At 44.8% G+C, this 57671-nt stretch carries 52 protein-coding genes (1 of these 52 only partly in view); 34 read left to right on the plus strand and 18 right to left on the minus strand.

Going from position 1 to position 57671, the window contains the following annotated elements; all coding sequences use genetic code 11:
- Positions 1 to 1094, minus strand: the 5' portion of a protein-coding gene (gpmI, locus tag BAE46_RS02780) for a 2,3-bisphosphoglycerate-independent phosphoglycerate mutase (RefSeq protein WP_070111697.1). 436 nt of this gene lie to the left of the window's left edge; 1094 of the gene's 1530 nt are visible here — the first part of the coding sequence; the start codon lies at positions 1092 to 1094; the stop codon falls past the left edge of the window.
- A 239-nt stretch (positions 1095 to 1333) separates the two neighbouring features.
- Between gpmI and BAE46_RS02785 the strand changes: the two genes are divergently transcribed.
- The 4 genes from BAE46_RS02785 to gpsA all read left to right on the plus strand — a co-directional run bounded on the left by BAE46_RS02785 (position 1334) and on the right by gpsA (position 3818).
- Complete coding sequence (locus tag BAE46_RS02785; protein ID WP_006007547.1) at positions 1334 to 1762, plus strand: rhodanese-like domain-containing protein; 429 nt, start codon at positions 1334 to 1336, stop codon at positions 1760 to 1762.
- Between the two features lie 80 nt (positions 1763 to 1842).
- The gene (gene grxC, locus BAE46_RS02790) at positions 1843 to 2100 is read left to right on the plus strand and encodes a glutaredoxin 3 (RefSeq protein WP_006007549.1); all 258 of its coding nucleotides are present in this window, start codon (positions 1843 to 1845) and stop codon (positions 2098 to 2100) included.
- A 116-nt stretch (positions 2101 to 2216) separates the two neighbouring features.
- Positions 2217 to 2747 (plus strand): protein-export chaperone SecB, encoded by a 531-nt coding sequence (gene secB / locus BAE46_RS02795; protein WP_006007551.1) that lies wholly within the window; start codon positions 2217 to 2219, stop codon positions 2745 to 2747.
- Positions 2748 to 2810: 63 nt separating this feature from the next.
- Positions 2811 to 3818, plus strand: a complete 1008-nt coding sequence (gpsA, locus tag BAE46_RS02800) for an NAD(P)H-dependent glycerol-3-phosphate dehydrogenase (protein WP_006007552.1) — start codon at positions 2811 to 2813, stop codon at positions 3816 to 3818.
- Between the two features lie 82 nt (positions 3819 to 3900).
- Here gpsA and trmL read toward each other — a convergent pair whose 3' ends face one another.
- Entirely contained in the window at positions 3901 to 4365 is a 465-nt protein-coding gene (trmL, locus tag BAE46_RS02805; RefSeq protein WP_006007555.1) for a tRNA (uridine(34)/cytosine(34)/5-carboxymethylaminomethyluridine(34)-2'-O)-methyltransferase TrmL, read from the minus strand.
- 174 nt (positions 4366 to 4539) lie between these two features.
- Here trmL and BAE46_RS02810 point away from each other — a divergent pair, with 174 nt between their 5' ends.
- The 4 genes from BAE46_RS02810 (at position 4540) to BAE46_RS02825 (ending at position 8796) form a co-directional block, all read left to right on the plus strand.
- Entirely contained in the window at positions 4540 to 5565 is a 1026-nt protein-coding gene (locus BAE46_RS02810; protein WP_006007557.1) for a sodium-dependent bicarbonate transport family permease, read from the plus strand.
- A gap of 23 nt (positions 5566 to 5588) precedes the next feature.
- Complete coding sequence (locus BAE46_RS02815; protein ID WP_006007559.1) at positions 5589 to 5903, plus strand: P-II family nitrogen regulator; 315 nt, start codon at positions 5589 to 5591, stop codon at positions 5901 to 5903.
- A gap of 176 nt (positions 5904 to 6079) precedes the next feature.
- Positions 6080 to 7186 carry a YcjF family protein gene (locus BAE46_RS02820; RefSeq protein ID WP_006007561.1) on the plus strand — a complete coding sequence of 369 codons (1107 nt, stop codon included), beginning with the start codon at positions 6080 to 6082 and terminating at the stop codon, positions 7184 to 7186.
- On the plus strand, positions 7183 to 8796 hold the full coding sequence (locus BAE46_RS02825; protein ID WP_006007563.1) for a GTPase family protein: 1614 nt from the start codon (positions 7183 to 7185) through the stop codon (positions 8794 to 8796). The genes BAE46_RS02820 and BAE46_RS02825 overlap by 4 nt, the downstream gene beginning before the upstream one ends.
- 110 nt (positions 8797 to 8906) lie before the next feature.
- Here BAE46_RS02825 and BAE46_RS02830 read toward each other — a convergent pair whose 3' ends face one another.
- The gene (locus BAE46_RS02830) at positions 8907 to 9902 is read right to left on the minus strand and encodes an alpha/beta fold hydrolase (protein ID WP_083256772.1); all 996 of its coding nucleotides are present in this window, start codon (positions 9900 to 9902) and stop codon (positions 8907 to 8909) included.
- Positions 9903 to 10051: 149 nt separating this feature from the next.
- Between BAE46_RS02830 and BAE46_RS02835 the strand changes: the two genes are divergently transcribed.
- Positions 10052 to 10996, plus strand: coding sequence for a homocysteine S-methyltransferase family protein (locus tag BAE46_RS02835; protein WP_070111698.1), 945 nt, complete (start codon positions 10052 to 10054; stop codon positions 10994 to 10996).
- 33 nt (positions 10997 to 11029) lie between these two features.
- Here the strand turns inward: BAE46_RS02835 and BAE46_RS02840 are convergent, their stop codons facing one another.
- The 3 genes from BAE46_RS02840 to BAE46_RS02850 all read right to left on the minus strand — a co-directional run bounded on the left by BAE46_RS02840 (position 11030) and on the right by BAE46_RS02850 (position 15214).
- Entirely contained in the window at positions 11030 to 12397 is a 1368-nt protein-coding gene (locus tag BAE46_RS02840) for an MFS transporter (protein WP_040521152.1), read from the minus strand.
- A 319-nt stretch (positions 12398 to 12716) separates the two neighbouring features.
- The gene (locus BAE46_RS02845; RefSeq protein WP_070111699.1) at positions 12717 to 14936 is read right to left on the minus strand and encodes a prolyl oligopeptidase family serine peptidase; all 2220 of its coding nucleotides are present in this window, start codon (positions 14934 to 14936) and stop codon (positions 12717 to 12719) included.
- A gap of 83 nt (positions 14937 to 15019) precedes the next feature.
- Entirely contained in the window at positions 15020 to 15214 is a 195-nt protein-coding gene (locus BAE46_RS02850) for a YwbE family protein (RefSeq protein WP_006007574.1), read from the minus strand.
- Between the two features lie 451 nt (positions 15215 to 15665).
- Here BAE46_RS02850 and BAE46_RS02855 point away from each other — a divergent pair, with 451 nt between their 5' ends.
- From BAE46_RS02855 to argA, 7 genes are all read left to right on the plus strand, one after another.
- Entirely contained in the window at positions 15666 to 16208 is a 543-nt protein-coding gene (locus tag BAE46_RS02855) for a YaeQ family protein (protein WP_070111827.1), read from the plus strand.
- Between the two features lie 309 nt (positions 16209 to 16517).
- Positions 16518 to 17531, plus strand: coding sequence for an N-acetyl-gamma-glutamyl-phosphate reductase (gene argC / locus BAE46_RS02860; RefSeq protein WP_006007580.1), 1014 nt, complete (start codon positions 16518 to 16520; stop codon positions 17529 to 17531).
- A gap of 1 nt (position 17532) precedes the next feature.
- The gene (gene argB / locus BAE46_RS02865) at positions 17533 to 18324 is read left to right on the plus strand and encodes an acetylglutamate kinase (protein WP_006007582.1); all 792 of its coding nucleotides are present in this window, start codon (positions 17533 to 17535) and stop codon (positions 18322 to 18324) included.
- Positions 18325 to 18373: 49 nt separating this feature from the next.
- A complete protein-coding gene (locus BAE46_RS02870) occupies positions 18374 to 19297 on the plus strand; it encodes an ornithine carbamoyltransferase (RefSeq protein ID WP_006007584.1) in 924 nt (307 codons plus the stop codon).
- 8 nt (positions 19298 to 19305) lie between these two features.
- Positions 19306 to 20535, plus strand: coding sequence for an argininosuccinate synthase (locus BAE46_RS02875; RefSeq protein ID WP_070111700.1), 1230 nt, complete (start codon positions 19306 to 19308; stop codon positions 20533 to 20535).
- 12 nt (positions 20536 to 20547) lie between these two features.
- Positions 20548 to 21951, plus strand: a complete 1404-nt coding sequence (gene argH / locus BAE46_RS02880) for an argininosuccinate lyase (protein WP_070111701.1) — start codon at positions 20548 to 20550, stop codon at positions 21949 to 21951.
- A 66-nt stretch (positions 21952 to 22017) separates the two neighbouring features.
- Entirely contained in the window at positions 22018 to 23325 is a 1308-nt protein-coding gene (gene argA, locus BAE46_RS02885) for an amino-acid N-acetyltransferase (protein ID WP_070111702.1), read from the plus strand.
- A gap of 85 nt (positions 23326 to 23410) precedes the next feature.
- Here argA and BAE46_RS02890 read toward each other — a convergent pair whose 3' ends face one another.
- Together BAE46_RS02890 and BAE46_RS02895 are read right to left on the minus strand one after the other, a co-directional pair.
- Positions 23411 to 25105 (minus strand): NAD-dependent malic enzyme, encoded by a 1695-nt coding sequence (locus tag BAE46_RS02890; RefSeq protein WP_070111703.1) that lies wholly within the window; start codon positions 25103 to 25105, stop codon positions 23411 to 23413.
- A 26-nt stretch (positions 25106 to 25131) separates the two neighbouring features.
- Positions 25132 to 27858 carry a penicillin-binding protein 1A gene (locus BAE46_RS02895; protein ID WP_040521155.1) on the minus strand — a complete coding sequence of 909 codons (2727 nt, stop codon included), beginning with the start codon at positions 27856 to 27858 and terminating at the stop codon, positions 25132 to 25134.
- 138 nt (positions 27859 to 27996) lie between these two features.
- On the opposite strand from BAE46_RS02895, the gene pilM reads away from it, so the two are divergent.
- From pilM to BAE46_RS02935, 9 genes are all read left to right on the plus strand, one after another.
- The gene (gene pilM / locus BAE46_RS02900) at positions 27997 to 29067 is read left to right on the plus strand and encodes a type IV pilus assembly protein PilM (RefSeq protein ID WP_070111704.1); all 1071 of its coding nucleotides are present in this window, start codon (positions 27997 to 27999) and stop codon (positions 29065 to 29067) included.
- Positions 29055 to 29639, plus strand: coding sequence for a PilN domain-containing protein (locus BAE46_RS02905; protein WP_070111705.1), 585 nt, complete (start codon positions 29055 to 29057; stop codon positions 29637 to 29639). The genes pilM and BAE46_RS02905 overlap by 13 nt, the downstream gene beginning before the upstream one ends.
- 5 nt (positions 29640 to 29644) lie before the next feature.
- Entirely contained in the window at positions 29645 to 30241 is a 597-nt protein-coding gene (locus tag BAE46_RS02910) for a type IV pilus inner membrane component PilO (protein ID WP_070111706.1), read from the plus strand.
- Between the two features lies 1 nt (position 30242).
- Complete coding sequence (locus BAE46_RS02915; protein WP_006007603.1) at positions 30243 to 30782, plus strand: pilus assembly protein PilP; 540 nt, start codon at positions 30243 to 30245, stop codon at positions 30780 to 30782.
- A gap of 217 nt (positions 30783 to 30999) precedes the next feature.
- Entirely contained in the window at positions 31000 to 32598 is a 1599-nt protein-coding gene (locus BAE46_RS02920) for a type IV pilus secretin PilQ (protein ID WP_244884980.1), read from the plus strand.
- A gap of 256 nt (positions 32599 to 32854) precedes the next feature.
- Entirely contained in the window at positions 32855 to 33370 is a 516-nt protein-coding gene (gene aroK / locus BAE46_RS02925) for a shikimate kinase AroK (protein WP_006007608.1), read from the plus strand.
- A 20-nt stretch (positions 33371 to 33390) separates the two neighbouring features.
- Positions 33391 to 34464: a 3-dehydroquinate synthase gene (gene aroB, locus BAE46_RS02930; RefSeq protein WP_006007610.1), complete on the plus strand. Its 1074-nt coding sequence runs from the start codon at positions 33391 to 33393 to the stop codon at positions 34462 to 34464.
- 211 nt (positions 34465 to 34675) lie between these two features.
- Positions 34676 to 34843 (plus strand): SPOR domain-containing protein, encoded by a 168-nt coding sequence (locus BAE46_RS14715; RefSeq protein WP_006007613.1) that lies wholly within the window; start codon positions 34676 to 34678, stop codon positions 34841 to 34843.
- Complete coding sequence (locus tag BAE46_RS02935) at positions 34803 to 35687, plus strand: Dam family site-specific DNA-(adenine-N6)-methyltransferase (RefSeq protein WP_083256774.1); 885 nt, start codon at positions 34803 to 34805, stop codon at positions 35685 to 35687. The genes BAE46_RS14715 and BAE46_RS02935 overlap by 41 nt, the downstream gene beginning before the upstream one ends.
- Positions 35688 to 35894: 207 nt before the next feature.
- On the opposite strand, the gene BAE46_RS02940 is transcribed toward BAE46_RS02935, so the two are convergent.
- Positions 35895 to 36092 (minus strand): DUF2970 domain-containing protein, encoded by a 198-nt coding sequence (locus tag BAE46_RS02940; protein WP_006007618.1) that lies wholly within the window; start codon positions 36090 to 36092, stop codon positions 35895 to 35897.
- A 276-nt stretch (positions 36093 to 36368) separates the two neighbouring features.
- Positions 36369 to 37055 carry a TorF family putative porin gene (locus tag BAE46_RS02945; RefSeq protein WP_070111707.1) on the minus strand — a complete coding sequence of 229 codons (687 nt, stop codon included), beginning with the start codon at positions 37053 to 37055 and terminating at the stop codon, positions 36369 to 36371.
- A gap of 451 nt (positions 37056 to 37506) precedes the next feature.
- Between BAE46_RS02945 and rpe the strand changes: the two genes are divergently transcribed.
- The 8 genes from rpe (at position 37507) to BAE46_RS02985 (ending at position 45371) form a co-directional block, all read left to right on the plus strand.
- Positions 37507 to 38169 carry a ribulose-phosphate 3-epimerase gene (gene rpe / locus BAE46_RS02950; RefSeq protein ID WP_006007622.1) on the plus strand — a complete coding sequence of 221 codons (663 nt, stop codon included), beginning with the start codon at positions 37507 to 37509 and terminating at the stop codon, positions 38167 to 38169.
- 9 nt (positions 38170 to 38178) lie between these two features.
- Positions 38179 to 39192 (plus strand): tryptophan--tRNA ligase, encoded by a 1014-nt coding sequence (gene trpS, locus BAE46_RS02955; RefSeq protein ID WP_070111708.1) that lies wholly within the window; start codon positions 38179 to 38181, stop codon positions 39190 to 39192.
- Between the two features lies 1 nt (position 39193).
- Positions 39194 to 39775: an anthranilate synthase component II gene (locus tag BAE46_RS02960; protein WP_006007626.1), complete on the plus strand. Its 582-nt coding sequence runs from the start codon at positions 39194 to 39196 to the stop codon at positions 39773 to 39775.
- A gap of 486 nt (positions 39776 to 40261) precedes the next feature.
- A complete protein-coding gene (locus BAE46_RS02965; protein WP_006007628.1) occupies positions 40262 to 41485 on the plus strand; it encodes an aspartate aminotransferase family protein in 1224 nt (407 codons plus the stop codon).
- 10 nt (positions 41486 to 41495) lie between these two features.
- Entirely contained in the window at positions 41496 to 42548 is a 1053-nt protein-coding gene (gene astA / locus BAE46_RS02970) for an arginine N-succinyltransferase (RefSeq protein ID WP_040521157.1), read from the plus strand.
- Between the two features lie 13 nt (positions 42549 to 42561).
- Positions 42562 to 44037 (plus strand): succinylglutamate-semialdehyde dehydrogenase, encoded by a 1476-nt coding sequence (gene astD, locus BAE46_RS02975; RefSeq protein ID WP_070111709.1) that lies wholly within the window; start codon positions 42562 to 42564, stop codon positions 44035 to 44037.
- Positions 44038 to 44118: 81 nt separating this feature from the next.
- Positions 44119 to 44925, plus strand: coding sequence for a DUF1338 domain-containing protein (locus tag BAE46_RS02980; protein ID WP_070111710.1), 807 nt, complete (start codon positions 44119 to 44121; stop codon positions 44923 to 44925).
- An 83-nt stretch (positions 44926 to 45008) separates the two neighbouring features.
- A complete protein-coding gene (locus tag BAE46_RS02985; protein WP_006007636.1) occupies positions 45009 to 45371 on the plus strand; it encodes a DUF2750 domain-containing protein in 363 nt (120 codons plus the stop codon).
- Between the two features lie 77 nt (positions 45372 to 45448).
- Here BAE46_RS02985 and BAE46_RS02990 read toward each other — a convergent pair whose 3' ends face one another.
- Positions 45449 to 46105: a dUTP diphosphatase gene (locus BAE46_RS02990; RefSeq protein ID WP_006007638.1), complete on the minus strand. Its 657-nt coding sequence runs from the start codon at positions 46103 to 46105 to the stop codon at positions 45449 to 45451.
- A gap of 180 nt (positions 46106 to 46285) precedes the next feature.
- A complete protein-coding gene (locus BAE46_RS02995) occupies positions 46286 to 47107 on the minus strand; it encodes a M90 family metallopeptidase (RefSeq protein WP_006007640.1) in 822 nt (273 codons plus the stop codon).
- 309 nt (positions 47108 to 47416) lie between these two features.
- On the opposite strand from BAE46_RS02995, the gene BAE46_RS03000 reads away from it, so the two are divergent.
- Entirely contained in the window at positions 47417 to 48529 is a 1113-nt protein-coding gene (locus tag BAE46_RS03000) for an ADP-ribosylglycohydrolase family protein (RefSeq protein ID WP_070111831.1), read from the plus strand.
- On the opposite strand, the gene ovoA is transcribed toward BAE46_RS03000, so the two are convergent.
- The 6 genes from ovoA to BAE46_RS03030 form a co-directional block, all read right to left on the minus strand.
- Complete coding sequence (gene ovoA / locus BAE46_RS03005; protein ID WP_244884976.1) at positions 48504 to 50690, minus strand: 5-histidylcysteine sulfoxide synthase; 2187 nt, start codon at positions 50688 to 50690, stop codon at positions 48504 to 48506. The two genes, BAE46_RS03000 and ovoA, sit on opposite strands and share 26 nt — an antisense overlap.
- 271 nt (positions 50691 to 50961) lie before the next feature.
- Positions 50962 to 52140, minus strand: coding sequence for a 2-methylaconitate cis-trans isomerase PrpF (prpF, locus tag BAE46_RS03010; RefSeq protein ID WP_070111711.1), 1179 nt, complete (start codon positions 52138 to 52140; stop codon positions 50962 to 50964).
- 74 nt (positions 52141 to 52214) lie between these two features.
- Positions 52215 to 54821 (minus strand): Fe/S-dependent 2-methylisocitrate dehydratase AcnD, encoded by a 2607-nt coding sequence (gene acnD / locus BAE46_RS03015; protein ID WP_070111712.1) that lies wholly within the window; start codon positions 54819 to 54821, stop codon positions 52215 to 52217.
- A 36-nt stretch (positions 54822 to 54857) separates the two neighbouring features.
- Positions 54858 to 55982: a bifunctional 2-methylcitrate synthase/citrate synthase gene (prpC, locus tag BAE46_RS03020; RefSeq protein WP_070111713.1), complete on the minus strand. Its 1125-nt coding sequence runs from the start codon at positions 55980 to 55982 to the stop codon at positions 54858 to 54860.
- Between the two features lie 52 nt (positions 55983 to 56034).
- Positions 56035 to 56925 carry a methylisocitrate lyase gene (prpB, locus tag BAE46_RS03025; protein ID WP_006007652.1) on the minus strand — a complete coding sequence of 297 codons (891 nt, stop codon included), beginning with the start codon at positions 56923 to 56925 and terminating at the stop codon, positions 56035 to 56037.
- A gap of 13 nt (positions 56926 to 56938) precedes the next feature.
- Positions 56939 to 57658: a GntR family transcriptional regulator gene (locus BAE46_RS03030; RefSeq protein WP_006007653.1), complete on the minus strand. Its 720-nt coding sequence runs from the start codon at positions 57656 to 57658 to the stop codon at positions 56939 to 56941.
- Positions 57659 to 57671 lie beyond the last annotated feature (13 nt).

Genomic DNA, 57671 nt, shown 5'->3' on the forward strand with positions numbered 1-57671 from the left:
TCGTAGGTTGCCACGTCGGGCGATGGAATAAGGATGCGTTTTTCACCTTCGTACTCATCTTCTTTACCGCCACTATAAAAAAACGTGACGTGAGCAAACTTTTCTGTTTCTGATATTCTTAACTGGGTTTTATGGTGGCTAGACAGCCATTCTCCCATTGAATTAACGATATCTTGTGAAGGATAAGCCACCGGCGCTTTTAAGGTAGACTCGTATTCAGTTAGCATTACAAAGTTAATATTGGCTTTTGAGTCTCGGGTGAAGCCCTTGAAATCTTGAGTAATTAAAGCGTGCGAAAGTTCGCGCGCACGATCCGCTCTAAAATTCATAAACAACACGGTATCGCCACTTTGCATACCACTGTAGTCACCAACCACGGTGGGTTTCACAAATTCATCAGATTGCCCACGCGCGTATGACTCAGCGACGCCCTGCTGGGCAGAATCTGTATGAAATTCAGCGTCACCGTTTACCAGCATGTTATAAGCTAGTTCAACCCTATCCCAGCGATTGTCTCGGTCCATGGCGTAGTAGCGGCCAATCAGAGTGGCTATTTGTGCGCCTTTAATACTGCTTAAGACTTGTTGCGCCTGTCCTACAAATTTTTCAGCGCTTTGTGGAGGCGTATCGCGGCCGTCTAAAAAACCATGTAAGTAAATTTTACTAACGCCGCGCGCGCTTGCTAATTCCGCCACGGCCATTAGATGATCCTGGTGTGAATGCACACCGCCATCGGACAGCAGGCCCATAATATGCAACGCTTTGCTATTTTTCGCTGCACTGTCAATCGCCGTAGTAAGTACCTCATTGTTAACAAAGCTACCGTCTTCTATCGCTTTGGTTATTTTCGTAAAGTCTTGATAGACCACACGCCCGGCGCCAAGATTTACATGCCCTACCTCAGAATTACCCATTTGCCCCGGCGGTAAACCCACGTCAATCCCTGAGCCTGAAATTAAGGTGCTGGCATATTCGCGCGTTAGTCTATCTAGATTAGGGGTATTAGCACAGGCCACGGCATTGTTGGTTTTGTCTTCTTTGTAACCCCAGCCGTCTAAAATAAATAGTGCGAGTGTTTTTTTCTTCAGCGTCATAAAATTCCTTAATCTCAAAGCAAAATACGTTGTTAAGCCCCGTGCAAGAAGTGGTGCAAAATAGAATTAACATACATCAATATATATATACCCTGCTAATTTAGCAGTTATTTGCCCTACCTTAAATAAAAAGTAAATTGAATACACACTAATCCACCTTAATTGGGTGTTATTTGTATGAGGTTTATATATAATTCCGCTTTTAGTCGTATTAAAACATTACAGTGAGATAACGTTTCATGGATTCAACACTTCTCGAATTTGCAAAAGACCAAATACTATTAACTGGATTATGGATCGCTTTGGTGGCTATGCTAGTGTATTCATTCGTAGCGCCTATTTTGTCAAAAACTAAACGCGTCAATAATCATGAAGCCACATTACTCATTAATAAAGAAGACGCTATAGTGCTTGATATTCGCGTGGCAAAAGACTTTAAAGCAGGTCACATCATCGATTCGAAACAGTTAAAGCCTGAAGAAGTCCGAGAAGGCAACTACATCAAGCTTGAAAAATATAAAAACCAACCCATTATTGTAGTCTGCGCAATGGGCAACCTTGCAGCAGGTACGGCCACTAAAATGGCCAAAGCTGGGTTTAACAAGGTGTATGTACTGACCGGCGGCATGAACGCATGGCAAGGTGCAAGTTTACCTGTAAGCAAATAATTTAATGAACACAAAAGCGCTTGAATGTGGGCTTGAGCCAAGGCTAAGCGAATAGTCAATGCGCGAATATTGGAAATAGAATGCAAAAAGTTGAAATATATACCAAGGGCTACTGCCCATTCTGCACACGCGCCACAAGCTTACTAAAAGCAAAAGACGCAGATTTCACCAATTTTGAAATAGACAAGCAGCCTGAACTGCGTGGCCCAATGATTGAGCGTGCTAACGGTCAGTCAACAGTACCGCAAATTTTTATTGGCGACACTCATGTTGGCGGCTGTGACGATTTATTCGCACTTGACGCAGCAGGCAAACTTGACGCTATGCTTAAAGGCTAAGGCATTTGAATTGATAAACGGGTGAGCGAGGCTGATATGTTCTCGCCCGTTAACGACATTAACATCAGGTACACTAAAAAGTGTACGTATATAGAACTACATAATGGGAAATAAATATGGCTGACGAACCACAACCGCAAGACGAACCGCAAGATGCACAACAGCAGCAAGAAGTTCAATTTAACGTGCAGCGCATTTACACCAAAGACATTTCATTTGAAACGCCTAACTCTCCTAGCGCTTTTCAAAAAGAATGGAAGCCTGAAATTAAACTCGATATTGACACGCGCACGCAAGAGCTAAGCGCTAATTTATTTGAGGTCACGTTGTCAGTTACGGTAACTGCTACCAACGACGGCGACACCGCGTTTTTATGTGAAGTGCAGCAAGCAGGGATTTTCGCCATTGGTGAAATGCCCGCTAATAACAAAGCACATATGCTGGGTTCTTACTGTCCGAACCTGTTATTTCCGTATGCACGTGAAACGGTGTCTAACCTTGTTAACCGGGGTACTTTCCCAGTGCTTAACTTAGCGCCAGTAAATTTTGATGCTATTTTTACGCAGTATGTGCAAAAACGTCAAGAAGAAGCCGCCAAGCAGGCGCTAGAAAGCGATGATAATGCACCACCGAAATTAGACTCTTAAGCTCTACAGGGCGACAGCAAACAACGCTGTCGCTATTAAGCAAATAGCCAAGGAAACCTCTTAGTGACGACACTTTCGCACAACATTACGGTTTTTGGAGCCGGCTCATACGGCACAGCCTTGGCTTTTTGTTTATCACGTAACAAACATAAAACCTATCTGTGGGGCCGAGATCCAAGAGCAATTGCCCACATGCAAACGAGTCGCTGCAACGCCAAATATCTGGAAAAATTTACATTCCCAGACGCGCTCTTTCCTACTTCACATTTAGAAGAAGTCATTAACGACAGCATGTATTTGCTAGTCGTGGTGCCAAGTCATGCTTTCGCCGACATGCTAGGCTTAATAGCGCCGTTTATTGGCCCTCAACATAAAGTCATTTGGGCCAGTAAAGGATTAGAGCCCGGCACCGGGCGTTTATTGCAGCAAGTGGCACAAGACATATTGCCTGAAAGCACCGCACTAGCGGTGCTTTCAGGCCCAACCTTTGCTGCTGAAATGGCGGCTGGCTTACCTACCGCCATTACCTTGTCAAGCACATGCGATAATTTAGGCGCTGAGTTTGCGGCTTTGTTACACGACCCTAAACGCTTTAGAGTTTATTTGAACAGCGATTTAATCGGGGTACAGTTAGGCGGCGCCGTTAAAAACGTAATCGCCATAGGCGCTGGACTTGCCGATGGTTTAGGCTTTGGTGCAAATGCTAGAACCGCTTTAATCACTCGGGGCTTAGCCGAAATGAAGCGCTTGGGGCTGGCCTTAGGCGCACAAAGCGAGACCTTTATGGGCATGGCATGTTTGGGCGATTTAGTCTTAACCTGCACCGACAATCAATCGCGCAACCGCCGCTTCGGGCTCGCTTTAGGCCAAGGTTTAAGCGTTGAAGACGCAATAGACAGCATAGGCCAAGTAGTTGAAGGTTATCGAAATACCGACGAAGTAAACATACTGTCAAAGGCGCAAGGTATAGAAATGCCTATTTGCGAGCAAATTTACAAAGTATTATACGAAAAAAAATCTGCTAAGGAAGCCGCTATTGCATTACTAGGACGCGAGCAAACTACCGAGTAATATTGAACTAGCGACTTTGCTAGTAGTAACGCAGCCACACTAATGCGAGGCTCTGCCTTTATTTTTGGCGTCTACCAATGCGCTAGCACGCATTCTCAAATCCTAGCTGGCGCCAAGATTCATATACAAATACCGCCACCGCATTGGATAAATTCATGCTTCTGCTGTTAGCGCTCATAGGAATGCGCACCCGGCACTGCGGCGGCAATGACATAATGATATCACTTGGCAAGCCGCGCGTTTCAGGCCCAAATAATAAGGCGTCACCTTTTTCATAGCTTACTTCATGATGAAAAGCTTTGCCCTTTGTGGTGCACGCAATCACGCGCTTGGGCTTTTGAGCATTCAGATAGGTCTCTAAATTTGGATAACGCTTGGTGTCGGCAAACTCATGGTAGTCTAAACCCGCGCGGCGTACTTTCTTTTCATCCCAATCAAAGCCTAAAGGTTCAATTAAGTGAAGTTTGTAGCCTGTATTGGCGCATAAGCGGATTATGTTTCCTGTATTAGGGGGAATTTCTGGCTCAAATAGGACGACGTCTAACATGTGTGCTCACTTATTTCTTAGCAGCGTTGTATACGCCTTTTATTGTATCAGTTTGCAACGTAGGAAAACGCAGAAAATTGGTATACACTATTATTATTACGTAAATAAACATGTAGATACAGCTAGTGTTGAGCATGCTTCATCATTTTATCAGTAAAGGTTAGCACTAATAATATGGATACTCTTGTAAGCTTCGGCCAGCTATTTCTAGGGGGCTTTCAAACCCCAACCTTGGGTTTTTTATTGGGCGGTATGTTCATGGCAGCCATGGGGAGTCGCTTAAGTATTCCCGACCAAGTATACAAGTTTATTGTGTTTGTACTGTTGATGAAAATAGGGCTGCGCGGCGGCATGGAAATTCGAAATGCGAATTTGGCTGAGCTCTTACTGCCCGCTTTTTTTGCCGTGCTAATTGGCATTATTATTGTGTACGGTGGCAAAGTGGCACTATCAAAACTTCCCGGTATTCGCCCTGTCGACGCTATTGCAACCGCAGGACTTTTTGGCGCCGTTTCTGCGTCAACTTTTGCCGCAGCAATGCTACATTTAGACGACATTGGCATGGAATATGAGGCTTGGGTATCGGCGCTATACCCCTTCATGGATATTACCGCCTTGGTGCTCGCCATTGTATTAGCAAGGCTAGTCACTCAAAAAGAGGACAAAGCGAATGACAAGGAGGCACCAAAACACAAGCGCAAAGACATTAACATTCAAGCAATAGTGGTAGACAGTTTACGTGGATCTGCGCTGTCAGCGCTTATTCTAGGCTTACTATTAGGCCTACTAACCAAGCCAGAGCCTGTATATGAGAGTTTCTATAACCCTGTATTTCGTGGATTTTTGTCGATTCTCATGGTGATTATGGGTATAGAAGCTTGGCAGCGATTGAGTGAGCTTCGCCGAGTTGCTCATTGGTATGCGGTGTATGCGGTTATTGCACCTCTTATGCACGGCGCCATTGCCTTTGGTTTTGGCGCTATAGCGCATCATTTAACCGGCTTTAGCCCCGGCGGTGTAGTGTTGCTGGCGATACTTGCGGCTTCAAGCTCAGATATTTCAGGGCCACCGACGCTGCGCGCGGGTATTCCTACCGCAAACCCTTCCGCCTTTATTGGCTCGTCTACCAGTATCGGCACACCCATTTGTATTGCCATAGGTATCCCCCTGTTCACCGAATTAGCCAAGGTTGTTTTTTAACGACACCCGCATAAAGGAAAATCATGAAACATAAAGCCACGCTACTATCTATAATGACCGAAAAGGTCTTTGAAGAGAATATTCTAGAAGTGCTTGAGCAAGAGGGCGCAAAGGGCTACACCATTTTTGAAGGCGGAGGCAACGGCTCGTTTCACCTGCATCCAGCACAGCATGCATCCATGGTAGACGAATTTAGGATCGTGAAAATAGAGGTCATCGTATTGAGTACTGATACCGCTAATAAAATTGCTAAACGCTTAATGGAAGAATGCTTTAACGAGCAGCCGGGTATTGTCAGCTTAAGCGACGTACAAATATTCAGAGCGCAAAAGTTTTAACGCATTATACTTAGAAAATGATGAAGCAGGCCGAGAAGTGCTAAGCGCATTGCATAAAGCATCACTGGCGAATAAAGCGCTTGAGCAAAGCTAGACGTATAAAGTTTGATTCAATTCTTAAACGGTTTATCTTGTTTAAGAAGGCTAGCGCGCAATAGACGAAGATCACGGTGACCATGTTTACTCAAATTAAAGCATTTATTAATCCTCGTAAAAATACGAATATCACGCAGGTGCAAGACTTTCAGCAAAAACATTTGCCCACTTTGTGGCTGCTGGGCAAAACTGGTGCGGGCAAGTCGTCGCTTATTCAATCCGTCACAGGCCTGTCGTGTGTGGAAATAGGCAATGGTTTTGAACCCTGTACGGTAAGCGCTCACGCCTACGATTTTCCGCAAGACAAACCAATAATGCGATTTTTAGACACGCGCGGCCTAGGCGAAGCTAACTACGACCCCAAAGAAGATTTAGCCGAAATGGCTAAGCAAGGCAATGCGGTTGTAGTGTTAATGAGAGCTGAAGAGCCAGAACAAAGCGCAGTCTTAGCGGCTTTAAAACAGATTAGAAAAGATAAAAACATACGCCACTTACTCCTTGTTCATAGCGCAGTTTTGCTCAGTAGCGACAGCGATAGGGCACGTCAAGTCGCTTTTAATGAGGAGCAGGTGCGAGGTGTTTGGGATAAAGACTTTAGTACGGTGAGTGTAGATTTTGAAGTCCCCAGCGGGGGTATCTATAACGAGGACTTGTTGCTGTCTGAAATAAGCAATATATTACCGCTTGTTGGTTTATTGATTAACGATAAAGCCCACTGCACCATGGAAAGCAATAACTTTGCACAGGTTCAAAAAGAAGTTCTTTGGTACTGTGGTAGTGCCGCAGCGAGTGATTTAATTCCTGCTATTGGCTTGGTGTCGGTCCCCGCTATTCAAGCCAAAATGTTGCATAGCTTAGCCAAACAGTACGACCTAGTATTCAACACGCAAACTTTTGGTGAGTTAATTGGGTCTTTGGGCAGTAGCTTTGCTCTTAGCTATTCGACCAAACTTGGGGCAAGGCAGTTAATCAAGTTTATTCCCGTTTATGGGCAAACGGTGGGAGCAATTGCCGCTGCGTCTATGAGCTTTGCGACCACCTATGGCTTAGGGCGCGTTGCCTGCTATTACTTCTATCGTAAACAAAAAGGGGAAGACGTATCGCCAGAAAAAATGCAGGACTTGTACAAAAAGGCCTTCAAAAAAGGCAAAGCAGCAGCCAATTATGATGAAAACAGTCGGCCATGAATAAAATCAAACAGCTTTTTGTAGTCCTCACGAAAATGTCAGGTGGCCGCTGGGGTATCGCTGTGGTGTCTGCTGTATTGCCTGTTTTGGTATTGATTGTGTTTGCGCTGTTTCTTGCCATTAAGTACGACTATATATTGTTACTTTCGCTCATTATCGCGTTTAGCACCTTGCTTATCAGCGTGCCTTTGTTTGTTATTGCTTGCAACAATAAGAAGAAAAAAGATGACGTTACCTTAAACACAGCGCAGGTAAGCGACGCCTTGGTAGCAAGATCACAGCAGTGGTCGCAAAACGAAGTGATTATTTGGGAAAAAACCAAACTTAAATCGCAACAGCTATTGCTAGAAAAGAATGAGTGGAGTGAGCTTGACCAAGTGGGTTTGGATATTCTGGCGTTTGTGGCAAGCGAATTTGGTAAAAAGGCGTTAGATTTTTCGATTCCAGAGGGATTACAGCTCGTTGGAGAAATAAGCCGCCGCTATAAGAACGTTATAGAAGCGCATATTCCTGGCGTTGAAATGTTAAAAGTGTCGCACTTAAAAGAAGGCTATGCGGTTTACGAGCAATATGGAGAGCTAGGCGGCAAAGCGTTAAAAATAGCTATTTGGGCAAACTATGCCAAAAACTTATACTTGAATCCCGCAAAATTTGCTGCTGACCTTATCAAAGATCAGTCCACATCGTCTATGACAAAAGGGTTGGTTGACAACATGCAAAGCCAGGCCAAGCAAGCGCTTTTAGATGAGATTGCAAGCGTGGCTATTGACCTTTATAGCGGCCGCTTTAGTTTTGAAGAAGAGGACGTGACTGCCTCAAGCATCGTAGCCAAGGATGAAACACGCTTTGCGTTAGCGCTAGAGCCAATACGTATAGTGTTTGTTGGTCAAACAAGCGCAGGGAAGTCGTCCATTATCAACCTCATTAAAGAGCAGCTAGTAGCTGAGGTTGACGTATTACCGTCAACCGATACAGCCACTGTCTACGAGGCTGTATTAAACGACATCCCAATACGTGTGATTGATCTGCAAGGTTTAGACGGTGACACTAGCACCCAACAGGCAATGCTTGATGAAATGACGCAAGCTGACTTGATCATGTGGGTGTTAAAAGCAAATCAGCCTGCGCGGGCGCTAGACAAAACCTTGAAAACTGCGTTTGATGCCTACTATGCAAGTAACAAAAACATCTCTCGCAAAAAAGCCGCGCTCATTGGCGTAGTTAATCAGGTCGATAAACTTAAACCTGTTGACCAATGGCAGCCGCCATACAATATTGCAGAGCCCAACTGCGCCAAGGCGAAGATAATTAAGCAGGCGCTTGAGTTTAATCAAAAAAAATTGCACTTTGATGCTGTTGTAGCCTTGTCTATTGCACCTGACAAAGAAAGCTTTGGCGCACAAGAGCTTAAGTTCGCCATGGGTGAAGCTATCGAAAATGCGAGTAATGTGCAGCGAAACCGTCAGCGAATAGAAGCGATGGGAAAAGGCATTGCGCTTAGACAGCAAGTTAAGCGAGCGTTTCACTCGGGTAAAAAACTGTATCCTAATATTTTAAGAAGTGCAGCACCTGACATTAGCGATTTTGTGATTAAGAAGCTTAGAAAATAAAAGGCCTTTGCCGCGTTTATTTAGTCAGCTCAAGCAAGGCATATAGAAGAAGTAGTATCTTATACATTTAGTTTTTTGCCCCACTTAGCATCTTTACTGTGCTGTGATGCCTAGTGATTATGGTCGCTTTCTATAAAGTCATATATATTGCTAAGCACCATTGTTCTTGCCTCGTCTTGTTCAAGCAGTAACTCATGTTGTGCATTAGCCACCTTAACCAACGTGGCGTTTGCTAATTGTGCGACAAACTGAGTCATTTTCTTATTATCTACGATACGTTCTTGCTCAGCTTGAAACACCAACGTAGGCAACATTATGCTTGATGCTTTAAGACGCAAGTCGCGCATTGCAGTAATAGCCTGCTGCATCCATGTAAAGCTAATTCCCCCCAGCTGATTCTGTGAATAAAGTGTCATCATGTCTCGAAAAACACCGTAGCGTAACTCACTGTTTGTCAGCTTATTTTCATTAAAAGAACCAGCCTCATAGTTAGTTTGACCCCATAAATAACCTAGGGGCAAGCCAAAAAACGCTCTTATGCCTAGCACCGTTTTCACCATTAAATACGTTAAGGATTCACTTACCGGGATCAGTATGCCAAGCATTGGGGCAGTCATCACTAATTTCGTAAATACCGTTGGTTGAGCCAACACATACATGCTGCCAATTGCTCCCCCCATTGAATGGCAAAAAAGGATTTTCTGTAAGTTGCCCTGATTATTGTCAGTTAAAAGAGGATTGAGCACATTTTCGATTACTTCATGCAAATCTTCAACATAGTCATTGAAACTTTTTACATAGCCTATGTGGGGATTTGGGAGCAAACGAGTAGATTGGCCCTGTCCTTGATGATCAAGCATAAATACCGTGTACCCGTTTTGGTACAGCTCGTAGATAAACTCCGCATATTTTACTAGAGATTCTGAACGGCCTTGTGAGATAACAATACACTTGCTGGCCGATGCATTAATCACATAACCATAGAAAGTATCTACTGCACTGCGTTGTTGCCAAATGCCGGTGCGTACTTTCTTATTAAAAAACGCCATAAAGTCTGTCTGAGGATAGGTGCTTACCTTATTTTCAAGGCTGATATAGTAAGTCAATTGGCGTGCCTTAAAATGATGTTGAAAATAAAGGGAGCGATAGTAAAGGGGTCAGGTCCAATGACTAATTCAACCTGCCCCCTTTATTTTACTACTAGTTCAGCTTATATTCACCCCCCAATAAATTAGCAATAATATGGCTTACCCAAATGACGAAAATTACACTGCTTGATGGCGGCATGGGACAGGAATTACTGCGCAGAAGCTCACGTTTGGCGACGCGCTTATGGTCTGCCGATATTATGCATAATGAGCCCTCATTAGTGCGCGACCTTCACCGTGATTTTATCCTTGCCGGCGCGCGCGTTATTACACTCAACAACTATACCGCAACCCCAGAGCGCTTAACGCGAGAAAATGTACCCGAGCAGCTCGAAAGCCTGCATAGCGCGGCGATACGTGCAGCCACGCAAGCGGTAGAAATTGCACAGTGCGACGGAGTCAAAATAGCAGGCTGCTTGCCCCCCTTAGTAGCAAGTTATCAGCCAGAAGTAATTTTGACTTACCCTGAAGCGCTAGCCAGCTACCGCCGCCTTGTGCAACTGCAGTATAATGCGTGCGACGTGTTTTTATGCGAAACCATGGCATCTATTGCCGAGGCCAGCGCGGCATGCACCGCTGGTGTTGAAAGTGGAAAACCTGTATGGGTTGCACTAACCGTCAGTGATAGCCACTTTGGACTGCTGCGCAGCGGCGAGTCGTTAACCAAAGCGGTGGCTGTTCTGTCGTCTTTGGGCGCTCACGCAATCTTGTTAAATTGCAGCCAGCCTGAAGCAATAAGCGCGTGTTGGCCTGACTTGTCGTGGGCAGCTAAAACAACAGTAAACGCAAGTGGGCAAAAAGCCAGCCTACCAAGCTATACTTTGGAAATTGGTGCCTACGCCAACGGTTTTGTATCTATAGACTCTTTGCATCCTGGTGTTACGGTTGACGTACTTGAAGCACGCCAAGACTTAAATCCCCAAGAATACGCCGAAGTTGCCATGCAATGGGTAACAAATGGCGCCTCAATTATTGGTGGATGCTGTGAAATTGGCCCGGCGCACATACAAGTTTTGCATGATAGCTTGTGTGAAAAAGGCTATCTTGTTTGAAAAAACGAAAGGGGTGAGGTCTACTTAGTTTCCCTACTGCCTCCCCCTCACGGCAGATGCCACACATGCTACAATGACGAAGATGAGTGACATTAATAAAGCCAGTGAAATGGTAGTCATAAGCGCAGGGTTTGTTTCAGGGCCGAAGGTAGCGTCACCTATATAAAAGTGCATCATCAAATTGACTAAGCTCATGCCCACCAGATTTCCAATAGTGCGCGATAAATTCATAGATGCAGAGGCCACGCCTATTTCTTGTTGTTTCACCGCGCCCATTATCGCGCTGTTATTTGGGGTTGAAAATAGTCCAAAGCCGAGCCCTATAACACCTAAGGACACGCCAATGTACAAGGCGCTTGTATGCGTATCTAATTGATTTAATAGTACAAAGCCTAGCGCAACGATACTGCAGCCTAAGGTTGCAATTACTCTAGGTTGAAAACGATCAGAAAGCTTTCCAGCAAACGGCGCAACGATAGCCATTAGCAGTGCCTGAATAAGTAAAATTTGCCCAGCATAAGCAGGACCAAAGCCTTTGATATACTGCAGATATAAGCTGAGTAAAAAGATAATGGCGAAGTTGCTGCCATACATCAAAAACGAAGTAAACAATGACAAACTGAACACGCGGCTTTCACGAAACATTTGCACGCGGATCAAAGGCTGCTTGCTGCGGCTTTGATGCACAATAAAGCTCGTTATACTTACCAACGAAATCAGCAACAAGAATATCCCTAAGGCACTTGGTAACTTACTCAGCCCATACACTAAACTAAAGGCAAATGTTGCGAATATAAGAGAGCCTATCCAATCAAAGCTCGAGTGAAGATCGTTTTTCCATTCACCATGAAGCTTACATTTAATGAATATAAGCAAAGCAATTATAAAGGGAATTTGAAAATAGAACACCGAGCGCCAGCCTAGCAATTCTGTTAACCAGCCGCCTATTGCGGGGGCCATTGTCAGACCAATATAGACGAAAGCTGCCAGCAACCCCAAGGCAGCCCCTCTTTTATTAGCGGGAGTGACCGAGGTAATAATGGCAACGCCGGTGCTAAATATCATTGCACCTGCTATACCCTGTACGAAGCGCCAAAACAAAATCCAATCAATATTCGTCGCTATTGCACACATAAAGGCGCTGAGTGCATTTAGCAATAGGCCTAATGCATAAATGCGTTTGCGGCCGTAATTATCAGCCAATTTGCCAAAAGGCAGCATAAAAGCAACACTAGCTAAAATATACAAAGTGGGCAACCAAGCAACTTTGGTGGCGTTGGCTTGTAAATCTTCAGCCAAAGCAGGAATAGCTACATTTACTGCAGCCATGCCCATGGGCGCTATAAGATAACCGGTACAAACCGCAATTAATGCAGTTGTCGTAAGAGAGAGTCGTGACAAATGTAAGTCCAGAAAATAAGAGGCTTAATGCCTATAGAAGAACTCGAAGCTTAAAAAAGATGTTGCTTTTATTAGCGCAAGCTTACAAGAAACGCCCACATTGTACCTTGCTTGAGCGGATAAGGCACATAAATGGCAATTTGCTAAGCGAAAACAAGTTTACAGAGTAACCAACAATATCAAACTAAGCCTTGGTTCTAGCAAAGCTTATACCTTTAAATATGTTGCAACATAATCTAAGAAACCGTTTAATCACGGCCACGATCGTGAGCAAGATCCAACTTGTCGCCGGCACGGCTAATTAGTTCTTTCAGGCATTTTACTGCCCATCAACTAATTTTTGCATAAGATAGGTATGCTGCAAAGCTAGGCGCTTGGCCGTTTCTTTCAGGTTGGCCGCTGCGCTGTGGCCGCCATCAATATTCTCGTAATATAGAAAATCGTGGCCTTGGTCTGCCATTCGCTTGGCCGTTTTGCGGGCGTGAGCGGGATGTACGCGGTCGTCTTTGGTTGACGTCACAAAAAAAACTTCGGGATAATCTGCCGCCGGGTCAATGTTATGATAAGGCGATATATTACGCAAAAAGGCACCTTCAACCGGATCTTCAGGATCGCCGAACTCACCTACCCATGACGCACCCGCGAGCATGGTGTGATAACGCATCATATCTAGCAAAGGCACGGCAATAATTACAGCGTTAAATAAGTCAGGACGCTGCGTGAACATAACGCCAGTAAGTAATCCGCCATTTGAGCCGCCTTCAATGCCTAAATGTTTTGCGCTTGTGATGCCTTTGTCAATGAGGCTTTGAGCCACCGCGATAAAGTCATCATATATGCGCTGACGCTGGGTTTTAAGACCTGCTTGATGCCATTTAGGGCCGTATTCACCGCCGCCACGGATGTTGGCCAACACGTACACGCCGCCATTTTCTAACCACAGCTTGCCGCGCGTGGCAGAATAGCTTGGGTTTAACGATATTTCAAAGCCGCCATAGCCGTACAGCAATGTTGGGTTGCTGCCATCCATTTTAATATTTTTATTATGCACCACGAAATAAGGTACTTGGGTGCCATCAGGGCTGGTCGCAAAAAACTGCTGCGACACCATTTCGCTAGCATCAAACCAAGCCGGTAAATTTTTAGCTTTTGCTTTGTTCCCCGTGGCGGTGTTGTAAGTCCACAGCGTATCTGGTGTAAGAAAGTTTTCAGAACTGATAAACGCTATGTCTTCCTTGTCATTAGTGGCACCAATAGTCACGCTTGAGTTAGACGGAAAGTCGAGCTTACTTGAATGCCATTTACCGTTTTTGAAATCAAAGGCGTAAGCGGCGCTTACCACGTCACGCGAAATAGAAATCAAGAGCTTGCTTTTAGTCGCGCCTACATTATTTAGCGATGATTTTTCATCTGGGCTATACACAAGTGCAATTGTTTCAATGTTCCCGTCTTTCATAAAGTCGTGAATATCAAAACTAACAAGATCACCTGTTGTAAAACCGCGCCAGTCTTCATTAAGTTGCATTAGCACTTGATCTTTAAATGCACCATAAATATTCACTTTTTCAGGGATCGGCAATGCAATCGGCGCCTGTAGTTGGCCATCTAGCATAGGCACCCATTCATAACGCGATGTGAAAAAGGTCATAGAGCGGACATTCAGAATTTCGCGTGAACCGTCTTGAAGCTCGAAAGTACTGGCCCAATAGCCCACATCTGCAAGTTCACCGCGGCCTATTTCAACAGCCTCAGATAAGGGCGTGCCCCGCTTCCAAAGTTTAGCCAGCATAGGATAGCCTGACGTGGTCATAGAGGCGTCTCCAAAATCAACGCCTATTACTACGTGATTTTCATCTAGCCACGACATTGTGCCTTTTGACTCTTGTGTCACAAAGCCCTCTTTCACCCATGTTTTTGTTTTTGTGTTGAATTCGCGGCGCACAACCGCATCTTTGCCGCCATCAGACAAATTAACAATACAGCGCTCGTAGGTGGGTCCTAGACAAGAATTGCCCTTGTATACCCAGTTTTTGCCTTCATCGTTTGCTAGCTTATCAAAATCTAATACGGTCTCCCATTTGGTTTGGGGTGAAAGATAGCTCTCAAGGGTACTTTTGCGCCAAACGCCGCGAACGTGATTTTCGTCTTGCCAAAAGTTATGTACTTCGCCGCCGCGATAAGACACATAGGGAATTTTGTCTTTCGAATTGAGGATCTCTAACGCGTCGAAACGCATTTTTTCGAAGCGTGAATCGGCCATTAATCGCTCGAGTGTGCGACTATTCCATCCTTGCACTTCAGCGAGTGCTCGCTCGCCCAACACTTCTTCTAAATAAAGGTGGTCGTCATCGGTTTTACCCGCTGTATTAAATACTAAATTTTTATAAGTCACTGTACTCACTTTTTCTTCAGAGGTGGTCGTTATGCTAGTATCGTTTATGGTCATTTGTGGTGATTTGTCTGAGCATGCCCAAAGGGCTAGGGTGCTCAACATGACGATACTTAGCGCAAAGGTTTTTTTAGTAAAAGGATATGTCATACGTATTTTTTCGTTTAATTATCGCTAGTGGTGGGTAAAGCTTAAGAAAGAAAATATTTAGCCAAACCGCAAATGCACTCTGCCTACGGATGAATTTTTTTGACTCTTCCTACTTCGCCACTGTTTAATCTAACCTTTATACCATGGTGGTGATTCGGCGAGTTAGTCAGAATTTTTTCAATCACGCCGTCTGTTAAAGCGCCGTTTCTTTGATCTTGCTTAAGTACTATTGAAACAGTAGCGCCAATCGCTATATCTGCTCTTTTTGTAGCGTCCATTTAAAGTTCCTTATTCGCACCTAGGCAATTTGTAGGTACAAAATCATAAGTATTTTGTATCCGTGTTTGAGTTTGAGTTTTCAGATTAATGAATTAAACGCAATGATAATGCCTATTGGCTTTGTGATTGTAGATCTTTGCGAAGCTGCTGATAGTAGTGTGCGGTATAACAGTTCTCATCCTTTTTAAGCTCTCTATCGCACTTACCGTAAAACTGACCAGAAGACCTTATGGACGCATTTTTTCCTGCTTAGCTACTTGCCTTAAGCGCCACGAGGTCAGCAGTAATATTGCGTTATCAACGTTTGATATTACGCCTATCCAGTGACGGAGTAAACAGTGAAAATATAGTAATACAAGCAACAGTAAGAGGCTCAAGGTGAATTAGAAAATAGTAAAGGCGCCCTTTATGCCTTATCCTTGCGAGTATAACTTCACCAAAAGCAAATCCATGGCTCTTAAACCCACCATTTATAAGTTAAACATTGCACTTGCCGACCTCAACAATCAGCATTACCCTACTTTGCACTTAACAATGGCTCAGCACCCATCAGAAACTAGCGAGAGGATGTTAGTGCGAATGCTGGCATTTTGTCGACACTCGCATGCTGACACACACGAGCTAATGCGTTTTACAAAAGGCTTAAGTGCAACAGATGAGCCCGACATATGGCACAAAGGTCTTGATGATGTTCTTAATTATTGGATAGATATTGGTGAGCCCAGCTTCGATAGAATGAAGAAGGCCTGTCGACTCTCAAAAGAAACATATTTATATAGCTTCAATAGCAAGTCGGCGGTGTGGTGGAAACAGAATCAAGAACAATTTACTAAACTGCCTATCAAGGTATTTAGCTTTGACTGGACTGACATTCAATCACTGGCAAAGCATGTTGGGCGCACAATGAATTGGTCAATTACGATCAGCGACGAGTCGTTTTTTATCAGCACTAACGAGACTCAGATTGAGGTGCGCTGGGTCAGCTTATTATGAATATTTATACAATTTAATTGCATATCTATTTTATTCCATTATCATGTACCTTCCGATTAAATAGTTGGCAAATAAGCCAATCTAAAAACTAGATAAGGTCAGGTGTGTTTACAATTTTAGATATCTTTAGTTTGGTTTCTCCCTCAGTGCGCTGTAACTTTAGAAGTCGACGATATTAAATCGCTTCTCATCTTCAATCAGCGATTGGTGCGCTAGTGCGTTCGATGTCATTTCGTGTTGTAATACCCGAACATCAGCGCTCTGCCACCTTTTTTTATCAAACCAACAGTCTAAAAAAGTTATAACATTATGTTTACAGCCTGTATTGTAGGCGCCAGTGGTTATACTGGCGCTGAATTAATAAAAATTATTAGTCAACATCCGCAGCTAACACTGACGCACTGTTTCGTATCTGAAAATAGCCAATACCAAAGTATGCTTGTTAGTGACGTACACCCACAGTTAAGCGGTATTTGTGACTTACCACTACACGCTTTAGCAAGTACTCATATAGCGAGTATCCGCAACGACTTTGATGCAATTTTCTTAGCCACACCGCACGAATTTAGCCATGACCACTTGCCTGCGATGCTGAATGGCAAAGCCGTGGTATTTGATTTGTCAGGGGCATACCGCCTGCCCAACACCCAAGTGTTTGAAACTTTTTATGGTTTTGCACACCAGCACCCGCACACACTTAAAAAAGCCGTCTATGGCCTAGCAGAATGGTATAGCGACAATATTAAAATGGCCCAGTATGTCGCGGTAGCTGGCTGTTACCCTACTGCCTCACTATTAGCGCTTAAACCGCTTATTGAAAATGACTTACTTGATCTCAGTAAATTGCCTGTTATAAATGCCACCAGCGGCGTCAGCGGGGCTGGCAAAAAGGCTTCAGCCACAACCAGCTTTTATGAGGTCAGCTTACAAGCATATGGCGTGCTAAATCATAGGCATACACCAGAAATAGAAAACTATGCAAACACACCGGTTATATTCACGCCTCATTTAGGTGGGTTCAAGCGGGGAATTTTAGCCACACTGACTGCGTTCACAAAATCAGGTGTGAGCTTGCGCGATATTCAAAACGCTTTTGACAGTGCTTATGCTCATCAACCCTTAGTCAGGGTAAAAGACAGCATGCCGAAACTTGATCACGTTATCCACACCCCTTTTTGCGACATTGGCTTTGCCTTTGACCCAACAAAACAGTGTGTGGTAGTAACGAGCGCCATAGACAATCTTTTAAAAGGCGCATCATCGCAAGCCGTTCAGTGCTGTAACATTCGACTTGGCTTACCACAAACCATGGGCTTAATTTAACATGGCAAATCCAAACAATGCACCATTACCGGTGGTCATAAAAATAGGCGGCAGTTTCTTCGCTTCCCTTACTAAAACCGCAGACAATGAATTGCTGTCAACAATCCGCATACTGCAAGCTAAAGGTCGAAGTGTTGTATTAGTCCATGGCGGCGGTGAGCAAGTACTAGAAAGATTAAACGACCTAAACATTGTCAGTACCCGTAAAAATGGTTTGCGCGTTACACCCGATGAACATATGCCCATTGTTACGGGTGTGTTAGCGGGTGAACTTAATAAGCAACTGGTAGGCGAATGTGCGAAATATTCTATAAACGCGGTGGGCATCAGTTTAGCCGACGGCAATATGGCGAATTGCACGCAGCATCCTGCTAACATTGGCGCGGTAGGCGTTCCTACAGCGAATAGTTCAGCCTTGCTTAATGTGCTAATGCAGGCGAATATGGTGCCTATAGTAGCCTCGATTGGCAAAGATGAAGCCGGCCGACTTTACAACGTTAACGCCGATCATGCTGCTATTTGCATTGCGCAACTTCTGCACACTAAGCTCTATTTTTTCGCGGACATTAGCGGCGTACTAGACAGTAAAAAAGCTTTATTAGCGACGCTGAGCGCAAAGCAGATTGATGAATTGATACAGCAAGGCGTCATTACAGACGGTATGGCGGTAAAAGTAAACGCCGCGCAGTTTGCGGCCAAAGAAATTGGTCAAAGTGTTACTATTGGCAGTTGGAATGATGCGTTTAAAATACTCATTGATAATGCTGTTTGCGGAACCGAGATACTATATTAACTACAACCGAAAATAGTGAATACAATTGAAATTCAAAAAGGAAAACCGTGTGAATTTATTAAGTTTCAGCGACTGGACAGCAAAAGACGCCAATTCACTGCTCAATTTTGCCATTACGCTCAAACAAACTCCCGAACGTTTTGGTCAACCCCTTGCGGGTAAGTCGGTGGTAGCGCTATTTGAAAAACCATCTTTGCGCACCCGCATAAGCTTTGACATAGGCATCAATAAACTGGGCGGCCATATGGTATATGTGGACACCCAAGGCCAACCCATCGCAAAGCGCGAAGATCCCAAGGACGTAAGCGCCAATATCGCCCAGTGGGCCGACGCCATCGTTGCCCGAGTGCACAAACACAGTACTTTAGAAGAGTTAGCCTCGCTGGGTAACATACCGGTTATAAATGCACTTTGCGACATTTACCACCCGTGCCAAGCACTTGCCGACTACATTACTATGAAAGAAGCATTTGGTGAAATCAAAGGCAAAACCCTTGCCTACGTGGGAGATGGCAACAATGTAACCCATTCTTTGCTGATACTAGGGGTTCTATTGGGCTGTCATCAAGTGGTCATTACCCCAAAAGGCCATGAAATAAACGCAGGCATCGCCCAAAAAGTCGCGAAAATGGCCAGTGAATCAGGTGTAAACTTCAGCGTTAGTAACCATATAGAAACGCTGACAGAGGCAGACGTAATTTACACCGACACCTGGGTGTCGATGGGAGATGACACGCCCTTAAGCGAAATCAAACACAAATTCATGCCCTATCAGGTAAACAAGGCACTTATGGAGCAAGCCGGCGCAAGCTACGTGATGCACTGCCAACCCGCGCATAGAGACCTTGAAATTAGCGGTGAGCTTATGGATTCACAGCAGTCCTTACTTATGCAAGAAAGCAAAAATCGCCTGCATGCGCAAAACGCGATCCTTTGTTATTTATTAACCGAATGTGATATTAGTCAGTTTTAGAGGTCATTGTGAAAAATACAGCAAACAAACCCAAGTTAGATGTGAAAAAAGTCGTACTAGCCTATTCAGGCGGATTAGACACCAGCGCCATTGTGCCATGGTTAAAAGAAAATTATGGCTGTGAAGTCATTGCTTTTGCCGCCGATGTAGGTCAAGGCGCAGATGAGTTAGAAGGTTTGGAAGAAAAAGCCATCGCCTCAGGCGCCAGCGAATGCCATATTGTTGATTTAAAAGAACAGTTTGTAAAAGACTTTATTTACCCCACTATTACCACCGGCGCGGTATACGAAGACGATTACTTACTAGGCACCTCTATGGCTCGCCCAATCATCGCTCAAGCACAAGTTGATATAGCACGTAAGGTGGGCGCCGACGCATTAAGCCATGGCTGCACTGGCAAGGGTAATGATCAAGTCAGGTTTGAAGGCGCATTTGCCGCCCTCGCCCCCGACCTGCCGGTAATTGCCCCATGGCGCGAATGGGATATGGTTTCGCGCGAAGACTTACTTGACTACCTTGCCAGCAGAAACGTGAAAACAAGCTCCTCAGCAACCAAAATTTATAGCCGCGACGCCAACGCATGGCATATTTCTCACGAAGGTGGCGAGTTAGAAAATCCGTGGAATGCGCCTTCTAAAGAAGTGTGGACCATGACAGTCGATCCTGAAGATGCGCCAAATACACCAGAACTGGTCAGTGTAGTGTTTGATAAAGGCGGCTTAACCCACGTAAACGGCAAAGCTTTATCACCCTACAATGTGCTAGTTGCACTTAACCGCATTGGCGCTGCCCACGGCGTTGGCCGTATCGATATTGTTGAAAACCGCTTAGTTGGCATGAAGTCTCGCGGCTGCTATGAAACACCCGGCGGCACTATTATGATGAAAGCGTATAAGGCACTTGAGTGTTTAGTGCTCGACAAATCTGCGTTTAAATTTCGTGAGCAAATCGGTTTAGAATACGCCCATGTAATGTACGACGGTCGTTACTTCACCGCCATAAACGATTCATTGTTAGCAGCGGCTAACAGTTTTGCTCAGCTTGTCAGCGGTGAAGTTGTAATTAAACTTTATAAAGGCAATGCCACGGTGGTGCAGCGCCAGTCGCCCAACAGCTTATACAGTGAAGACTTCGCCACCTTTGGCGCCGACGACGTATATGACCAGTCTCACGCAGAAGGCTTTATTAGACTGTTTAGTTTATCTAGCCGCATTAGTCACATGAACAAACAAAAATAAAGGAATACCGCTATGGCTTTATGGGGTGGACGCTTTCAGGCAGGCAGCAGCGACATGTTCAAACAGGTAAACGATTCATTACCCTTTGACCATGTTATGGCCGTTGAAGACATATTTGGATCAATTGTGTGGTCGCGTGCACTCAAGCAAGCGGGCGTATTAAGCGCAGATGAACAATCTCAAATTGAGACTGTTTTAAGCGATTTACAAGTGCTAGCACAGGATGGGAAAATTGATTTTGCGGCTTCAAACGAAGAAGACATTCACAGCTTTGTTGAAGCTTATCTAACCGATAAGCTTCAGGATTTAGGCCGTAAATTACACACCGGGCGCAGCCGAAACGATCAGGTAGCTACCGACTTCAGACTGTGGGTAAAAAATCACTTAGCATCGCTTAAACAAGACTGCGTCAACTTACTTGGCGCATTACTACAGTGCGCCAATAGACATCAAACAACGGTTATACCCGGGTATACTCATCTGCAGCGCGCCCAGCCCATATATTTTGCGCACTGGTGCTTAGCCTACGTTGAAATGCTAAAGCGCGACATAAGCAGAATTGATGATTTAAGCCAAAGAATGAATCAGTGCCCACTTGGCAGCGGCGCATTAGCGGGCACCACTTTTGCGGTAGACCGCTATCAGATAGCCGAAAGTTTAGGCTTTTCAAGCCCATGTTTGAACAGCTTAGACGCTGTTTCAGATCGTGATTTTGTGCTTGAGCTTTTATTTGTGGCCAGCACCAGTATGATGCACCTGTCGAGAATGGCCGAAGATTTAATTTTCTATAATTCAGGCGAAGCTGGGTTCTTGCAGCTGTCTGATAATGTCACCTCTGGTTCCTCGCTTATGCCGCAAAAGAAGAACCCTGATGCACTTGAGCTTATGCGTGGAAAATGCGGGCGGGTATTTGGCCACCTCCAAGCACTATTAGTCACCATGAAAGGCCTGCCCTTGGCCTACAACAAAGACATGCAAGAAGATAAAGAAGGCGCCATAGACACCGTTAATCAGTGGCATATTTGCCTATGTATTGGCGTAGAGGTGTTAAACGGTATGACGCTAAATGAAGAGGCTGGCCGCAAAGCGGCCCAGCAGGGCTATGCAAACGCCACCGAACTGGCTGATTATTTAGTCGCTAAAAACATTCCTTTTAGAACCGCCCATGACATTGCGGGCAAAGCCGTAGTAGCCGCAATTGCAAAAGGCGTAGCGCTTGAAGAAATGAGCATCGATGATTTACAGGTAATGCATAAAGATATAAAAGAAGACGTATACCCGTGGCTTGCACTAGATGCGGTTTTAGATAAACGTGACCAGCTAGGCGGCACTAGCAAAAAAACGGTGATGCGGGCACTTTATGTTGAATTAGAAAATTGGGACATGTTAAAAGCGCAGTGCAAACATGATGACTAACGTAAAATTTTTGACACTTTGTTTATTTTACGGCTCATTAACAATAGCAATAAAGGTAGCGACTAAATGAGTCTATCTCACCAAGACAGCGTGCGTCTGTTTAGAAACTCGGCACCTTACATGAACGCACATCGCGGCAAAGTATTTGTGATCATGTTTGGCGGCGAGGCCGTGCTAAGCGAAAATTTTGATCGCCTTATTCAAGACATCGCGCTATTACACAGCTTGGGCATACGCATTATTATTGTACACGGCGCACGGCCGCAAATTGACGAGCGCCTAGCCTTTCGCTCTATACAGTCACAGTTTGTAGATGGCCTGAGAATAACCAACAAAGCCACGCTTGAGTGCGTCAAAGACGCAGCAGGGTCTTTACGCAGCCAAATAGAAGCTCTGCTAACCCTTGGGCTGCCAAATTCACCCATGCATGGCGCGCGCATTAGGGTGTGTTCTGGCAATTTAGTGATTGCTAAACCTTTAGGGGTAGTAAACGGTATTGATTTTGAAAACACCGGCTCTGTACGCCGGATTGACGTTAGCGGCATTCAAGATCAGCTCAATATTGGCTCTATTGTTTTACTCTCGCCAATGGGCTATTCACCCACAGGGGAGGTGTTTAACCTTTCGCATGAAGATGTTGCCACCCAGGCCGCGATTTCTTTAAAAGCCGACAAGCTCATTACCCTATCAGAATTTGACGGTATTTTTCAGCTTCAGAAACTTATTAGAACCATCGAGTTAGACAGCTTAAAACCCTTAATTGAAAACAAGGAAATTCAGGCGGAAAGTACTTGTTTAAGCGCTATGATAGACACCGTCGCAGCGGGGATTGACCGCGCACACTGCGTCAGTTATCACAATGACGGCGCATTATTAAAAGAACTATTTACCCGCGATGGCCACGGCTCGTTAGTGATGCAAACTCACTATGAGCAACTGCGCACCGCTATTGTAGAAGACGTGGGCGGTATTTTAAACCTAATCAAGCCTTTAGAAGAAAGCGGGGTGCTATTAACACGCTCTCGCGAAAAGCTCGAAAACGAGATTGAAAGATTCACTGTGATTGAGCGCGATGGCATGACAATCGCCTGCGCGGCCCTCTATATATTTCAAGAAGAGCGCATGGCAGAAGTTGCCTGCGTGGCAATCCACAGAGACTACAGAGGAAAGCATAGAGGCGAAAGGCTTATGCAGGCGCTTAAAGATAAAGCGCTTGATTTGAACTTAACGCAACTTTTTGTGCTTACTACCGTAACAAGCCACTGGTTTTTAGAGCAAGGCTTTGTCGAGCAGAGCATTGAAGATTTGCCCCGCTCCAAAAAAGATATTTATAATTTCACGCGCAAATCTAAAGTCTTTGTATTGCCCCTGTAAAAATGAGCTCACGCCTAATATCCATATTGTACGTATGTTTCTTACGCTTTACTTTTTAATTTCAATAAGCGCTACGCTATAGACCCTACAAGCTCACACGCTTGTAGGGTCTATATTGGGCTTTCCATACATTACTTCTTATACGCTGCTCTAAGGCTTCATCATCAAGTGCTGATGCATATCCTTGCTCCATCGCCACTTTGGCCACTGCATAGGCTATCTTTCTTGATAGACCACTTATTTTGGTTAGGCGCGGTAGTAAATCAGCTGACTCACCTTTAGCTAAGGGCGACTCTAATGCTAGGGCGTTACTGGCCGCCATGATCATTTCATCACTTATACGACTTGCTTTTGACGCAATTACGCCAAGTCCAATGCCCGGGAAAATATAGCTGTTGTTACACTGCGCGATAGGAAACACCTTGTCTTCATACACCACTGGATCAAAGGGCGAGCCAGTCGCAATAACCACCTTACCTTTAGTCCATTGTATAACTTGCTCTGGACGCGCTTCAACTTGCCTAGAAGGGTTGCTTAATGGGAAAATGATGGGGGTATCGCAGTGCTCTGCCATGGTGGTAATAACTTGCTCAGTAAACAAACCAGGCTGGCCTGACACACCAATCAAAATATCGGGCTTAGCGCAGTTTACAACGTCTAATAATGATGCGTATTCACCACTGTAAGTCCACTGCGCTAGGTTACTAAGAGGCTGCGCCAACTTTAGCTGAAAATCACGTAAGTCTTCCATTCCTTCGGTTAATAGACCAAAACGGTCAATCATAAACACGCGAGCACGCGCTTGGGCTTCATCTAAACCTTCAAATATCATTTGCTGAACCAGCATCTCGGCAATACCACAGCCGGCTGAACCCGACCCCACAAAAGCCACTTTCATACGAGATAGTAAATCGCCGCGTGCGCGACATGCCGCTAATATGGTGCCTAAGGTGACTGCCGCAGTGCCTTGAATATCATCATTAAAACAACACACCTTGTCGCGATACTTTTGCAGTAAGGGCATGGCATTTGGCTGCGCAAAATCTTCAAACTGGATCATCGCTTCAGGCCATCTGGCGCTGACTTCTTTAATGAACATGTCTAAAAATTCGTTATATTGACCTTGCTCAATACGCGGATGCCTAGCGCCCATATACATGGGATCATCTAATAATTTTTGATTATTTGTGCCAACGTCTAGCATAACCGGCAAGGTATACGCAGGACTTATGCCGCCACAGGCTGTATACAGTGAAAGCTTTCCAATAGGAATGCCCATACCACCGATACCTTGGTCACCTAAGCCCAAAATACGTTCGCCGTCGGTTACTACAATAACCTTCACTTTGCGCTTAGTGGCATTACGTAAAATGTCGCCCATTAAATGGCGTTCGTCATAGCTAATGAATAAGCCACGTGAAGAACGGTAAATGTCAGAAAAACGTTCACACGCTTCTCCTACCGTAGGGGTATAAATAATAGGCATCATCTCTTCTATGTGTTTTTGTAATAATTTATAAAAGAGTGTTTCGTTGTTATCTTGAATAGCACGCAAGTATATATGCTTGTGTAGAGGGCTTACAAAACTTCTATACTGCATGTAAGCGCGTTCAACCTGCTCGTCAATAGACTCGTAGCGCGGCGGCACTAAGCCCAAAATATTAAATGACTTACGCTCGCGTTCCGTAAACGCGCTGCCCTTGTTCAATAAGGGCGTTTCCAGCAATGCTGAACCCGCATAATGCGTATATAAATAGCGTTGTATATCGTTTGCAGACATGTTGGCCTTAGCGATTAATGGTTAATTTAAAATAAGTCGTCAAATACTGGTTCTTGCTTTTTGCCTGCTTCAATAGGCAAGTCGAACGAGTCTTGATTTACAAAAGTAGTTGGCTGCGTGCCTTTTTTAAAATATTCAAAAGTAGATGATGAATCAGTTTTACGTGTTAATAAACCACTTTTTCTGTCTATTCTCACTCTTACAATATCCACAGGTATCGGATTGATCACCTCGGGCGTAGCGCTAAGCGCATTCTCCATAAACATTATCCACGCCGGCTGAGCTGTTTTCGCTCCGCTTTCGCCGCCAATAACGGCATTTCCGATATAGTTAAAGCGTTCTGGATTTTTATTGATTAAATTTTGATTACGCGACGTTCTGCCCAACTGGCGCACGTTATCATCAAAGCCGACCCAAGAAGTCGCCACCAAGTCACCCGCAAAACCTGCAAACCAAGTGTCGCGTGAATCGTTGGTGGTGCCGGTTTTACCGCCAATATCATCGCGCCGTAATATATTGGTCGCTCGCCACCCGGTGCCTAGCCAGTAAGTGTCATTGCGGCCATTACCGCGCACTGCTGTGCGCATCATTTGGGCGACCAAAAACGCCGTTTGAGGGGGGATTACCTGAGGCGCTGACTGCATTATGCGCCTTTCCTTTTTGGTAATAACGGTAGAATTAGGGCTACCACTGTTATTAAACTGCGCCGCCAGGCGAGCCTCTATATAAGCGTCTCTTTGCCTTTGCAGCGCAGATTGCTCTTTTGCCAACTGCGCTGGCGGTTTTAGACTACCGTCAAGGTTGTAAGCATCGCAGGGGTCGCACGCATACACAGGTTCAGCCTGCCACATAATATCACCAGCACCATTTTCTATACGATCAATAAAGTAGGGGCGAATAGCAAAGCCGCCGTTAGCAATTATGGCTATACCGGTGGCAAGTTCAAGCGGGGTATGCGCGCCAGAACCAAGCGACATGGTTTCATCCAGCGGAATTTCTGAACGTTCAAAACCAAACTTCGTCAGATAATCTCGAGTAGCGCTTAGTCCTACCCCCCTTAGTAGTCTTACCGACACAACGTTTTTAGACTTGCCTAAAGCAACGCGCATACGAATGGGCCCATCGTATAAGGGAGGTGAGTTTTGTGGCCGCCAAGCAACACCTGAAGACGCATCCCACTGGTTGATAGGTGCATCGTTCATGACACTGGCAACGGTATAGCCATTGTCGAGTGCCGCGGCGTAAATAAATGGTTTAACGGTTGAGCCTATTTGACGCTTTGCTTGAGTAGCACGATTAAACTGACTTTGAAAAAAACTGAAGCCTCCTACCAGCGCATCAACTCCGCCATTAAAAGGGTTCACGGCCACAAACGCACCCTCTACCAAGGGCAATTGAGACAGTTGCCAAACATTGTCATGAGGTCGCTGGCGCACGTATATAAGCATGCCTTGATTAACAATGTCACTGCCTAATTTGGGATCTGGCCCTTGCTTTTCATCATTAATGTAGGCTCTCGCCCAATCGAGTCCATCCCAAGTAATAGTAAATTCGCCATAATCTAGGGTGAGTACTTCAATACTTTGCGCTTGCGTCTTAAGCACAAGCGCAGGGATCAAAGCGCCTATTACTGGTGTATCATGCAGTATTGCTTCAAGCGTAGACTGCTGTGGCCTTTCAAAGGGTCCATACTTAAGGGTTATTTTCTCAGCGTCTATTTTCGATAAAGGCAATGACAAGCCTTCTTGTGCTAATACATTTGCACTGAGCGGCTTCCAGATTTGCGCTATAGGTCCTCGATAACCATGGCGTTCATCGTAGTCGTGCAAATTTCTAATAACGGCTTTTTCAGCCGCTGCTTGATGAACGGAGGTAGCCGTGGTAAATACTCGAAAGCCACTTGTTTCAGCAATTTCTTTACCGTAAATAGCAATCATTTCATTGTAGACTACGTCGGCTAAATAAGGCGCGCTCATGTCAAGCTCGGCACCGTGTCTTTTCCCGGTAACAGGTGCAGATGCAGCCTCGTCAAACTGTGCTCTTGTAATATACTTTTCATCGAGCATGCGCAGCAGTACTATGCGGCGGCGTTGCTTTGACAACGCAGGATTACTGATAGGGTTTGAGGCAGACGGACGCTGGGGTAAACCTGCGATAGTCGCAATTTGCGCTAAATTGAGTTCGCTAAGCGGTTTACCATAGTAAACCTGCGCAGCCGCGCCAACGCCAAACGCTCGATGCCCAAGCTCAACCTTATTTAAGTAAAGCCCGAGTATTTCATCTTTACTGAGTTCTTGCTCCATCTTCAGCGCAATAAACACTTCTTTTACCTTTCGAGAGTATTCTTTTTTACGGGTTAGGCCGAAAAACCCTCTCGCTAACTGCATGGTTAACGTAGATGCGCCTTGGCCTTTTTCTCCCGTTACCACTAAATTTAAAACAGCCCGCATAACCCCAATTGGGTCAACGCCAATGTGTTCGTAAAAACGGCTGTCTTCGGTCGCAATAATGGCCTGTACCAAGGTCTCGGGGACTTCATCTAAAGAAACCGGTATTCTTCTTTTCACACCATACTGCGAGATTAACTTCCCATCTTTGGTATAAATTCGCATAGGTGTTTGCAGTTCAACGTCACGCATCAGCTCAACGCTTGGAAGCTCATCTTTATAATAGACATAAAGGCCGGCAACAGTTCCTATGCCGAGTAAGACTGCTGACAGACAAATGATGAAAAAGATTTTTAAATACTTCACAAGTGATATTTATCTCAAATAATTGGTGAAAAACACTAAAAAATTATACGTATGTGTCGTTAACTGATGCATATCATAGATTAATTCTCAGTATTATTTGTACATATGATACTGCAATCCACATTAGGCTACCATGATATGAAGTCGCTTTTTTCCAAAAAAGCTAAAACAATTATCGGTTTAGATATAGGAACCAAATATATAAAGGCGCTTAGCCTAGATGTTTCCTCATCTTCAACCAAAGTGTTGTCTTATGCTTGTGAACCCATTATGGGCAAGGCCTTTGCTGAGCGCGAAATAAAAGATTTTGACGCGATAAGCAAAGCACTCAAAAAGGTGAAACTTGTTTTGGCTGAGCGCGACAAACATTGTGCCCTTGCCGTTGCGGGTTCGTCTGTGCTCAGCAAACTTGTTTTCATGGAAGCTAATCAAAGCGATTTTGAATTAGAAAGTCAAATAGAGTTAGAAGCTGACAGCCTCATTCCTTATCCGCTTTCAGAAGTTTATGTAGACTTTGAAGAATTACGCGCAAGTGAATCCCAAGATGGCAAAATAGAGGTTTTACTCAGCGTTGCACACCGCGATTTAGTCGACACGCGCATGACCGTGGTGAGAGAAAACCTGTTCGAACCTAAAATTATAGACCTTGAGTCAAACGCCTTAGGCGAGGCTTTCATGCAGTACATTCAAGATCCCATTGCACCAGATGAAGTAGTCTGTTGTGTAAATGTGGGAGCGTCGCTTCTGCAGTTAAGCGTTGTGCAAAATAAGCACGTTATATACACCAAAGAGCACGCTTATGGCTTAAACAAACTAAACCAAGACCTTTCGCTCATTTACGACCTTGAAATGCAAGAAGTTGAGCTACGAATTCACAATAGCACCGCTCCTGAAGATTGGCTTGCTGAAACACTGCCAAGCTTCTATGCAAGCTTGCAGCAGCAAATACAGCGAGCCATACAAATGTATACGTCAGCAACACACAAACCGCCCCCTACTAAAATTTACATGTGTGGCGGCGTTACCAACCTGCCTAATGTATGTGAAGAGCTTGACAAAGAACTATCAATTCAAGTGCTACCTTTTAATCCCTTTTCAGGCATGGAAATAAGTAGCAACATAAACGCTGAGAAGCTGCTTAGTATTGCCCCTCAAATGACCATCGCGCTTGGTCTTGCCACAAGGAAACTTGAATCATGGCAAAGATAAATTTACTGCCTTGGCGGGAAGCGCTTCGTCAAACCCACAAGAAACACTATATAGGCTCACTTGTGGGTGTATCGGTGGCAGTCTTTGCGCTGTTTTGGGTAATTGGTCAAATTATTGACCAGCAGGTGCGTAACCAGAATTCAAGAAACAACTATTTAAGCCAGCAAATTGAAGTACTCGACAGGCAGATAAGCCGAATCAGAGAAATTAGCAATGCAAAAGAAGAAATTGGTCTTCGCATGGCGCTAATAGAGCAGCTACAAATAAGCAAGAATTTAACGCCCATTATATTTGATGAGCTTGCCAAGATAATCCCCGCTGGAGTGGCCTTTGACACTATGTCACGCTCTGACAAGCAAATTAAGATAACTGGCATGAGTGACTCAAATAACAGACTTTCCAGCTTTATGCGTGCCTTAGATTTGTCTGAAGTATTTGTAGACGCCGAAATATCTTCAATCGTAGCAGATAAAACGGGGCTTAACGCGGTGAGTGATTTTGACCTTACATTTTCTATATCGCCTAAATATGGTCCTGTTGAAATTGAACAGCTCGATGCACAAGAGGAATAACGTTTATGCAATTTGATGTTAATAAATTAAAAGAAATAAACGACCTCGACTTTGAGCAAGTTGCTATATGGCCTAAAGAAATCAAATTAGTGGTGGGAGTGATCTGTGCGCTTATTGTCAGCGCAATATGCCACTACGCTATTATTTCAAATAAATTGCCTGAGTTTGACACCGCTAAAAGCGCAGAAAACGAACTGCGCCTAAGCTTTGAGGCGAAGTTTCGAATAGCGGTTAATTTGTCAGCGTATGAAGAACTGCTTACACGCATAGAAGATGATTTCTCTTGTATGTTGAAGTCTTTGCCTACAAGCAACGAAACACCGGGCTTATTAGACGATGTTACCTTTGTAGGAACCGACGCCGGTCTGTCGTTTAAATTAATAAATTGGCAGCAAGAAATACCTAAAGAATTTTACACCGAACTGCCCATTCAAATTGAAGTGTCGGGTGGCTACCATCAATTCGGTCAGTTTGCTTCAAACGTCGCAAATCTACCTAGAATTGTTACCCTGCACGATTTTGAAATTTTGAACAAACAAGACGGCTTAAGCCTGTCTATGCAGGCGAAAACCTATCGCGCTGAAACAACGGGGCAAGAATAATATGAAAAGATTATTGATTAGCCTTAGCGCAAGCGCCCTGCTCAGCGGCTGTGGCGCTAATATTGACGACTTAATTGCGTATACCGAAAGTGTGCGGGCAAATACAAAAGTGAGTATAGAGCCGTATCCGGAGTTTGCACCACTGCCAAATGTAAGCTACACAGCAAGCGATCACAGAAGTCCGTTTTTACGCTCAAGAACCGAGCAAGTTGTTCAAAGTGTCGAAGATAGGCCAAATTGCCAACAGCCTAATAACGACAGACGCAAACAAGCACTCGAAAGCTATGGAATAGACAGCTTAGAAATGGCTGGCGTGTTCACCAATAATGGTCGTCAATATGCCCTCATTAAAGCCTTCGACGGCAGTCTGCATAAAGTAACTCGGGGCAACTATATTGGTTTATTTAATGGCCGTGTATCAAGCATTCACGACATCGAGATTTTAATTCAAGAAATGCTGCCAGATGGTGCTGGATGCTGGAAAAGCAAACAAACCACGTTGACAAAACCGTCAATGGTAGGGGGAAACAATAATGTCTGAGAAGTATACCTCTGGCCATAAATTAAACACACACAAAGCACTTTGCTGTGTCGCGGGTACTCTTTTGAGCTGTTTAACCAGTTTTACTGTACTGTCGCAAGACAGGAATTTAGACCAAATTGCGGGTGTGGGCGCATCAATGCCACAAGATAAATCGGGTATGCAAATAAACAGTATCGATTTAATCAATCCTCAGGCAAGCGCGCTAGCACTTAAAATGCATCAGTTAAAAAACATAGACTTCACGCGCAGCGGCGACAACGCAAATATTGTGGTTGATTTTAACGGAGCGACACCAACCGTGTCATATATCGAAGCGCAAGGAAAAGTTAGTGTAAGCTTTGAAAATACACAGCTTAACGACGACCAGTTTGTGAAAATAGATGTGGCTCAATTTGGTACCGCGGTTACCTTCATTGAAACCTTTCAAGATAAAAAGCACTCAAGGTTAGAAATAAATTACACCGGCAGCGTTAAAGTGAGTAAAAATACGAGCGCTATGCAAGTCCAATTTTCACTAGTGCCACTGTCACAAGAAGATGTTGCACAAGCCCAGGGCGTAATTTATTCGGGTAAGCCTATAAGCTTAGACTTTCAAGACGTGCCTGTGCGCCAATTATTACAAATAATTGCGCAAGTGAACGGCTTCAACCTAGTCGCTACCGACACTGTAAGCGGCAACGTTACCATCAGCTTGTCGAAAGTGCCATGGGATCAGGCACTAGATATGATCCTTAAGATCCGCGGTTTAGGCAAGCGTTTAGAAGGCAATATTCTTTTGGTTGCGCCTACTGCCGAACTAGCCGCACAAGAAGCCCAAGCGCTTAAATCTAAACAACAGGTTCAAAATCTGGCTGAACTAAGCGCGGCTAATATTGCCATTAACTACGCCCGAGCAGGTGAGTTGGCGACTATTTTAAAGTCGCCCGACGGCGGTATTTTATCTGACAGAGGCACTGTTAGCGTGGATGAAAGAACCAATACGCTGCTGCTTCGCGATACCCAGGCCTCTATTGATGAAGCGCGTAAAACCGTTGAAGCACTGGATATTCCGGTCAAACAAGTATTGATTGAATCGCGCATGGTAACGGTACGAGACAACGCTGGCGGGGAGTTAGGCGTGCGCTGGGGCTTTACCAGCAACACCAGCGAAGGCGCTACGTCTGGCTCATTACTTGGTTCAGACATAGCCAATAGTGATGCGGTTCCTGAAAATATAACAGACCGCTTAAATGTAAACTTGCCCGTTGCCAATGCTGCAGGTAGAATCGGCTTTCAAATTGCAAGCCTACTTGACGGCAATATACTTGACTTAGAACTCAGCGCCTTAGAATCTGAGAACAAAGGTGAAATTATTGCCAGCCCCCGTATTACCGTGGCGAATCAGCAAGAGGCGTACATTGAACAGGGTACTGAAATTCCCTTTGTGCAGTCCACGTCAAGTGGGGCAACGTCGGTAGAATTCAAAAAGGCAGTGTTAAGCTTACGGGTAACACCGCATATTACGCCCGACAACCGTATTATTTTAAATCTTGTCGTGACCCAAGATACACGCGGCGATACTGTGTCAACCTCTACAGGACCCGCGGTTGCCATTGATACTCAAGAGATCAGTACACAAGTGTTGGTTGAAAATGGTGAGACAATTGTGCTGGGCGGAATTTTCCAACAAATTAGTACGCGTGACGTGTCTAAAGTTCCCCTATTAGGTGACTTACCTTTTATAGGAAGACTTTTTAAAACAACTGGACAGCGAGAAGAAAAGCGCGAACTATTAATATTCGTGACGCCCAAAATAATTACCACCGATATGTAATATAAGTACTGTATATTGTTTTTTGGTAGGGTAAGTGAACACTAAGAATGACGCAAATAGCGTCATTCTTAGTGTATAAAAAATGTATTTGCAGACAAGGCTTGCAAATACACCATGATAATTGAGATAATCGCGTGTCTCGATCTTAACGCGAGGATTAACGCGCTCATAACAGACACTGCCTGTTATGGTAATTGTTGGCTAAAACACTACTTCCAGCCAACACCACTTTTTAAAAGATATGATTTAAACAGATATGGCAGAGAAACGTAACGTATTCCTTGTGGGCCCAATGGGCGCTGGGAAAAGCACTATTGGCCGACATCTAGCCGATGAACTTCATTTAGAATTTTTCGATTCAGACCAAGAAATAGAGCGCAGAACCGGCGCTGACATTGCTTGGATCTTTGATTTAGAGGGTGAAGACGGTTTTCGCAAACGCGAAGAGACTATTATTCACGACCTAACCGACAAACAAGGTATAGTGTTGGCGACGGGCGGCGGCTCAATTGTTTCAAAAGCCGTGCGTAATCGCTTATCAGCACGTGGCATAGTGGTGTATTTACAAACAACTATTGATAAACAGGTTGCTCGCACACAGCGCGATAAGCGCAGACCACTGCTACAAAACGACGACCCAGAAGCAGTACTAATAGCCTTAGGTGAAGAACGTAACCCTTTATATGAAGAAGTAGCCGACTACGTGATTGAAACTGACGAACAAAGCGCACGCGCGGTTGCTAACCAAATTATTAGTAAAATAGGCCTATAAAACACCCAAAGGATCCTTACATGCCAAGCATACTAGTTGACCTTGGTGAGCGCAGTTACCCCATTGCAATACAAGCCGGCAGTCTGCAAAACGCCGGCTTTCTACTGGATGCAATAAGCGGTAAACAAGTTGTTATCATCACCAATGACGTGGTTGCGCCACTTTACCTTAAAACCTTGATGAACACCTTAAGCGGCGCCAACAAAAACATAACACACATTATTTTAGCCGACGGCGAAGCCACTAAAACGCTTGCTAGTTTTGAACTAATAATGACGCACTTATTGCAGGACAGAATCTCTAGAGATGCCTGTATTATAGCCTTAGGCGGCGGTGTCATTGGTGATTTAAGTGGATTTGTTGCAGCCTGCTATCAGCGCGGTATCGATTTTATCCAAATACCCACCACCCTACTTTCGCAGGTAGATTCATCTGTGGGCGGCAAAACAGCGGTTAATCACCCGCTGGGTAAAAATATGATTGGCGCATTTTATCAGCCAAAAGCCGTTGTTATCGATCCTACTACACTGCAATCACTGCCACAAAAAGAGTTTGCGGCGGGAATGGCAGAGGTCATTAAATACGGCATAATTTATGACAGTACTTTTTTCAAGTGGTTAAACACCCATAAGGCCGATATAAAGCAACAAGAGCCAAAGGCATTAAGCACCATGATTGCGCGCTGCTGCCAAATAAAAGCCGACATTGTTAATCAAGACGAAAAAGAACATGGCATACGCGCCTTATTGAATTTAGGACACACCTTTGGTCACGCTATTGAAGCTCAAATGGGCTATGGTAACTGGCTTCATGGAGAAGCAGTAGCTGCTGGCACTATCCTTGCCTGTAAATTATCTGCAATGCGTAATCAAATGCTAAGGTCAGAATTACGACAGGTGTCTAACATTTTGGGATATTTCGACTTACCTCTTACAGGGCCTGCTAATATGAGCGCCCAAGATTATATTACGCACATGCAGCGAGATAAAAAGGTGTTAAGTGGCACTATGCGATTTATCCTTCCTATTGGGATTGGCAATGCGCAAGTGGTCAGTGATGTAACGCAAGCACAGCTTAGTGAGCTACTTAACTAAACAGAACTGAATTACAACAGACCTTAAAGATTAGCATGTCACTAGGCGACAAACGCAAACAGTTTCTAGTTCTGCTATTGACTATAAGTTTGATGAAACTACACTACTGTCTTTGCCTAACTATTCTGTCTTGCTGCAACTCCTTGGTATTCAAAGTCCAGCGGTGCTAGAGAATTATCTTAATAATAACAATCTGAAGGCTTCAACCTGGGTGTACAAAACCCAGCGCTATGGTGGTTCATGGTTTGTGGTGTTGTACAAAGAGGCGTTTGGCTCTATTGAAACGCCACTTAAGCAATTGCATAGCATGCCGGCAGATGTAAAGGAAGCGCAGCCTTTTGCCAAAAGTATTAACCAAATCCAGCAAGAAATTTACTAGCGCTAGTAAAGCCCCCTTAAATTTAGTTAAGTCTCCTTTAAAGTGGGCAGGTGGAAAACGTAAGCTGGTCGTTGACATAGCCAAGCTGCTCCCAAAGAATGATCGTGGTAGGCTTATCGAGCCTTTCGTGGGGGGTGGCTCCGTGTTTTTGAACCTCCCTTTCAATGAATACCTCTTAGCGGATAGCAATCCAGATCTTATTAATTTCTTCACGCATATTCGCGAAACGCCAGAAGCGTTTGTAAAAGCTAGCCAAGCTTTGTTTGTTCCAAGCAATAACATCAGCAAGCAATACTACGCACTTAGAGAAGAGTTTAACAAAACGAGCAAGTCCCTTCGCAGGAGTGCTCTTTTTTTATACCTAAACCGCTATGGTTTTAACGGCTTATGTAGATATAATTCGAAAGGTGGCTACAACGTCCCTTTTGGTCAGTATAAAAAACCTTACTTTCCCCACGCAGAAATAGACGATTTTTCAGCTAAGGCTCAAGCTGCGCAATTTTTTTCAGGCGACTTTTCATTGGCCTTCGAACAGGCTTGTAAAGGCGATATTGTGTATTGCGATCCTCCTTATACACCCATTAATGAAACCGCGAGCTTTACCGCGTATTCCGGTAAAGGTTTTTCTTGGGATGATCAGCAAAGGCTGGTTGACTGCGCGCTACAGGCTCAAAAAATGGGGATAACCACTATAATTTCAAATAATAACCTGCCACAAACCCGAGCAATATACGCCACCGCTAATAAAATCGTTAAATTAAGCGTTGCGCGCAGTATTAGCTGCAAAGGCAATACCAGAAAACCTTGCGCCGAATTGATTGCACTTTATAAAGGCCAAGCGTAAAGCGTGACAGCCAAGGCTATGTCTTGAGCATGGTTTATCTGTGCCCACCGTTGCGAAAGGCGCAAAAACTGAGGCGCAAGTCGCGCAGTTAAGGGCACTGGGCTGCGACTTTACTCAGGGCTTTTTGATGTGCAGACCGGTACGTTATGAAGAATTAAAGATTTTTCTAGCAGGTCATAGCAGGTCATAGCAGCTAATTATAGCCACCTAGGTATTTGGTAGCAGTAAACTAACGCCAAACCAGATAGACAAGATAAGCACAATAACCATTATTACGCCCACCACAACGAAGGGCACGAAGGAAGTTGCGTTAGCGTCTTCAACATATTTACGCTGCGATTGTACCCCAAGCAACCCCGCCATTACACTTTGTACAACCGCCAGCCAATCTTTGGTAGTACTCATTTGCGAGACATTAACTCCAATAAATCTAAATAGTGAAAATGCACTGGATCAAAGCGCCTATCACTTTTACCTTAAATACTGTGCATTTACTAACAGTATTTAAGTTTACAGTAAAAACAAAAATATACTAGATCAGCACAAACCACGTCCGCTAATCAACGTTCAAAATATGCAAAGAGAACCATCAATAAGCGGCTAAATTGCGCCGCAGGATTGCAACGTTGGCCCAAATTAACCTTGCTGCAGTGGTGAACGTTGCCTATAGAATAAGCTAGATTAAAAACTTGTTGACCAGCTAGCAACAAATTTTATATCTTCATCTGCAAACGCACTCTCTTGTGCTTTAACAATCGAAAACGCAAAATCGCCTTTGGATATATCAGCCTGAACGTGGGAATAATTGTAATCGTTCTCACTACCGTCTGAATCAAATGTATAAAGGCCAGCACTTAGCGCGAGTTCAAACTCATTGCCCAACGCGATACCACCGTAGCTAATGCTATAATAAATGTCACCGCCTTCAAAACCGGCGCCTTCGTCTACCTCGCTATTCACTGTATACGCTGCGCCTACCCCGAAGTTTCCAAAACCAGCGTTGACGTAAATTTCACCAAAGTTACTGTCATCTAACTCAGTGTATAGATAATAAATATAACCGATGTCGTAAGTAAAACCCGCAACTTCACCGCCAAAGCCTAAATAAAAGTCGGTCTCTGTGCCATTAAACCCAGAATCGCTATCGCCTAAAGAACCGACCCATGTACCGGCATAAAATCCGCTATCGGCAGCATAGTCAATGCCGCCTGAAACGGAGGCCGCATCTGAGCTTTGACTAACACCACGCCAAATATAGTTGGTGGTAGCCCCTATGTTAGCGCTTACCTCGGCAAGTGCTGATTGGCTGACAAATAATGTCGAAGACAAGGCCGCTGCTATCAACGATATCTTAGTTAACTGTTTCATGTGTGTTCCCCATGCTTTGCTGAATAGTGATTAAAAGACTTTACGTCGTTGATTTTAATAGTGTATGCACTAATAGTGTGATGAAGCGTCTTTACTTAATAATGTAGGCGCGCTAAGGGTACATACGCCTTGTATTTAGCAATAGCAGTGCCAAACATAAGGCGAACTTGATACCCGCTTCAAAAACCATAAAAATACCTAATAGTTACAACGGGATAGTGACAAATAAGACCCTACCTGCGCGTATTCATAGTAGCCACAAAAAGCAGTAAAACAGCCATAGACGCCTGGTTTATGCACTATTTTGCAACAGCCTCACCATTTTAGAGCAGGCGCAAAGTAAACAGGCTGTTATACCGCACAAGAAAAATAAAAGCTTTTTGTATTAGAAGTGAATTTTGCGCTAAAAATACGGTAAACTATGGTTTTTTAGACGATACGTGACCGACTCATGCATAAACCATTAATAGCCCCCTCCATTTTGTCTGCCGATTTCGCAAAGTTAGGAGAAGAAGTCGACAGTGTGTTAAGCGCTGGCGCTGACATCGTTCATTTCGACGTAATGGACAATCATTATGTGCCCAATTTAACCTTCGGCCCCACCATATGTTCGGCGCTTCGCAACTATGGCATAACAGCCGATATAGACGTGCATTTAATGGTATCGCCGGTTGACTCAATGATTGAAGCCTTTGCCAAAGCCGGGGCTAGTATGATTAGCTTTCATCCAGAAGCGGCTTTACACGTAGACAGAAGTATTGAGCTCATTAAACAGCACGGTTGTAAAGCAGGCTTAGTGCTTAATCCGGCAACATCATTAAGCGTACTCGATTACGTTTTAGAAAAGCTTGACTACGTTTTACTAATGTCGGTTAACCCAGGTTTTGGTGGCCAAAAATTCATTCCCGGCACCGTTGAAAAAACAGCGCATTTAAAATCAATCATAGATGAAATGGGATTAAGCACCCGTATTCAGGTAGACGGCGGCATTAACAAAGACACCATAAAAGACGTCTATTTAGCTGGCGCCGACATGTTTGTAGCCGGCAGCGCTATCTTCGGTCAACGCGACTATAAAAAAGCCATAGCTGATTTAACGCAACAATTTAAATAGGAATATTCAGTGAGCAGTTCAACGAAACCGATCGTACTTAGCGGATGTCAGCCTTCAGGGCAACTTACATTAGGTAATTATTTAGGCGCACTACGCCAATGGGTCGCCATGCAGGCCACACATGATTGTTTGTATATGATTGTAGACCTGCACGCCATTACCTTAAGACAGGACCCTGCAGAATTAAACCAAGCATGCCTAGACGGACTTGCGCTTTATTTGGCCTGCGGTATTGACCCAAACAAAAGTACTATATTTATGCAGTCGCATGTGCCAGAGCACGCACAGCTAAGCTGGGTGCTTAACTGCTATACGCAAATGGGTGAGCTTAATCGCATGACCCAGTTTAAGGATAAGTCACAAAAAAATCAGTCAAACGTCAATGTAGGCTTATATGCTTACCCTGTGTTACAAGCGGCCGATATTTTAGTTTATCAGGCTAACGAAGTGCCGGTAGGTGAAGATCAAAAACAGCATCTTGAGCTAACGCGCGACGTCGCAACCCGCTTCAACAATATTTACGGTGATGTGTTTACTCTTCCTGAACCTTGTATTCCCAAAGATGGCGCCAGAGTCATGAGCTTACAAGAACCAAACAAAAAGATGTCAAAGTCAGATCCAAACACTAACAATGTAATTGGCCTGTTAGAAGACCCCAAAATACTGACTAAAAAAATTAAGCGCGCCGTTACTGACAGCGACGAGCAAGCTAATATTTATTATGATGTGGCCGAAAAACCGGGTGTTTCTAACCTGCTCTCACTGCTTAGCGCGACGAACGGCAACAGCATTGACAGCCTCGTTGGGCAATATACAGACAAGATGTATGGTCACTTAAAAGGTGACGTAGCGGAGTCGGTTGTGAGCCTGGTAAAGCCCATTCAAAGCGAATATGCAAGAATTCGTCAAGATTTGCCTTATTTATATGAGGTTATGCATCAAGGAAGTGCTAAAGCTCGCGAAAAAGCGTCCGAGACACTCGCTAAGGTGTACAAAGCTGTAGGGTTTATACCGCGGGCTTAACATGGTACTTATCATCGATAATTATGATTCTTTCACCTATAACCTAGCACGGTATTTTGAAGAGCTAGGCCACCTTGTGAAAGTTGTCAAAAATGATAGCCACACAATTGACGATCTTGCGCTTATGGACTTTTCGCATCTGGTTCTATCACCGGGGCCTTGCACACCAAACGAGTCGGGTATTTGTTTGGCGGCAATAAAGCATTTTGCAGGGAAAGTGCCAATATTAGGTGTGTGTTTAGGCCATCAAGCAATTGCACAAGTTTATGGCGCTAATATTGTTCAAGCGGTGCATATTAAACATGGCAAAACGTCACGTTTACGTGTTTTAGACAAGGCTTCAGTGTTGTTTGAGCAGTGTCCATCACGCTTTATGGTGACACGCTATCACTCACTCTTAATTGATAAAAACACGCTTAGTAGCAATTTCAATATTACCGCTACATGCAATACTAAAGGCATTGAAGAAATAATGGCGATAGAGGATACACAGTTAAAGCTTTACGGACTTCAGTTTCACCCTGAATCGTTGCTAACTGAGCATGGGCATTTGGTATTACATAATTTTATTAAGAAAGGGTAATAAGGTTGGATTTACACTCGCAACATAGTTTTTTTGCAATTAGCTGACAAATATAACATCGCTGGCACAATTGATAAAACCGGCAAGTCCTTATACAAAACTTTACACTCTTTACTGCATATTTATTGAATACTTATGTAATAGTAATGTTGTTCTTTTATTTCATCTTTTTTGACAGCACTGGGTTATTCATTAAGCGCTCTCCAATTAACATATGGCTTACATTATTAAGCCCGCTGATTACTTCGACGATACCCAGTTAAAAACTGCTTTTATAGTTATGCAGTAATTCCGAAAAACTGGCCAAGATCCCTTAAAGTAAAGGTTTTCAGCGCAGAAACCATAGCGACTTTCGCTTCAATTTCTGGCATACTCCAATACGGCCTTTTACGCTATGTTCGCTTTTTACACCAGTACATCCACAATTTTATAGGCGTGGACAGCTTCGGTTTACAAAGTAATAATTAACACCAGTGAGGTATCAACATGCAAGTAACTCGTGACACATTCAATGACGTAATGGTTCCCAATTATAACCCTGCAGACATGGTGCCTGTAAGAGGTGAAGGTTCACGTGTTTGGGACCAGCACGACAACGAGTTTATTGATTTTGCCGGTGGTATTGCTGTGAACGTATTAGGGCACTGTCACCCCGCCCTTACGCAAGCACTTATTAGCCAAGGTAATAAATTGTGGCACTTAAGCAATGTGTTCACGAATGAACCCGCATTGCGTTTAGCCAAAAAACTAACCGACGCCACGTTTGCCGATAAAGTATATTTTGCCAATTCAGGTGCCGAAGCAAATGAGGCTGCACTGAAGCTAGCCAGACGCTTTGCCCTCGAAATGCACGGCACACAGCGCAGTGAAATTATAGCGTTTAAACAAGGCTTTCACGGGCGCACATTCTTTACGGTAACAGTAGGCGGGCAGCCTGCTTACTCTGACGGCTTTGGTCCAAAACCAGGCGATATTTTGCACTGCGAATTTGGCAACTTAGACATGCTAGCCAGCATGATGTCTGACAAAACATGTGCCATTATGATGGAGCCATTACAAGGTGAAGGCGGCATTATTGTGCCCGACCCTGCCTTTGTTAAAGGCGTACGTGAACTTTGCGATAAGCACCACGCCCTGTTAATTTTTGATGAAGTACAGTCGGGTATGGGGCGCACGGGTAAGCTATTTGAATATATGAATTTGGGTGTAAGGCCTGATATTCTTACCACCGCAAAATCACTTGGCGGCGGTTTTCCAATTGGCGCAATGCTGACCACAGCAGCTATTGCTGAACATCTAAAACCGGGCACACATGGCAGTACATATGGCGGAAACCCGCTTGCATGCGCGGTAGCAGAAGCCGTATTTGATGTGGTAAACACACCACAAGTGCTTGACGGCGTTGCGCACAAAGAAGCGCTATTTAGAGAGCACCTAAATAGAATAAACGCAAAGTATCATGTGTTTGAAGAAATTCGTGGAAAAGGCATGCTCTTAGGGTGTGCGCTAAATGAACAATACAAAGGCCGCGCAAAAGACTTTATGGTAGCGGCCACTAACGAAGGCCTAATGTGCTTAGTAGCGGGCATGAACGTAGTGCGCTTTGCGCCCTCTTTAGTAATTCCTGATAAGGATATTATTGAGGGCTTAGAGAAGTTTGAGCGCGGTATTGCTGGACTTGTTGCCCAACCAGTTGCGCTTACAAAATAGAGACGACTATATGCTGGTCATTCGCCCCATCAGGGAAAGCGATTATTCTGCGCTATACAGGATTTCCCAAGAATCCGGCATAGGCTTTACGTCTTTGCCGGTGAACGAAACGCTGCTCAAAAAGAAAATTGCAGCAGCGCAAAGTGCTTTTGTGTCAAATCCAAAGTCTCCCGGGCAGCAGAGCTATTTATTTGTAATGGAAGACACACAAACCGGTAAAGTCGTCGGCACTTCTGGTATTGAGGCTACCGTTGGCACACAAGATGCCTTCTACCACTATCATGTAGGTAAGGTGGTGCATGCATCACGCGAGCTTGGTGTTCATAATTCAGTCGAAATACTGACGTTTTGTAACGACTACACCGGCGTGAGCGAAATATGCACCCTGTTTTTACAAGAAGACGCGCGAGAAGGCCTCGCAGGTAGGCTGCTGTCAAAATTTCGCTTCTTATTTATGGCCCAGCATCAGCATAGATTTGCAGACATTGTTATCGCAGAAATGCGCGGCATATCAGATGAAGCGGGTAGGTCTCCGTTTTGGGAATGGCTAGAAACCCACTTTTTCTCAGTAGATTTTCCTACCGCAGACTATCTAACAGGCATTGGCAACAAAGTATTTATTGCTGAGCTAATGCCGAAGTACCCTATTTACGTCAATTTATTATCAAAAGAGGCCCAAGCCAGCATCGGCAAGGTACATGAAAAAACGCGTCCCGCGCTTAGGCTGCTTGAGCAAGAGGGCTTTAGGTTTCGTGGATATGTTGATATTTTTGACGCCGGACCCACAATGGAAGCTGACATAGCGAATATTGATACCGTGCGCATAAGCAAAGAAGCAACGGTGCAGATATCGCCCACATTGGATATTACTTTGCTAGAAAATTACTTCATTATAAACACTAAAATTGCAGGATTTCGCGGCTGTGTCGGTCAACTTAAATCACTCGATATTTCACAAGACACGCATACCGTTTTGATAAGCCAGGCACTTGCTGATACTTTACAAATATGTCACGGCGATACCATTCGCTATGCAAGCACACATTTTACATCCCGCACATAAGTAGGAGCGCTACATGTCTCAAAATACACATTATATTAATGGTCAATGGCTAGATGGTAAAGGCCAGCAAATGAGCTCTGTGGATCCCGCAAAAAATGCGGTGGTATGGTCGGGTAATGCGGCCTCGGCTGAACAAGTAGATGCTGCCATTTCAGCTGCCCGAAATGCATTTATCCAATGGTCGCAGTTGTCATTTGAAGATCGCCTCAAAATTGTCAAGCGCTTTGCCGAGTTACTTGCTGAGTACAAAACAGAATTTGCACATATTATTGCCAAAGAAACGGGTAAACCACAGTGGGAAACGGCCACAGAAATAGGCGCAATGATCGGTAAAATCGCTATTTCTGAAAAAGCCTATCATGAACGAACGGGCACCGTGGAAAATCCAATGCCCGCAGGTAAAGCCATATTGCGTCATCGCCCGCACGGTGTGGTAGCGGTATTTGGCCCTTATAATTTTCCAGGCCACCTGCCTAACGGGCATATAGTGCCTGCCTTGCTTGCTGGCAATACTGTGGTATTTAAGCCAAGTGATTTAACCCCGCTGGTGGCTGAGTTTATGCTGACCTTGTGGCATAAATCAGGCTTACCCAAGGGGGTATTAAACCTGGTGCAAGGTCAAGTGGACACAGGCAAAGCACTTGCCGCTAGTGATCAAATAGACGGTTTGTTTTTTACCGGTAGCGCTACCACGGGCAAGCTCTTACATGCACAATATGCAGGCGAACCCGGCAAAATTTTGGCCCTAGAAATGGGCGGCAATAATGCATTAATCGTGACCAAAGTGGCGCATATCTTAGGCGCAGTTCACGACATTATTCAATCGGCTTTTATTACCAGCGGTCAGCGCTGCACTTGTGCACGCAAGCTATTAGTGCCAAAAGGTGAATACGGCGATGCACTCATTAACAAGCTCGTTATCGCCACTAAAAAATTGATCCCAGGGCACTACGACGCCGCAGAGCAACCTTTCATGGGCGCGATGATATCAGCATCAGCGGCGGCGGCTATGGTAGCGGCGCAGGACAAATTAATTGCACAAGGCGCTACGGCCTTAGTAACGATGGAGCACATTGATAACAACACAGGCTTTGTATCGCCAGGCATTGTTGATGTAACCAGTATTGCACCAACAATGGCCGATGAAGAGCATTTTGGACCGCTTTTGAAAGTCATTCGATACAGCGACCTAGACGAAGCCATTGCTTTGGCTAACGCTACTCGCTTTGGTCTTTCGGCCGGTTTACTAAGTGACGACAAAGCCGATTACGACTACTTTTTACCGCGCATTCGTGCAGGCATCGTCAACTGGAATAGGCCTATTACTGGTGCTAGCAGTGCAGCGCCTTTTGGCGGCATAGGCGACAGCGGCAACCATAGGGCAAGCGCTTATTATGCGGCTGATTACTGCGCCTACCCCGTTGCATCGGTAGAGCTTGATAAAGTAACACTGCCTGCTACATTAAGCCCTGGCTTAATATTAGAATAGTCGTGAAATAGCGCTGCATTGACGCAGTATCAACAAAAATTATTGCGTTAGCCCACATAGAAAAAAAGGTAAGGAAATATCATGCATACAACAGTCTCAGACTTATTTGCGGGTTTATGGCAAGATTATATTAGCATAACGCCATCGGCGCATAAAATACATGCTTTACTAGCTGAAAAAACGGCTACCAGCAATATCGTTAACGACCATATCGCGCTGCGCACCTTTGACATAGAAAAGGTCAACCTGCACAAACTAGCTGCACATTTCCTAGCGCTTGGCTATGAACAAAAGGGCGATTACGATTTTGTCGCTAAAAAGCTTACCGCGGTGCATTTAGAGCACCCCGACACAACCGTACCAAAAGTGTTTATAAGCGAATTACGCGTGTCACAACTAAGCGAGCAGGCGCAGTCGATTATTCATAGAATAGTGGAACAAATTAAGCCAAGTGCCGTAAACGAAGATAATTTCTTATATTCAGGCACACACTGGCAGGCAAGCAGTGATGAGTATAAAGCTTTGCTGGCAGAATCTGAGTATGCTGCATGGATGTTGGCGTGGGGCTATCGAGCAAATCACTTCACGGTAAGTATTAACCACTTAAGCGACATCCACGAGCTAGAAGATGTAAATACTATGCTCAAACACGCTGGATTTAAGCTAAACGCGTCGGGCGGTGAAATAAAAGGCGGCGCAGACGTGTGTTTAGCGCAGTCAAGTACTATGGCTGATCATGCTCAAGTTGCGTTTACAGATACTACTATGACCCTACCCAGCTGTTTTTACGAATTTGCACAGCGTTATGCAATGCAAAGTGGCGAGCTGTATCAAGGCTTTGTAGCGGCGTCTGCCGACAAAATATTTGAAAGTACTAACGCATCGTAAAGACGGCTTAACAACTCACCTCAGTAAAAAGGGTGTATATATCAATAGTACCTTTGCCTTTTTACTTATTTTAAGGAAATAAGATGTCACCAAGCTTTAACGAAGTATTGCAAATGTCGGCAGATAAGCGCTATACCTACTTGCTATCGCAAGCGCAGCAGCATCAGCAACTGTGGATCCTAAACGATGATGACGGTTGTGTCATTCTCACCACTGAAGATGAAGACTGCGTGCCGGTTTGGCCAGCACAAGCATTCGCCCAACACTGGGCTACCGGCGATTGGGAACATTGTGTCCCTATGGCTATTTCGGTAAGTGACTGGCTAGCTCGCTGGACCCTGGGACTGCAGGGCGACGATGTCAATATTGCGGTGTTCCCAAACCCTGAAGAAGAGGGTTTAATTATATTTCCTGATGACTTTGACGCTGACTTGCGCAAAAAGTAAGGCTTATTGTACTATTTACAATATCAGTAGCTAGAGTGAATGTTGCCCTGCGCAAAAGCACACAAGGGCAGCATTCATTACTTGGCTAAATATCGCTTCTCAAGCGCCTTGTATAATACGTCAGCATAATCTTGTGTCGTACTGTTAGTCTGTGCCATTATCTCTACTAAATGCTCGTTGTCTTCTCGCCCTTGCCATACCTTATTATAGCTACCTTCTTTATAGCCGTGATCTTGCCGAAAGAAATTCAAAATATTCTTGCCTACGTATTGCTCAAACAACATAGTAGGTGTCATTTGTGCTTGTTCAACTATGGTCACAAATAACGGCATATCAAACCGTTTTACCACACATAGACCCGCCATTAACTCTAAATTTTCCACCAAGGTATTTGTGGAGACATCAAATGTTACACCGTCAAACACGATTATAGGGTTTAGGTGCTGTAGTTCAACTTCAATTTCTTTAGCTGCTTTTGGAATGTCACCGTCATGCGCAATAATAATATGCGATAGCGCGAAGTGCCAAATATCAACCAGTTCCATTTGTACCTGGGCTAAGTCGCAATTTTGAGCTTTCCACCACTTCCAACCATGATGATCAATAGCTTCTACCGATTCAATTAACGCTGCGCGTAAATAGCTGTAGCCTGCGCTAAGCCACTGGGGGTTAACTTTTGTGTTCATGGCGTCTTGTAGTGCCAGCATTGTGGCGAGTTGAGTACTGCTTAACATGCGTTTTCCTTTGCACAAATGTAATAAAATTATGAGTCAATATTGTAGCGTTTTTACAGCCTGACAACAGTTCTTATTTTTTAGACAAGCGTGCCTTAAGCACTGCCGTTTTTTGCTCATTGATTTTAGACCAATACTTGTGGCTAAATGCTAAATGCATTATGTGTTATGCATTATGTGTTACCAACTGGCAGGATCAACACCATAGTATCGAAACAATTGCGCATACAACGCAGGATGCTCATACTTAAGCGCTTCAGACTTCTCAAAAAACACTTCGCTAGCAACCGCAAAAAACTCAGCGGGATTCGTCGCGCCGTAGTAGTCAAATAATGAGGGTTGACCAAGAGCAGCCTGGCGTTTCAGCTTTTCAAATTCAAGTGACAATACGTTTGACCAGGTGTCATAACGTTGTCCTTTAGATAGTATTGGCGCACCGTTGGCAGCGCCGTTTTCTTGATCCAACTGATGCGCAAACTCGTGAATCACGACATTGTGCCCGTCATTAGGATCGTAAGCGCCATCTAGAGTGTCTTGCCATGACAGCACAACTTTACCAAAGCCCCAAGACTCTCCGGCAAGCGTGACGTTTTCACTAAAGTGCACGCCATCAGAGCTTGCTGAGCTATGCTGTTTCACGAACGCTCGCGGGTAGACCAAAATAGTGCTCAATTTAGGGTAATAATCGGTGTTTCGATTTAGCAGTAATAAGCAGGCTTGGGCGGCAATTGTCACCCTAATTTCGTCTGTAATAAGAATACCGTGGTAACCAATGAAACGCTTTTCAGACAAGAATACTTGAACATGCTGCTTCAATTGTAGTTGCAGATGCGCCGGCATTTTTTTGAAATATGGCATGCGCTGCTGAATTATTTTACGCCACTGCTTAGTAAAGGGTAAACGTTTTGCCTCAGCTCTTTTGTATTCTCGCCAATAGGGCTTGCCAACAAAAAAAGCAATAAACAGCGAGCCAAGCAAAAGAGGTAATAAATAGGAAAGCATTGTTCAATTCTAGCCTTGTGTATAGGCTAAATGTTGGGGCAAATTTGCCGTTTTTCAAGCATTATTAATATGGCGCTTGCGTTTTCTAGAACCGTGGTAGCTGAAGGAGTATAGACGCATGTTTCCTCACGCATACGCCTAAGGCAAGCAATATCTGCTTGTTTGTTGAATATAGTAAGCTTATTGTTTATTGTCATTACCTCTTTTAAAAGCAATTTACACTAAAACCAAAAAAGTGCTAAACGTCTGTTACATTATATTTAGCATCAGGCTTTTGACTTTTTGGTACTAGGTGACAGAGGTAATATAGTGAACCATAATTCTGCTCAATCAATACGCGTATCAAACGCCCTTAAAACTCAGTTTATTGCTGACGCCTTAGCAATGCCTGTGCACTGGTATTACCAACCAATGGAAATTGAGTTCGCTTTTCCCGGGGGTATTCAGCGTTTCGAAGCCGCCCCTAAGCATCATCCCTCTTCTATTATGTCTTTGCATTCAAAACGCAAAGGAGGACGCCAATCAAGTGATACATCTTCTGCTGCAGACATTGAGGTGGTGGGTGATGTTATTTTAAAAGACAAAGCCTCTTTTTGGAATACACCCAATGTGCATTATCATCAAGGCATGGGCGCCGGTGAAAACACCTTAAACGCCCATTGCGCACGTGTAGTAATGCGTACATTGGCAACTGATAACGGTCATTACGATCGCCGTTCATTTGTTAACGCCTATATCGATTTTATGACCGCACAGCCGCCTGCTCACCCCGACACTTACGCTGAATCGTATCATCGTGGTTTTTTCGCAAATTATGCACAGGGGCGCAAACCAGAAAAATGCGCCATGCTAACACACGATACTGCCTCGGTTGGCGCGTTAATTACCATAGCGCCTCTGGTCTTTTCACAGTACCTGAAAGGCAGCGCTGCTTCAAACATTCAGGTTGCCTGTAGAGAGCATTTGGCGCTAACGCATCCGGATGAATCACTAATGCAGGTTTGCGACCGTTATGTGAATTTACTTAGCGGGCTTTTGGAGGGCGTTGATGAGAGCGGTTTTAAAGCCCTGCTAATAGAGGCAAGTAAGGGCGTGCCTAATTTCGATTTACCCGGTTTAATCAAACGTGACCTGCCCGATCATCAGGTTGTCGGCCATTTATTTTCGCGCGCCTGCTATATTTCTGACTCATGGCCGATAGTATTGTATTTAGCCTACAAATATTACAGTAACCCTTACAAAGCGCTTTTAGTGAATACTAATTTGGGCGGTGACAACGTTCACCGTGGATCTGTGTTAGGTACATTGCTTGGCTTACAAAGCGATGCTGTGGCTAATAATTGGTTTTCGCAATTAGTAGACCACAGCGCCATTGAGCAAGAAATAACCGCCCTAGTTAGCGCGGCAAGCGCTCCCAAATAGTCAGTTCAGACAAGGTATGTTGAAACTTGTGCTGGGTTTCACGAATAACGAAGGGCACCTTTTGAGGCTCACTCACTAGCCTAAAGTGGTTTGAAAGCTGGTCTTTCAAGCCATCTAAGGTGGTGTAATTTTCGCCGTCTTTCTTATAGCCGCCTATCCACCCTTCTTTTGGCGTATGCTCTTCTAGCCAGGTGTAAGGAGAGGCAAGAATGAGCAAACCCCCGCTGTTAATGCGCTTAGCAATGTCTTTTAAAAACACGCTTGGCTGGTATAAACGGTCAATCAAATTTGCGGCCAATACTAAGTCATAGCCTGCAAACTGGGGCTTTAAATTACACGCGTCGCCTTGGTGAAATGACACACGCTGCGCACAATCTTTTAACCCTAATTCTTGCAGTGTACGGGTATGATAGCTAACTAGTTCGCCCTCTTCGGTGAGTGCGTAGCGCACAGCGCCCTGCTCTGCCATTACCGCACCTAAGCGCGTAAAGTTAGCAGAAAAGTCAATGCCATCGACCTTGTCAAATTCACGTGCTAGTTCAAAACTTGCGCGGCCACAGGCACAGCCTAAATCTAAGGCTTTACCCGCAGGCTTTCCCTTGTTCGCCGCAAGCGCAATATCCGCCAGTGCTTTAGGGAAGTTCTCAACGCCGTACCATGTATCGCCAAAATGAAACTCTGCATACTCAGAAAGTAAGCGATCACTTTCATAGTAGGGATTAGGATCGTTGACCTTTTCATCGGACGCAATGTAACGAAACCCTGCATGTTGAGAAAAATGTCGTCTAAAAGCATAGCGCGCTGAAAGGCGTGCTTCGTTGCCGGCTGAAATCCACGAACCACCTTTCATTAAATTGTGCTGGCCGTCAAAAGTAGGCGTGGTGAAATCATCATATAAAGGGTGTACTTTGAAGTTATCAAGCGGATAAATTGGTGTTTGCGTCCACTGCCACACATTGCCCACCACATCATAGAAATCACCCTGTTTAAAGCGGTTAACCGGGGTTGACGACGCGTAATGATCTAGATGCAAATTGGCATTAGCAACATCGACGCCTACTTCCTTTACGTTTGCGTGTGCACATAGCCTATGCCACTCATCTTCGCTGGGCAAGCGAATTTGTTGACCCATTTGCGCTGATTTCCATTCGCAAAACGCGCTCGCTTCATGGTAGTTCACCTCGGCTGGCCAATCCCAAGGCATTGGCATTTCTTGGGTCATAAGACGTAAATGCCACGCTTTATGCCAGCGCCAGAATGCCGGGTGTTTAGCCTTCGTGAACTGCTTCCACGACGTACCTTCCTCAGACCAGAAGCTGTCGTGTTCATAGCCACCAGCGTCAACAAATTCTAGAAACTCATTGTTGCTAACCAAGTACTCGCTGGCTTTAAATTCAGCCACTTCTGTGCGGCGCTCGCCGTATTCGTTATCCCAGCCATAATAAGCATCGTCAAATGCTTTACCAATGTTCACTTCTCCAGCCGGCACCGTAATTAAGGTGTTTTTTGGTGCGTCTGAAGTGTCTGGACATGCAGGCCATTGCGGCTGTATCTGCACTCTGGCAAGATCATGTTGGCGAATTAAAACAGATGAGGTTTCAAGATGAATACGCTCATGCTCAATACCCATCACAATTGGCCACCATGGGCTTTCCCAGTCAATAGGCAGGCTAAGTGCTTGCGTGTTGATTACGTTGAGCACTTTAGCGCGCACCTTTGCACGATACTGTCTTACCTCAGGCACGCTGGGCCAGTCATAGTTTTTGTCGTCTAAATCGTCCCAACTCATTTCATCAACCCCTATTGCGAAGATTGATTCCATGTGTGCGTCTATTCGTTCAGGAATTAGCTTTGCAAGTAACAGTTTATTGATGAAAAAAGTGGCGGTGTGGCCAAAATAGAAAATGAGCGGATGGCGCAGCGCAATAGACTTTTGGTAAAAAGCGTTGTCATCTACTAAGCAGTCAAAAAGACTTGTGTAAGTGTCAAAGGTATTGGTGAAGTAAGACGCTATTTCTGTGCGCTTATCGGCTTGGGTGCCGCCCTTGAGTTCTGGTGTTCTTTGCAAGGCTTTCACGCCATCCATCATGGTGCCTTTCATTCGATGAGGTTCGGTAGAGGGCATTTCTTTTATTTCGGCGTTTTTTAAAGGTGCTGTCATGTTTAGAGATGTTCCGTTATTTTTTCTTAAGCTGTATTACGTGGCGTCAGCTGATGATGATTTACGCTAATTACGCAATATGATTAATGCTATAAATTATTTTGGTCGAATAGTATAGATGAATACAAATGTAATACTAACTCATCGACGCACAAATCTGCATTAAGCTTTATTCATGTGTAATGTAAATTGCCCACTTACACCTTCAAGCATACCCAACTGCTGTAATATTTTATAATTGAAGGCAATAATCTGTAATAGAACACAGCGTTCAAAAAGAGTCTTCAGGGATCCTTACCCAGCCTTCCATTAACACTCTTGCGCTTCTGCTCATGCTGACGTTTTTGACTGTCCACTTATCGTTGGTGCATAAAGCGTGTGCGCCTACTTTTAAGCTACCCGATGGATGACCAAAGGTAACTGAGTTTCGTTCACCACCGCCAGACGCTATGTTTACCAATGTGCCAGAAATCGCCGCTGCGGCGCCAATAGCAACTGCGGCGGTTCCCATCATGGCATGATGAAGTTTACCCATCGATAGTGCCCTTACGTGTAAATCAATTTCATTGGCGGCAATAACTTTGCCACTTGAAGATACATAAGGCTGCGGCGGCGCAACAAAAGCAACTTTTGGCGTGTGCTGGCGAGACACCGCTTCTGAAATATGACTAATAAGGCCCATTTTTATCGCACCATAGGCACGAATTGTTTCAAAGCGCGCTAGTGCTTTTTCATCACCGTTTATGGCATCTTGCAGTTCTGTGCCTGTATAGCCTATTTCATCTGCATTTAAAAATATCGTGGGAATACCAGCGCTTATCATGGTTGCTTTAAATGTGCCAACATCTGGCACCACAAGATCATCCACTACATTACCGGTAGGGAACATTGCTTCACTTGGGTCAACCGGCGCAACAAAGTCTACCTGTACTTCAGCGGCCGCAAAGGTCACGCCATCAAGTTCAAAATCACCGGTTTCTTGCACTTGGCTTTGTGTAATTGGCACATGAACAATAATTGTTTTGCTGATATTTTGCTGCCAAATCCGCACTTCGCAAATGCCATTTTCGGGGATCCTGTCGGCATTAATTAATCCTGCACTTATAGCGAATGCACCTACCGCCGCGGTCAGATTTCCGCAGTTTCCGCTCCAATCTACGAACGCTTTGTCGATGGCTACCTGACCAAACAAATAGTCAACGTCGTGATCTGCTTGCGCTGATTTAGCTAAAATGACGGTTTTGCTGGTGCTTGAGCTTGCCCCGCCCATGCCGTCGGTGTGCTTACCGTACGGGTCGGGGCTACCAATGACGCGCAGTAACATCTTGTCGCGAGCTTCACCTGGCACCTGACAGCGTTTGGGTAAGTCTGTCAGATTGAAGAACACACCTTTTGATGTGCCGCCGCGCATATACGTAGCGGGTATTTTGACCTGAGGTACATGAGACATCACACTTCCTTTTCTAATTGCTAGGCGACGGTTAATGGCTAGGCGACGATTAATGGCTAGGCGACGGTTAATTGCTAGGCGACAGTTGCTTCAAGAAAATCATTCGCAAACTTTTGCAGAACACCGCCAGCTGCATATACTGAAACTTCCTCAGCTGTATCTAAACGACATTTCACAGGTATTTCTGCCACTTCACCATTCTTACGTGTCATCACCACGGTCATTGCACCACCGGCGGCCGTTGTTCCCTTAACATCATACGTTTCAGTGCCATCAATGTGGTAAGTATGACGAGTTTCACCCTTCGTAAATTCAAGTGGCAACACGCCCATACCGACCAAATTGGTGCGGTGAATACGCTCAAAACCTTCTGACACGATCACTTCAACGCCGGCTAAGCGAACGCCTTTCGCCGCCCAGTCTCGTGAAGAGCCTTGACCATAGTCGGCGCCGGCAATAATGATTAAGGGTTGTTTACGCGCCATATATGTTTCAATAGCTTCCCACATGCGCGATTCAAGACCTTCGGGTTCTATACGGGCTAAAGAGCCTTGTTTTACTTCGCCGTTAGCGTCTTTGCACATTTCGTTAAATAATTTGGGGTTAGCAAAGGTTGCGCGCTGGGCAGTTAAATGATCGCCACGGTGGGTTGCGTAAGAGTTAAAATCCGCTTCTGGCAAGCCCATTTTATGCAAGTACTCACCTGCGGCGCTGTCTAACTGAATCGCATTTGAGGGCGATAAGTGATCCGTTGTTATGTTGTCGCCAAGTACTGCTAACGGACGCATGCCTTGCATAGTGCGTTCACCCGACAGCGCACCGTCCCAATAAGGAGGACGACGAATATAGGTGCTAGTTTCATCCCATGCATAAAGTGGACTTTCGGCCGGCTCAAACGAGCCTAAATCGAACATGGGCGTGTAAATTTTCTTGAACTGCTCAGGCTTCACGCACGACGCTACAATTGCATCAATTTCTTCATCGCTTGGCCAAATGTCTTTTAGGGTAATGTCATTACCGTGTTGGTCTTGTCCTAGTATATCTTTTTCAATATCGAAGCGAATGGTGCCGGCTATTGCATAAGCAACAACTAAAGGCGGTGATGCCAAAAAGGCTTGTTTTGCATAAGGGTGAATACGCCCATCAAAGTTACGGTTGCCTGACAAAACAGCGGTTGCATATAAATCGCGATCAATAACTTCTTTTTGAATGACTGGGTCAAGGGCGCCACTCATGCCATTGCAGGTTGTGCAGGCGTAACCGACAATACCAAAGCCCAATTTTTCCATTTCAGATAAAAGACCGGCTTCTTCTAAATAAAGCTTAGCCACCTTTGAACCCGGTGCAAATGACGTTTTAACCCACGGTTTACGCACTAAGCCTAAGTCGTTAGCGCGTTTGGCGATAAGACCCGCTGCCACCACGTTACGCGGGTTAGACGTATTCGTGCACGAGGTAATAGCCGCAATAATAACGGCGCCATCGGGCATTTCACCCTTGGCTTCTTGGGCTTTACAATCGCTTAGGTTTCTTGCAATGTTGCTGGACGCTAAATCGGCTGTGGCCAAACGACGATGCGGGTTTGAAGGGCCAGCTAAGTTACGCCCTACGCTTGATAAATCAAACTCGAGCACGCGTGCATATTGCGCGTCAAGCAAATCGTCAGCCCACAGGCCAGTATGTTTGGCATAATTTTCTACTAGGGCGACTTGCTCTGGCTCACGGCCGGTAATTTTTAAGTAATCAATGGTTTGCGCGTCAATATAGAACATACCAGCAGAGGCGCCGTATTCAGGCGTCATGTTTGAAATAGTGGCTCTGTCGCCAATGGTTAAGCTTCTCGCGCCTTCACCAAAGAATTCTAAATAGGCAGAGACCACTTTTTGATTACGCAAAAACTCCGTAATGGCCAGCACTATGTCGGTGGCGGTAATACCAGGCTGGCGTTTACCACTCAAATGCACCCCAATAATGTCAGGCAAGCGCATCATAGTGGGGCGACCCAGCATAACCGTTTCAGCTTCTAAGCCGCCCACGCCAATGGCAATAACGCCCAGCGCGTCGATATGCGGCGTGTGGCTGTCGGTGCCTACGCAGGTATCGGGGAAGGCGACGCCGTCGCGCACTTGAATAACGGGTGACATTTTTTCTAAGTTAATTTGGTGCATAATGCCGTTGCCGGCAGGAATAACGTCCACGTTTTTAAACGCTGTTTTGGTCCATTCAATAAAGTGAAAACGCTGTGCGTTACGATGATCTTCAATAGCGCGGTTTTTATCAAAGGCTTGCGGATCAAATCCCGGCGCTTCTACTGCTAAGGAGTGATCCACAATAAGCTGAGTAGGTACCACGGGGTTAACTTTAGATGGGTCGCCGCCTTGATCAGCAATCGCGTCGCGAAGGCCGGCTAAGTCAACCAAGGCTGTTTGGCCTAAAATATCATGGCACACAACACGCGCGGGATACCAAGGAAAATCAAGCTCTTGCTTGCTTTCAATAATTTGCTTTAACGAGTCGCTTAAGGTGTCAGGGCTGCATCGCCTTACTAATTGCTCAGCAAGTACACGTGATGTATAGGGTAATTTTGCATAAGCGCCTGGGCTGATGTCTTCTATGGCGGCTCTGGTATCGAAAAAATCAATATTGGCGCCAGGAAGTGGCTTGCGGTAATCATAATTCATAATGTAATCCCTTTGTTGAGCTTAGTGATTGCTAGCTTAGCGCTGCGCGATGGGCATCACTTTTCTTGGATCTGCGCCAACATAATCAGCACTTGGGCGAATTATACGATTATTTGAGCGCTGCTCCATCACGTGCGCAGCCCAGCCCGTGAGGCGTGAGCACACAAATATAGGCGTGAACAGCTTGGTAGGAATACCCATATAATTATAAGTAGACGCATGGAAAAAATCAGCGTTACAAAACAACTTTTTGGTGTCCCACATAAATTCTTCACAGGCAACAGAAATATCATAAAGTGCAGTATCACCATTTTGCTTCGCTAGCTTTTCCGACCATGCTTTAATAATGACGTTGCGGGGGTCGGACGTGCGGTAAATGGCATGACCAAAGCCCATAATCTTTTCTTTACGTTCAAGCATTGCGGCCATTTGCACTTTTGCGTCACTTGGTGATTTGAACTTCTGGATCATATCCATAGCCGCTTCGTTAGCACCACCGTGAAGTGGGCCACGCAAAGTGCCGATTGCACCGGTAATACAAGAGTACATATCAGACAAAGTAGAGGCGCAAACACGTGCGGTAAAGGTAGAGGCGTTAAATTCGTGCTCAGCATATAAAATTAACGATACGTCCATTACACGCTCATGCTGCGCAGACGGCGTTTTGCCATTTAACAAGCGTAAAAAGTGGCCGCCTAGTGATGCTTCGTCACTGCTACAGTCAATTTCAACGCCATCATGTGAATATCTATACCAGTAGCACATAATTGCTGGGAAGGCGGCGAGTAAACGGTTTGCGGCTTGGCGCTGCTGTGAAAAATCAGCTTCTGGCTCAACGTTACCTAAAAATGAACAGCCCGTGCGCATAACGTCCATAGGATGAGTGTCTTTGGGGATTAGTTTTAACACGTCTTTTAGTGACTGCCCAATATCGCGTAATCCCAGTAGCTCGGCTTTATATTGCGTTAACTCAGCTGTAGTGGGTAATTCACCGTTAAATAATAAATAAGCGACTTCTTCAAAGGTAGCGTTGTCGGCTAGGTCAGATACGTCATAACCGCAGTAAGTTAATCCGCTGCCCGATTGGCCCACGGTACAAAGCGCCGTTTCGCCTGCACTTTGACCGCGTAGACCCGCACTATTAATCTTTTTCTCTGTCATGGTAGTTTCCTCTCGTCAATATTTTTTACTGTATATGTAGATATATGTGTAATTATTTATTTTTGCCATTAGCAAAAAGCGAATCTAGCTTTTGCTCATAATCGTGATAACCAAGATAGTCATATAGATCCATACGCGTTTGCATGTTGCCAATTTCTGCTTTTTGATCGCCATCTTTAAGCAATGTTTTATACACAGACTCAGCCGCTTTATTCATGGCACGAAACGCGGAGAGTGGATAAAGCACCATAGCGCAGCCCCACTCACCTAACTCCTTTTTGTTCCACAGTTCGGTTTGACCAAACTCAGTGATATTAGCAAGAATTGGCACATCTAAGGCTTCGGTAAACGCGCGGTAGTGTTCTTCGGTTTTTATCGCCTCTGCAAAAATACCGTCGGCGCCGGCTGCCACATAGGCTTTAGCGCGCGCTATTGCAGCGTCTAGTCCTTCTTGCGCGAAGGCGTCGGTGCGCGCCATAATAAAGAAATCAGGATCGATGCGTGCATCCACGGCGGCGCGAATACGGTCTGCCATCTCATCAGTAGCCACAATTTCTTTGTTAGGGCGATGACCACAGCGCTTTTGCGCAACTTGGTCTTCAAGATGAACTGCCGCCGCGCCTGCTTTTTCCATATCACGGATTGTTTTCGCTATATTAAATGCGCCGCCCCAACCGGTATCAATATCGACCAGTAAGGGTAAGCTGGACGCTGCCGTAATGCGCTGCACATCGGCAATAACATCGTTTAATGAAGTCATACCAAGGTCGGGCAAGCCATAAGAGGCATTAGCCACACCGCCGCCCGACAAGTAAATGGCTTGATGGCCTATTTGCTGGGCCATCATTGCGCTGTATGCATTGATGGTGCCCACAACCTGTAAGGGCTTGTTATTGGCTAAGGCTTGACGAAATTTCGCGCCAGCAGATAATGGACTTGTCATAATGTATTTCCTCTTAAGACTTAATGAGTACAATGTTTGCTTGCTCTTTATGAGCAATTTCTTGGGCTATTTTGTTTTCAATATTTTTACGCGATGCAGCAATATGACGACGCATGAGCATTTCTGCTAGCTCCCCATCTCTATCGGCAATGGCTTGAATAATGTTTGCATGTTCATCAAAAGCGCGACTGGCTCTAGGGCTATGCATGCCAAATTGACAGCGATACATGCGCACCAAGTGATATAGCTGGCCACAAATCAGTTCGATTAACTGCTTGTTGTGACTCCCTAAAATCACTTTGTAGTGGAAATCGAGATTGCCTTCTTCTTGATAATAGGCAACACCGTCTTTGAGATCTTGCGTTTGGGCGTGAATTTTTAGCATATCTTGCATATGCAAAATTTCTTCGTCGCTCATATTTTTGGCAGCTTGGCGACACGCCATGCCTTCAAGTGCTTCTCGAGTAATGTATAGCTCTAGCAAACCTTCAATAGTGCAGGTAACTACGCGCGAACCCACGTTGGCTTTTCGTTCAATAAGGTGACACTTTTCTAAACGGTTTAAGGCCTCACGCAGGGTTGAGCGGCTAATTTGATAGCGTTTAGCTAACTCAGGCTCACTAATTTTACTCCCGGCAGCAATTTCACCTTCAACAATGGCATGCTGCATTTGTTGAAATACTTTGTCGGCAGTGGTCACCGCTGCTTGTTGAGTCGGGTTAGTTATTTTCATATGAGTGAATAAA

The sequence above is a fragment of the Glaciecola punicea genome, from assembly GCF_001756615.1.
GTDB lineage: Bacteria > Pseudomonadota > Gammaproteobacteria > Enterobacterales > Alteromonadaceae > Glaciecola > Glaciecola punicea.

Excerpts from the sequence above, each read along its gene's own strand:
- BAE46_RS02785 (WP_006007547.1), top strand. The coding sequence starts at position 1,334 with ATGGATTCAACACTTCTCGAATTTGCAAAAGACCAAATACTATTAACT.
- grxC (WP_006007549.1), top strand. The coding sequence starts at position 1,843 with ATGCAAAAAGTTGAAATATATACCAAGGGCTACTGCCCATTCTGCACA.
- secB (WP_006007551.1), top strand. The coding sequence starts at position 2,217 with ATGGCTGACGAACCACAACCGCAAGACGAACCGCAAGATGCACAACAG.
- trmL (WP_006007555.1), bottom strand. The coding sequence starts at position 4,365 with ATGTTAGACGTCGTCCTATTTGAGCCAGAAATTCCCCCTAATACAGGA.
- BAE46_RS02810 (WP_006007557.1), top strand. The coding sequence starts at position 4,540 with ATGGATACTCTTGTAAGCTTCGGCCAGCTATTTCTAGGGGGCTTTCAA.
- BAE46_RS02815 (WP_006007559.1), top strand. The coding sequence starts at position 5,589 with ATGAAACATAAAGCCACGCTACTATCTATAATGACCGAAAAGGTCTTT.
- BAE46_RS02820 (WP_006007561.1), top strand. The coding sequence starts at position 6,080 with ATGTTTACTCAAATTAAAGCATTTATTAATCCTCGTAAAAATACGAAT.
- BAE46_RS02825 (WP_006007563.1), top strand. The coding sequence starts at position 7,183 with ATGAATAAAATCAAACAGCTTTTTGTAGTCCTCACGAAAATGTCAGGT.
- BAE46_RS02835 (WP_070111698.1), top strand. The coding sequence starts at position 10,052 with ATGACGAAAATTACACTGCTTGATGGCGGCATGGGACAGGAATTACTG.
- BAE46_RS02845 (WP_070111699.1), bottom strand. The coding sequence starts at position 14,936 with ATGACATATCCTTTTACTAAAAAAACCTTTGCGCTAAGTATCGTCATG.
- BAE46_RS02850 (WP_006007574.1), bottom strand. The coding sequence starts at position 15,214 with ATGGACGCTACAAAAAGAGCAGATATAGCGATTGGCGCTACTGTTTCA.
- BAE46_RS02855 (WP_070111827.1), top strand. The coding sequence starts at position 15,666 with ATGGCTCTTAAACCCACCATTTATAAGTTAAACATTGCACTTGCCGAC.
- argC (WP_006007580.1), top strand. The coding sequence starts at position 16,518 with ATGTTTACAGCCTGTATTGTAGGCGCCAGTGGTTATACTGGCGCTGAA.
- argB (WP_006007582.1), top strand. The coding sequence starts at position 17,533 with ATGGCAAATCCAAACAATGCACCATTACCGGTGGTCATAAAAATAGGC.
- argH (WP_070111701.1), top strand. The coding sequence starts at position 20,548 with ATGGCTTTATGGGGTGGACGCTTTCAGGCAGGCAGCAGCGACATGTTC.
- argA (WP_070111702.1), top strand. The coding sequence starts at position 22,018 with ATGAGTCTATCTCACCAAGACAGCGTGCGTCTGTTTAGAAACTCGGCA.
- BAE46_RS02890 (WP_070111703.1), bottom strand. The coding sequence starts at position 25,105 with ATGTCTGCAAACGATATACAACGCTATTTATATACGCATTATGCGGGT.
- pilM (WP_070111704.1), top strand. The coding sequence starts at position 27,997 with ATGAAGTCGCTTTTTTCCAAAAAAGCTAAAACAATTATCGGTTTAGAT.
- BAE46_RS02905 (WP_070111705.1), top strand. The coding sequence starts at position 29,055 with ATGGCAAAGATAAATTTACTGCCTTGGCGGGAAGCGCTTCGTCAAACC.
- BAE46_RS02910 (WP_070111706.1), top strand. The coding sequence starts at position 29,645 with ATGCAATTTGATGTTAATAAATTAAAAGAAATAAACGACCTCGACTTT.
- BAE46_RS02915 (WP_006007603.1), top strand. The coding sequence starts at position 30,243 with ATGAAAAGATTATTGATTAGCCTTAGCGCAAGCGCCCTGCTCAGCGGC.
- BAE46_RS02920 (WP_244884980.1), top strand. The coding sequence starts at position 31,000 with ATGCATCAGTTAAAAAACATAGACTTCACGCGCAGCGGCGACAACGCA.
- aroK (WP_006007608.1), top strand. The coding sequence starts at position 32,855 with ATGGCAGAGAAACGTAACGTATTCCTTGTGGGCCCAATGGGCGCTGGG.
- aroB (WP_006007610.1), top strand. The coding sequence starts at position 33,391 with ATGCCAAGCATACTAGTTGACCTTGGTGAGCGCAGTTACCCCATTGCA.
- BAE46_RS02940 (WP_006007618.1), bottom strand. The coding sequence starts at position 36,092 with ATGAGTACTACCAAAGATTGGCTGGCGGTTGTACAAAGTGTAATGGCG.
- BAE46_RS02945 (WP_070111707.1), bottom strand. The coding sequence starts at position 37,055 with ATGAAACAGTTAACTAAGATATCGTTGATAGCAGCGGCCTTGTCTTCG.
- rpe (WP_006007622.1), top strand. The coding sequence starts at position 37,507 with ATGCATAAACCATTAATAGCCCCCTCCATTTTGTCTGCCGATTTCGCA.
- BAE46_RS02960 (WP_006007626.1), top strand. The coding sequence starts at position 39,194 with ATGGTACTTATCATCGATAATTATGATTCTTTCACCTATAACCTAGCA.
- BAE46_RS02965 (WP_006007628.1), top strand. The coding sequence starts at position 40,262 with ATGCAAGTAACTCGTGACACATTCAATGACGTAATGGTTCCCAATTAT.
- astA (WP_040521157.1), top strand. The coding sequence starts at position 41,496 with ATGCTGGTCATTCGCCCCATCAGGGAAAGCGATTATTCTGCGCTATAC.
- astD (WP_070111709.1), top strand. The coding sequence starts at position 42,562 with ATGTCTCAAAATACACATTATATTAATGGTCAATGGCTAGATGGTAAA.
- BAE46_RS02980 (WP_070111710.1), top strand. The coding sequence starts at position 44,119 with ATGCATACAACAGTCTCAGACTTATTTGCGGGTTTATGGCAAGATTAT.
- BAE46_RS02985 (WP_006007636.1), top strand. The coding sequence starts at position 45,009 with ATGTCACCAAGCTTTAACGAAGTATTGCAAATGTCGGCAGATAAGCGC.
- BAE46_RS02990 (WP_006007638.1), bottom strand. The coding sequence starts at position 46,105 with ATGTTAAGCAGTACTCAACTCGCCACAATGCTGGCACTACAAGACGCC.
- BAE46_RS02995 (WP_006007640.1), bottom strand. The coding sequence starts at position 47,107 with ATGCTTTCCTATTTATTACCTCTTTTGCTTGGCTCGCTGTTTATTGCT.
- ovoA (WP_244884976.1), bottom strand. The coding sequence starts at position 50,690 with ATGACAGCACCTTTAAAAAACGCCGAAATAAAAGAAATGCCCTCTACC.
- prpF (WP_070111711.1), bottom strand. The coding sequence starts at position 52,140 with ATGTCTCATGTACCTCAGGTCAAAATACCCGCTACGTATATGCGCGGC.
- acnD (WP_070111712.1), bottom strand. The coding sequence starts at position 54,821 with ATGAATTATGATTACCGCAAGCCACTTCCTGGCGCCAATATTGATTTT.
- prpC (WP_070111713.1), bottom strand. The coding sequence starts at position 55,982 with ATGACAGAGAAAAAGATTAATAGTGCGGGTCTACGCGGTCAAAGTGCA.
- prpB (WP_006007652.1), bottom strand. The coding sequence starts at position 56,925 with ATGACAAGTCCATTATCTGCTGGCGCGAAATTTCGTCAAGCCTTAGCC.
- BAE46_RS03030 (WP_006007653.1), bottom strand. The coding sequence starts at position 57,658 with ATGAAAATAACTAACCCGACTCAACAAGCAGCGGTGACCACTGCCGAC.